This is a genomic window from Flavisphingomonas formosensis (assembly GCF_009755815.1).
GTDB lineage: Bacteria > Pseudomonadota > Alphaproteobacteria > Sphingomonadales > Sphingomonadaceae > Flavisphingomonas > Flavisphingomonas formosensis.
On sequence record NZ_WRPK01000009.1, the window covers coordinates 56,941 to 113,666 of the forward strand.

Below are 56,726 nucleotides of genomic sequence, written 5' to 3' on the forward strand. Positions count from 1 at the left end.
CGCGACGCGCCTGAGCGCGGGATCGCTCTCTCCGCCGATCAGGATCGGCAGGTCGTTGCCGCGCACCGGCTTGGGATAGAGATAGGCGTCGTCGAACGACACGGTCTCGCCGGCGAAACGGGCGGGTGCGTCGCGCCACAGGCTGCGCAGCGCCGCGATATGCTCGTCCATGCGCTTGCCGCGATGGGGCCAGTCCGCCCCGACCGCGTCATATTCCTCCTTGCACCAGCCGATGCCGGCCCCGAGCACGACGCGCCCGCCGCTGAACGCATCGAGCGTCGCGATTTCCTTGGCGAGCACGACGGGATTGCGCTGCGGCAGGATCAGAATGCCGCTGCCGACCTCGATCCGGCTGGTCGCCGCGGCCGCCCAGGCCATCGCCATCAGCGGATCGACGATCGGCACCCGCGGATCGGGAATCGGCACGTCGGTGCCGTAATCGCCGACATAGGGATAGCGCGATTCCGGATAGCGGCCGAACAGCAAGACATGCTCGCCGATCCAGAAGGTCGAGAAGCCGGCGCGCTCCGCGGCCTGCGCCGAGCGGCGGACGATAAGGCCGCTCGCAGCCTCGCCGACCCCCGCGCAGCAAATCCCGACCTTCATGCCTCTCTCCATCCGCTTCGTTTGACGGACGGCTATCGGGCGCGGGGCAGGAGCAAAAGCGCTGCCCGCCGGAGTTCGCCCAGCATCAAGCGGCGCTTCCGGAGCGAGCAAGCGGGACGCGCCCGGCGGCTGCGCTTTGCCTCTGGCCGAACCCGATGTTGCCCGGCGCGCGTCCAGCGCTGGCCCGCGCCGCCGCCGTGCCGCATCGGGGGGAGACGATTGGGTGGAGGGGTTGGAAATTGGCTGCGTTCGATCTGCCGCGCCCGGCTTTCATGGACAGCGAGGAACTGCGCATGTTCGAGGATGCGGTCGACCGCTTCCTGGACGATCATGCCTCGCCGGCCGAGACCGCGCGCTGGCGCGAGGAAGGGGCGGTGGATCGCGAGACGTGGCGCGCTGCCGGTCGTGCCGGGCTGCTCGGGCTGTGCGTGCCCGAAGCCTATGGCGGGCCGGGCGTGGATTTCCGCTACGACGCGGTGCTGATGGAACGGCAGGGGCTCAAGAACGCGCTCGGCTTCGCCCTGTCGCTGCACAATGCCGTCGTCGCGCCCTATCTGGTCGACTATGCCTCGGAGGAGCAGAAGGCCCGCTGGCTACCGGGCGTAGTGAGCGGCGAGACGATCCTGGCGGTTGCGATGAGCGAGCCCGCTGCGGGCTCCGACCTGCAGGGCATGCGCACTATCGCGCGGCGCGACGGCGACCATTATGTCCTCAACGGCCAGAAGACGTTCATCTCGAACGGGCTGCACGGTACGCTGATCGTCGTGGCCGCCAAGACCGATCCCGGCGCGGGCGCGAAGGGCATCTCGCTCTTCGCGGTGGAGACTGACAAGGTCGACGGCTTCGCGCGGGGGCGGCTGCTCGACAAGCTGGGGCAGGAGGGGCGCGACACCGCCGAAATCTTCTTCAACGACATGCGCGTGCCCGCCGAGAATCTGCTTGGCGGCACGGAAGGCCGCGGCTTCGCCATGCTGATGGAAAAGCTGCCGCAGGAGCGGCTGGTCATCGCCTGGCAGGCGATCGGCATGATCGAGGCGGCGCTGACGGTGACGCTGGATTATGTGCGGGACCGCAAGATCTTCGGGAAGACGCTGTTCGACATCCAGAACACGCAGTTCAAGCTCGCCGAATGCAAGACCCAGGCGACGGTGGCGAAGACCTTCCTCTATCATTGCACGGACATGTTGCTCCAGAACAAGCTGGACGCGGCGACCGCATCGATGGCGAAGCTGTTCGTGACCGAGGCGCAGGCGAAGATCGTCGACGAATGCCTGCAGCTATTCGGCGGATATGGCTATATGCTCGAATATCCGATCGCCGAAATGTATAAGGATGCACGCGCCTATCGCATCTATGGCGGTGCCAGCGAGATCATGAAGCTGTTGATCGCGCGCTCGCTCTGAGTAGCGCTTGGCAATGATCAGGGAAAGGATTGGAATGGCCGTCGGGTTCGAAGTGGATGCAGGCGTCGCGATCATCACGCTCAACCGGCCGGAGGCGAAGAACGCGGTCGATCGCGAGACAGCCGAAGCGGTCGGCGCCGCGGTCGAGCGGATCAACGCCGATCCGGACATCCGCGTCGCCGTGCTGACCGGCGCGGGCGGCACTTTTTGCGCGGGCATGGACCTCAAGGCCTTCCTGCGCGGCGAGGTGGTGAGGATGCCCGGCACCGGCTTCGCGGGCATGGCGCAGGCGAAGCTCGCCAAGCCGTTCATCGCCGCGGTGGAGGGTTATGCGCTCGCCGGCGGGTGCGAGCTGGCGCTGGCCTGCGACATGGTGGTCGCGGCTGAGAGCGCGAAGTTCGGGCTGAGCGAGGTCAAGCGCGGACTGGTGGCGAATGCGGGCGGGCTTGTCCGCCTGCCGCGGCAGATCCCGATCAAGATCGCGACCGAGATGGTGCTGATCGGCGACATGATGCCGGCCGCGACGCTCGCCGCGCATGGCCTCGTCAATCGCGTCGTGCCGACCGGCGAGGCGCTGGCGACCGCGATCGAGATGGCGTGCAAGATCGCCGCCAACGGGCCGCTCGCGGTGGCGGTCAGCCGGCGTGTGCTGAGCGAGAGCCTCGAATGGCCGGTGGACGAATTGTTCGAACGCCAGAACGTGCTGACCGCCCCCGTCTTCGCCTCGGCCGATGCCAAGGAGGGCGCGGCGGCCTTCGCCGAGAAGCGCGCGCCCGTCTGGCGCGGCGAATAGGCCAGTCGATGTCTGCCGCCGCGCCGCCGATCGACCATGATCGCCTGCGCACGCTGTGGGATGTGCTGGCGTGGCACGCGCAGGCTACGCCGGACGCGGTCGCACTCGATTTCGAGGGGCGGCAGACCGGTTATGCCGCGCTTCGCAACGCGTCGAGCGGCCTTGCCGGCGCCCTGGCCAGGGAGGGCGTGCGGCGCGGCGAGCGGGTCGCCTACCTCGGCAAGAACAGCGACGTCTATTTCGTCCTGCTCTACGCGCTCGCGCGGCTCGGCGCGGTGCTCGTTCCGCTCAACTGGCGGCTGGCCAAGGAGGAATGGGAATTCATCCTCGCGGATTCCGGTGCGGTCGCCTTGTTCAGCGACGAGAGTTTTGCCGACGCGGCGCGTGCGCTGCGGGCCGATGCCCGGCTGCTCGGCTGGGCGCGGCACGATCCGGCGCTGGCCGACGCGCCGCTGCCCGATGCCGACGATATAGTATTCCAGGTCTATACGTCGGGAACGACCGGGCGGCCCAAGGGCGCGATGCTCAGCCACCGCAACATGCTGGCGCTGCGCGCGCCGGGCTATCGTGCGGGGCTCCCCTGGTTTCCGGGGCGGACGGATACCACGCTCGCCATCCTGCCGGTCGCGCATATCGCGGGTACGGCCTATGCGCTGTTCGGCCTCTATGGCGGCGGGCGCATCGTCATCGGGCGGGAATTCTCGCCGGCGCTGACCCTGGAGCTGATCGCGCGCCAGCATGTATCGCACATGCTGCTCGCGCCCGCGGCGATGCGGCAGATCCTCGATCATCCGGCGGCAGGAGCGACCGATCTCTCTTCGTTGCGCGTCATCACCTATGGCGCATCGCCCATCCCCGAGGAGCTGCTGCGACGCGCGCTCGCCACCTTCGGCTGCGGCTTCGTCCAGATGTACGGGATGAGCGAGGCGGCGGGCGGGGTCGTGGCGCTGTCGCCCGAGGATCATCTTTCGGGCATTGCCGATCGCCTGCGCTCGGCCGGCCGCGCCATGCCCGGCGTCGAGGTTGCGATCCTGGACGAGGCGGGGCGCATCGCGCCGACGGGTGGGCCGGGCGAGATCCTCATCCGCTCGGCCGCGGTGATGCCGGGCTATTGGCGCCTGCCGGAGGCGACGGCCGCGGCGATCACGCCCGAGGGCTGGCTGCGCACCGGCGATGTCGGCCGGATCGATGCCGAAGGCTATGTCTATGTGCTCGACCGGACCAAGGACATGATCGTCTCGGGCGGCGAGAATATTTATCCGGCCGAGGTCGAGAATGCGATCTTCGGCCATCCCGACGTCGCCGACGTGGCGGTGATCGGTGTGCCTTCGCAATGCTGGGGCGAGGAGGTGATGGCGATCGTCGTGCCGCGGGAGGGGAGCGCGCCGACGCTTGAGACGATCGCGGCGTGGGCTCGGCAGCGTATCGCCGGGTTCAAAGTGCCTCGGCAGCTTGCGCTTGTCGCGGAGCTGCCGCGCAATGCAGGGCAGAAGGTACTGCGACGGGAGCTGCGTGAACCCTATTGGCGGGGGGTGGACCGGCGGGTGAATTGAGGTTTATTCACCCCCGCTTTGCCTCTACTTGCAGCGGCCGTTGCCTTGCCCGCCCGCATAGTTCTGTGCGCCAGCCAAGCCCGCTAGGGGTTGGACGATGGAAACGACCAACCTCTCCCAGACCGCCGACCAGCGCCGTTCACGCGAGCCGCTGTACCAGCCGCTGACGATCCGCGGCATGACGCTGTGCAATCGCGTCGTGATGGCGCCGATGACGCGCGGCTTCAGCCCGGACGGCATTCCCGGTGCGGACGTGGCGGCCTATTATCGCCGCCGTGCCGAGGGGCATTGCGGGCTGATCGTGACCGAGGGTGTCGCGATCGACGATCCCGCGGCGCTCGGCGATGCCGGCCTCGACGAGAAGGACGTGCCCCTGCTCGCAGGCGATGCGCCGCTCGCCGGCTGGCGCGAGGTGGTGAAGGGCGTGCACGCGGCGGGCGGCCGCATCGTCGCCCAGCTCTGGCACCAGGGCGTGCTGCGCAAGCCCGGGACGGGAACCCATCCCGAGGAGCCGACGATCAGCCCTTCCGGCATCTGGGGCCCGCTCGGCCGCATGACCTCGATCGCGGCGGACAAGATCCCAGCCGATCCCAAGGTTGGCGAACCGATGAGCGAGGAGCGGATCGAACAGGCGATCGATGCCTTCGTGCGCTGCGCGCGCAATGCGATCGACGTTGGCTTCGACGGCATCGCGCTGCATGGCGGCCATGGCTATCTGATCGACAATTTCCTGTGGGAAGGCACCAACCAGCGTGACGATCGCTGGGGCGGGGACCGCGTCCGCCGCACCGCCTTCGCGGTCGAGATCGTCCGCCGGATCCGTGCCGCGATCGGCGAGGACCGTCCGATCCTGTTCCGCTTCTCGCAATGGAAGCAGCAGGATTTTCGCGCGACCCTGGCCGACACGCCCGAGGAGCTGGCCGAGATATTGTGCCCGCTCGCCGATGCCGGCGTGGACGTGTTCGATGCCAGCGTGCGCTATTTCAACCGCGCCGCCTTCGAGGGATCGCCGCTCAGCCTCGCCGGCTGGGCGCGCAAGGTCACCGGCAAGCTCTCGATGGCGGTCGGCGGCGTCGGGATCAACCAAGGCGTCTACGATACAGGCAAGAAGGCGGCGGCGGTCGACAATGTCGAGCTGCTGCTCGACCGGTTCGAGGCGGGCGAGTTCGATCTCGTCGCAGTCGGGCGCGCGATGCTCGGCGATCCGCATTGGGCGCGCAAGTCACGGCAGGGTGAAGCGATCCGCGCCTATGACGCGGAAGTCGATCTTCGCACCCTGACGTAATGCGGATTGCTTGGCGGAGAACTGTTGGGGTTCGCCCTTGCTCCGCCGTCCGGCCGGCCCGACCAGATGAACCATATTCGCCCGGGCCGATGACGGTCAGGGCCTCCAACGCTGGAAGACCTGATGCAGAATAACCCTGTGATCGTCGATATCGTCCGCTCCCCGATGGGGCGCGGCAAGGCAGGCGGCGCCCTGTCCGAAATGCATCCCGCCGACCTCCTGTCGCAGACCATCGTCGGCCTGATGGAGCGCAACCCGTCGCTGGATCCCGGCATGGTCGATGACCTGATCATGGGCTGCGTCAGCCAGGCGGGCGAGCAGGCCGTGCCCACCGGGCGTACCGCCTGGCTGGCTGCGGGCTATCCGCTGCACGTGCCGTGCACGATGGTCGAGCGGCGCTGCGGGTCGAGCCAGCAGGCGGTGCATTTCGCCGCGCAAGGCATTGCGGCGGGCGCCTACGACATCGTGCTCGCCGGCGGCATCGAATCGATGAGCCGCGTGCCGATGGGCAGCGCGCGCATGGGCAAGGATCCGCATGGCGTCGCCTTCGAGCAGCGTTTTCCGGGCATGGTCGGGCAAGGCATTTCGGCCGAGCTGATCTCCGCGCGCTGGGGCATCGATCGCGAGGCGATGGACGCCTATTCCGCGCAGTCGCACGCACTGGCCGAGAAGGCGCGCGCCGCGGGCGGCCTTGCCCGGGAGATCGTACCGATCGAGACGCCGGGCGGCACGGTGAGCCAGGACGAGACGATCCGCGTCGGCACGACCCCGGAGGGGTTGTCCCAGCTCAAGACCTCGTTCAACAATGACGAGCTCGCCGCGCGCTTCCCCGAGATCCGCTGGAGCATCACAGCCGGCAACAGCTCGCAGATCACCGACGGCGCGTCCGTCGCGCTCATCATGTCGGAGGCGATGGCGAACAAGCTCGGTCTCACGCCGCGCGCGCGCTTCGTCGCATTCGACGTCGTCGCGGACGATCCGCTGCTGATGCTGACCGCGCCGATCCCGGCGACGCAGCGCATCCTCAAGAAGGCCGGGATGACCGTCGGCGATATTGACCAGTTCGAGGTGAACGAGGCGTTCGCGCCCGTTCCGCTCGCCTGGCTCAAGGATCTCAAGGCCGATCCGGCGCGGCTCAATCCGCGGGGCGGCGCGATCGCGCTCGGCCATCCGCTCGGCGCGTCGGGCACGCGGTTGATGGCCTCGCTGATCAACGGGCTGGAGGAGAGCGGCGGCCGCTACGGCCTGCAGACCATGTGCGAGGCCGGCGGACAGGCCAACGCGACCATCATCGAGCGTATCTGAAGGGACAGGGGCATGAAGATCGAAGGTATCGTCGCGGTCGTTACCGGCGGCGCTTCCGGACTGGGACGGGCGAGCGCGGAGCGGCTGGTGGCGCAGGGCGCCAAGGTCGTGATCGCCGATCTCGAAGGCTCGAACGGCGCCGCGGTGGCGGAGGAGATTGGCGGCGGCACGCGCTTCGTCGCGGCGGACGTCACCAGCGAGGCGCAGATGGAGGCGGTGTTCGATGCGGCCGATGAGATGGGGGCCGTGCGCGCGGTGGTCCATTGCGCGGGACGCGGCGGGCCGATCCGCGTGGTCGACAAGAACGGGTTTCCTGGCTCGCTCGAAACCTATGAGACGGTCGTCCGAATAAATCTGATCGGCAGCTTCAACGTGCTGCGTCTCGGCGCAGCCAGAATCGCCAAGACCGACAGCGTGGACGGCGAGCGCGGCGCGGTGGTGCTCACCGCGTCGGTTGCCGCCTATGAAGGGCAGATCGGCCAGATCCCCTATGCGTCGGCCAAGGCCGGCGTCGTCGGCATGACGCTGGTCGCGGCGCGTGACCTGGCGGGGCGTCAGATCCGAGTGTGCACGATCGCGCCGGGCACGTTCGACACGCCGATCCTCTCGCGCCTCACCGACGAGGTGCGCGGTTCGCTCGCGCGGGCGGTGCCGCATCCGGCGCGGCTCGGCCATCCCGACGAGTTCGCGATGCTCGCCTGCCATATCCTCGAAAATCCGATGCTGAACGGCGAGACGATCCGCCTCGACGGTGCCATCCGGATGCCGCCGCGGTGAGCGACCTGCTGCTGCTCGAGGAGGAGGGGGGCGTGCTGACGCTCACCCTCAACCAGCCCGATCTGCGCAATCCGATCTCGGATGCGCCGACGATCGATGCGCTCGTTGCGGCGATCAAGGCGGCGGACCGCGACATCGGCGTTCGCGTCGTGATCCTGACCGGCGCGGGCTCGGCTTTCTCGACCGGCGGCAACATCGCCACAATGAAGAGCGGTGGCGGGCTCAACGATCCGCTCGCCGCCAATACCCGGCGCAACTATCGCGGCGGCATCCAGCGGCTGCCCCTGTTGTTCGAATCGATCGAGGTGCCGGTGATCGCCGCGGTGAACGGCCCGGCGATCGGCGCAGGCTGCGACCTTGCCTGCATGTGCGACATCCGCATTGCTGGCGAAAGCGCGAAGTTTGCCGAGAGCTTCGTCAAGCTCGGCATCGTGCCGGGTGACGGCGGCGCATGGCTGCTGCCGCGCGTCGTCGGTTTTTCGAAGGCGAGCGAGATGGCCTTCACCGGCGACTTGCTCTCCGCCACCGAAGCGCTGGCCTGCGGCCTGGTCTCGCGCGTCGTGCCCGATGCCGAGCTGATGGACGCTGCGCGCGCTTTGGCGGGCCGGATCAGAGCCAATCCGCCGCATGCGGTGCGGATGACCAAGCGGCTGCTGCGCGAGGGGCGGACGGCGAGCTTGTCCGCGATCCTCGAGGCATCGGCAGGCGCGCAGGCGCTGTGCCACGCAACGGAGGATCACGCCGAGGCGGTTGACGCCTTCCTCGGCAAGCGCAAGCCCGTGTTCAAGGGAAGGTGAGGGGGAGGATGAGCGACGCGGCGGACGATCTGCGTGCCGAAGTGCGGGGCTGGCTGGCGGAAAATGTGCCGGCTGATTGGCGCGAGCGGCAGGCCGGCGACGATATCGAGGGCTTCCTCGCCTCGCAGCGCGACTGGCTCCGCCGGCTCGTCTCGGCCGGCTATGCGACGCCGCATTGGCCACAGCCATGGCCCGGCGGTGGCCGTTCGCTGGCCGAGCAGGTTGCGATCTTCGAGGAGATTGCGCGCGCCGATGCGCCGCGGATGAGCCTGTTCTTCGTCTCGCTCTATCATGCCGCGATGACGCTCGTCGAATGCGGTACGGAGGCGCAGAAGCAGCGCCATCTGCCCGCGATCCTCAAAGGGGAGATCTGGTGCCAGGGTTTCTCCGAGCCCAACGCGGGATCGGATCTCGCGTCCCTCCGCTGCCGAGCGGAGCGGCGCGGTGATCGCTACATCGTCACCGGGCAGAAGATCTGGTCGACGCTCGGCCAGTTCGCCGACTGGTGCCTGCTGCTCGTGCGGACGGACAACTCGGGGCCGAAGCAGGCGGGGATCACCTTCCTGCTCATGGACATGAAGTCCAAGGGCGTCGAGGCGAGGCCGATCCGCCAGATCACCGGCGATGAGGAATTCGCCGAGCTGTTCCTCGACGAGGTCGAGATCCCGGTCGAGAATCTCGTGGGCGAGGAGAATCAGGGCTGGCGCGTGGCGCAGACCACTTTGTCCTCCGAGCGTGGCCTGACCTTGGTGGAATTGACCGAGCGCATGGGACGTTCGCTATGGCGGCTGGTCGGCCTCGTCACCGCCGACGGCACCGAACCCGACCGCATCGACGACGAGGCACGACGACGGATCATCGACATCTCGGCGCGCATCGAGGGGCTGCGTGCGATGATCGCGACGTTGATGGCCCGGCGCATCGCCGGCAACGAGGCGGTCGGGGACGCCTCGATCATCAAGCTCGCTTATGCCCGGATTCTGCGCGACTTTGGCGCGCTCGGCCTGAAGCTGCGCGGCGCGGCTGCACAGCGCGAGACGCGCTATGTGCTCGGCGCCGGCTATGAGACCAGCAACTGGATGTTCGATTTCATGAACTCCTATCAGTGGAACATCGCGGGCGGCGCCAACGAGATCCAGCGCAACATCATATCCGAGCGCGTGCTCATGATGCCGCGGGAGAAGCTGGCATGAGCATGACCGAGACGATCGACGCCATCGAGACGATCGAGCCGGGGGAATTGCGCGCCGTCGCCGCCCGCCTGCTCGCGGACAAGGTGGACCGGCGCGCGGGCTGGGGCGGGCGGCTGCCCGAGAGCGGCGCGCTGGAAGCGGAGATGGCGGCGCTCGGCTGGCCGCTGCTCACCATAGCGGCGGCATCCGGCGGGCTCGGCCAGAGCTTCGCCGCGCTCGCGCCGATTTACGAGGAGATCGGGCGGGCCCTGGCGCCGGTCACGATCGCGGCGACGATGGCGGCGGTCGACGTGCTGGTGACGGATGGGAGCGGCGCGACCGGTGGGCTGCTCGACCGGATCGGCGCGGGCGAGGCGCGGGTCGCGATCGCCTTCGCGGCGACGAGCGGCGCAGAACTGACCCTGGAAACCGTGCCGGCGGCGACCAGCGCGACCGACCTGCTGCTGATCCCGGCCGATGATGGGAGCCCCGTCCTGCTGGTCGGCCTGGCAGATGCCGAAATCGAGGCGATCGAAGTATGGGACCGCACCCGGCCGTTCGGTGATATCCGGGTATCTCTGGCCGGCGCGACGCCGATCGGCATCGTGACCGCCGAAGCGCGCCGTATCGCGCGCGCGCATCTCGATCTGGCGCTGGCCTGGGACAGCGTCGGCGCGGCGCAGCAGGTGCTGGCCGAGGCGGTTGCCTATATGGGAACGCGCAAGCAGTTCGACCGGCCGATCGGATCCTTCCAGGCGCTCAAGCATCGCGCCGCGGACCATAAGGTGGCGATAGAGGTCGCCCATGCGCTCGCCCGCCAGGCCACGGCCGTTTATGCGGCGCGCGAGGCAGGATGGGACCATCTCGCGGGGCAGGCGCGGCTGCTGGCGGTCGACGCGTTCCGCGCGGTCGCCGAGGATGCCGTCCAGTTCCACGGTGGCATCGGCTTTACGTGGGAGCATGATTGCCACCTCTTCCTCAAGCGCGCGCTGATGAACGAAGTGCTCGGCGAGACGCAGGAACAGGTCCGCGACCGCATCGCGCCGGCGATCATCGCCAAGGCATTGGCGGGCCGTTAGACTCGCACGAGCGGCTATCGATCTCCCAATCCTCCACATCGTCCCAGCAGAGCCACTCGGGCGGCTCCGGCTCGTCGCGGCCGGGTGGTGCGCAGCCATGGGCGCGCCAGTGGCGGCGATGGAGGTCATAGTCGGCGACGCGCTTGCGGGTCTCGGCGATGAGGACGGCGGCTTCGTCGGTGTCGAGATCCGGGCGGCGATAGGGCGACCAGCGATGATCGGGGCAGCGGGAGAGCCAGAAGAGGATGGCCGTGAGCGAAGGCGGCCGCTCGACGATGGTTTGGGTGCGGACCGGCTCGCCATCGTCCGTGAGGAAGATCTTCTCGCGGACATGACTGTAGCCGGTGGCGCGGGCGAAGAGGGCGTGCTCGACGGCATCGTCGGCGGCGGTGCTGGAGAGACGCGCTGCCTGTGCGAAGGCGGCGTGGCGGAGCGTCCATTGGCGGATAGCGGTGGTCGTGACGCCTAAGGCGTGGGCGAGATCATGGTCAAGGGCGCCGTGGTCGGCGAGCGCGCGGGCGACGGGGATGATGGCAGGATCGTAGCGCGCTGCGGGCGCGGGCGGATCGGCGTCGATGGGTTCGACGAGGGGCGCGATGATCGGATCGGGCAGAGGGGGGTGTATGCGATGAGGGAGGGTATCGCCTCCCTGTTCTGCGTCATCCCAGCGCACGCTGGGATCGGTTTCATCCGCCGACCGCTCGCCTGTGGAGAGCGATCCCAGCTTGCGCCGAAGGCGCAGTTCATCCTGAGCGAAGTCGAAGGGTTGGGATGGCCGGGTTGGGCCGAGGGTGTCGAGACAGAAGAGAGGATCGGCGTCGGCGGCGGGCGGATCAACCGCAGGAGCGAACGCATCGATCCGGGCCAGCGTGTCGTCGTCGCCCTCCGCTTCGGGCTCGCCATCGACTGCGGCGCACCAGGCATCATAGGCATCGGCTTCGATGTCGCGCAGCGCTTATTCGGTCGGCGTGAGATCGGACGGCGTGTTCCGGACCACCATCGGCTCGGCCCAGCGGCCGGGCCGGCGGATGCGGAGCCAGAAGATGGCGGCCTTGTCGTTGGGCGGCACGTGCTCGGTGACTGTGGTGCGGATCAACTCGCCGTCTTTCAGGGCAACCTGTTCGATCTCGCGGTCGTGGCCAGCGGCCAGCCGGAACAGCGCGCGTTCGACGGCGGCGTCCGCCGCTTCGGGAGACAGGCGGCAGGCGGCGGCGAAATCGGGATGCTGCTGCTTCCACGCGCGGATGGTCGGGAAGGACACGCCGAAGGCGATGGCGAGATCCTTGTCCAGTGCACCACGCTGAGCGAGCGTGCAGGCGGCGGGGATCAATGCGGGGCTGTAGTCGGTCATGACAGCCAGGCTGGCATGAGCGTGCGGATTGCCGGGAGGGGAGCTCATCACGGCATAGCCCAATCCGTGAATTGAGCGCGGGAGAGTCCCGAAATTCAATTATTGTATATTCAAAATAAATAATATATAACGATCGCTCTATATTCGATAAAATCGCATCACGTAACGATTATAATAAATATTAAATTATGATGCATCATGATTTTCATAAAATTTACTGCTATTTGTGATAAATGGTATGGATCGATTAATTTTATTATATAACGATATTATCATCACTCTCTACATAAATTAAAGATATAACATACCTATGAGAGATTTTGCGATATAAGATGCAATCTATATTCAAATCCTGGCCATATTGCACCGATATGGAGAAGATGGATATGATAGTCATCGAATCGTAGTATAAGTATGAAGCCGCTTTGTTGTGCGGTATGTGGCATAGCTTGCCCGCGTCTTCAAATGTTCGCGCACCAGTTGTTCAAAATGATGTTCGCACTCCGGCTTGCGATGTGCCCACTGATCTGGGACGCTTGGCAGGAGCATGGAGATCCCATGGCTGGGGCCGATCGCAATGCGGAATGGCGCGGATTGGAATGTAATAAGCGCCGCTCCGGCGGCAAAATTCCAACGAGCGGTCATGGGGCAGGAAAGATGGCGATATATCGGGGGACTTCGCGCAGCGTCATTCCCAACGCGATCGGAGGTTTGATCGCTGTTGGCTGCGCAGGGGGCGCCAATTTCTGGCTGGCTTATTCTCGCGCTCCCGGTGGGAATGCCCGCGTCTGCACATGGCTGATCACGCTGGCGACGATATTGCTTCTCGTCGGTACGATCGGCGATGCCATCAATGGCCGGTGGCACGGAATCATCATTGATGGCCGCAACCGCGTCAGCCTGTCCAAGTTTCAAGCGACGGCCTGGACGGTGTTGGTTGCCAGTGCGCTCGCCACCTATACCGCAGTACGTGCCGCCACACCTGGCCTGCCGGCACCGTCCGGCCCGCTCGACTTCACGCTTCCGCCAGAGTTGCTGATCGCGATGGGTATTTCCGCGGCATCGCTCGTCGCCACACCGGCGGTCCTGTCGTTGAAGACCGGTGACGGTTCCGTGATGGTCGGCAGCGGCGATGGTTTCGGAATTGACCGGGCCGACGGGCTTGTCGCTGCCCGCTCCACCGCCAAGCGGGCGGGCTGGCTCGACATGTTCCGCGGGGACGAGACCGGGAATGCCGGGGCGGTGGACCTGTCCAAGGTCCAGCAATTCCTGATCTCGATCGTGCTGATCGCCGTCTATGGTGCGATGATCGCGGACCATCTGTTCACCGGCGGTGCGGAGATGCTCAAGACCTTGCCGACGCTCGACGAGAATATGGTCTGGCTCCTGGGTATCAGCCATGCCGCCTATATCGGCTACAAGGCCGTACCCCATTCGGGTGTTTCCGCTTCCACAGGGACTGCTGCAGTCGATTCGGTGGGATAACGGGCGGTTCACTACCTTCCCCTTCGCCACATGCCAAAGGAGCGACCATGCCTACCAGCAGCGACATCGCGTGGTTCAAGGATCAGTTCTCCGACCAGATCGAGCAGGCAGTGTCGGGCACGGCATTCGACATCGATATGGTGACCGCCGTCGCCTGTCAGGAAACGGGATATATCTGGCAACGGCTGCGGACGCGCGACGACATGACGGTCGAGTATATTCTCAAGCTGTGCGTCGGCGACACGATCGACGCCCGCCGCGCCTTTCCAAAGAGCCGCGCCGAACTCGAGGAGGCTCCACGCGGCACAGAGATGTTCGCTATCGCCCGAGCCGCGCTGGAGGAAATGGCGCGCTACGTATCAGGCTATTCCGGCACCGTGAAGAACCCCAATAAATTCTGCCACGGTTACGGGATTTTTCAATATGATATTCAGTTCTTCCTCAACGATCCCGATTATTTCTTGAGCGAGAGTTATACCCGATTCGACGCGTCGCTCGGCAAATGTATTGAGGAACTGGAAAGCGCCCAACAGCGACTGCATTGGCGAGGGCGCACGTCTCTCAGCGACATGGAGAAGGCGGCCGTCGCGATCGCATACAACAGCGGGTCCTACGATCCGCAGCGGGGCCTGAAGCAGGGCTATTTCGACGGTTCCAAATATTATGGCGAGAATTTTTACGCCTATATGAAATTATCGCAGAGTGTGGCCGGTGGCGGGCATCCTGTACCTGTCGGGCCGACCGAACCTTCGTCGGTCGTGTCGCTGGACTACAAGGTGATTTCCACCAGGCCCCTCAACCTTCGGGCCAGCCCGGACATCACCTCCAGGAGCCTGGGCACCTATGCCAACGGCCAACTGGTGCATGTGATCAGCCGCAGTGGGAATTGGGCGCTCGTCGACGTCGACGGCAAGGGTTCTGCCGATGGCTATATGTGGGCCGATTATCTCGCGGCCGCCTAAAGACGTCTGAGGCTGTCATCAATGCTTTGGGAGGGCGAGGCATATGGGAACGGCGAACGATTCCAAGGCCATCATTCTCTTCTCGGATGGGACGGGCAATAGCAGCGCGAAGCTCTTCAAGACCAACGTCTGGCGACTTTACGAAGCGATCGATCTGGGTCCGGCACCGGGTGGCGGGGGACGTGAGCAGATCGCCTACTATAGCAACGGCGTCGGAACGTCGGGTTTTCGCCCTCTGGCGCTTCTGGGAGGTATCTTCGGATATGGATTGAAAGCCAACATCCTGGATCTCTACAAATATCTGTGTCGCAACTATCGCGACGGCGACACCATCCACGTCTTCGGCTTCAGCCGCGGATCTTTCACTGTCCGGTTGCTCGTCGGACTGATCGTCAGCCAGGGCATATTGCGCGGCGATTCTCCGGATGTCGGGCCCGACGAAGACAAGCTGGCCTATTTGGCGCGCGCCGCCTATCGAGCATTCGCGCGTGAGGCATGGCCCAATCGCTGGCTGGCTAAGCAGGTGGCCCGGATGACCCGTCGTGTTCGGGATGGCATACTCGATCTCCACAGACGTGCGACGGGACGCGATCGCTACGATCCCGCGCACAACGTGATGACCGACGTCGCCTTCGTCGGCGTCTGGGATACGGTCGCGGCCTATGGCGGCCCGATCGTCGAGATCACGCGTGGCATCGACGACTGGATCTGGCCGCTGACGATGCCGAATTATCAGCTCTCGCCGCGGGTGCTGCAGGCTCGCCATGCGCTATCGCTCGACGACGAGCGCGATTCCTTCCAGCCGCTGCTGTGGGACGAGGTGCGTGAGGACATGCTCGTCCGGCAGGGCGGCTTCGTGAAGGAGATCATCGAAGGACATGTCGTCGAAACGGTCCGGAAGGTTCCTCGCGGCCGCTTGAAGCAGGTGTGGTTCGCAGGAATGCATGCCGACGTCGGTGGAGGTTATCCCGACGAGAGCCTCAGCTACGTATCGCTCCTCTGGATGATCCAGGAGCTGGACGGATCGCTTCGTATGATCGGGCCGCTCGTCGAGCGCGTACGGTCGATGGCCAATATCTTCGGCCCGATCCACGACTCCCGTGCCGGTCTCGGCGCCTATTACCGCTATCAGCCGCGCCGCATCGCGGCGATGCTCGAGGGACCGCAAGACAATCCCGCATTCGTGGCGACGCGCGCGCTGAGAGATCCGGCCATCGCCGACGCCGGCTATGTGATGCCCGGCGGCGGCGATCCGTCCACCGCGTCCGGAGTGGATCACGATCCCCATCTCGCGCAGCTTGCCCGGCGGATCCGTTCCGACCACGGCCTGCTGTGCGAGGTGCGCATTCACGAGAGCGTGCTTGCCCGCATCGCGGAGGGAACCGACGGCTATGCGCCGATCGGCCTGCCCCCGCGTGTTCGACGTGGAATTCGCAGGCGAGCTGCAAGACGACGGATCCGGGGAACGGCAAGCACGCTGGCTGGAAGAGGGGTTTCTAGACAGGATATGCACGGACAGAGAAATGTCGAAGCGTATCGTCTCCCCCGGCGGCGACGGTGTTGCGGATGCATGGCTCGAACGCCAGGCCGCGATCTGGGACATGGTGTGGAAGCGCCGAATACTCTACTTCCTCACCGTAGGTTTCTCGGTCTGGTTGGTCGCCATCCCGCTATGGGGCCCCTTCTTCATTGGAGAGGATGAGGGGCCGTGCGCGGATTCCCGCTGCATCGTGCGGCCCGTGCTGGCGCTTGCGGAGCGCTATTCGGCAGGCCTCGCCCATCCTTGGGTGGAGGCCATCAGCCACAATATGGCGGCCGCCATGGCGCTTCTGGGCGCAATAGGCGCCCTGCTCGCCTACGGCAGACCCTATGAGTTGCGCCTGCGCGGCCGTGCACGGCGCGCCTGGCGGGTCGCCGCCGGTGCGGCGTCCGCAGGCCCTTGGCAATGGAAGCGCAGCCGGATCGACCGCATGCATGACGGCGCGGTATATCAGCACGTCGTGCATTCGCTGAAATGGACGGTTGGGCCCTCATTTTGTGGCCTGTCTATCATCGCGTTGATCCTCTGGCTCGGCGGCGCGTTGATCACCCAGCTGGCGATCCTGCCGTTGGAGGAGCGGCATGGGGTCTTTTGCGACAACAGCCCGCTCGCACCGATCCTGCAGCCAGAGACGAGCGTGATGCAATCGCTCGCCATCGCGACGCCTTGCTCGCCGCTCGGCATCGCCGTCGAACGCGGCAAGACCTATGCGATCCGCGTTACCGTCGTCGTCGTCGGCGGCCCGTGCTACGACGGTGTCTATAGAGCCGGACCGGGGATGGGGCAGAGCGCGCAGCTGCCAGTGGGGGTCAGCCTTCCGGCGATCCCCTATCGGCGGGTCATCCTTTCCGGATGGCTTCAGCCGATGTTCGAGATCAAGGAACCTGTCCGAACAGAAAGCTGGCCCGGGCGGATCTGGCACGGCATTTTCGGCTGGCCCGCTTTCATCCAGCCGCTTTATTTGCGGCCCGATCGCACCGGAGGCTTCAACGGTCGCTTCACCGCGCATATGACCGGTAATCTCTATTTCTTTGTGAATGATGCCATGCTTGCAGCCACGCCCGCGAGCGGCTGGCCGCGATTGAGACCGGCCCTTCCAAGTGGATTATACGGCAACAATGTGGGAACCGCCCGGGTAAAGGTCGCTTCGACGGAAGAAATCCCGGCGACCGGCTCCTAGAAAAGCAGCAGCCGAGACCGTGCCCGGGAGCGGGATGCGCGCCGCTCGGAGATGCTGTCGAGCCGGTCAGATGCTCAACGCCACCGCCCCGAACGGCCGTTCCTGGTTCATATAGCGCAGCGCTTCGGGCGCCTCCGCGAACGGGAAGCTGCGGTCGAACAGGGGCTTGATCTGGCCCGCGTCGGCGAAGCGGGTGAAGTCGGCCCAGGCGGTGCGCCATTCCTCCGGCGTGCAGGTATAGACGCCATAGCCCTGGATGCTGCCACGCACGAGGATCAGGTCGGCCAGCGTGATCGTCGACTCGCGGCCGGCGGCGAAGCCCAGCACGATCGCTTTGCCGTAGCGCACCAGCGCCTTGACCGCCTGGCCGATGATCGGGCCGCCGAGCGAATCGATGATGATGTCCACACCATCGCTGCCACGTGCCCGGATGCCGTCGGCGATCGTTTCCTTAGACAGATCGATGACGTTGTCGAAGCCAAGCTCGGCTGCCTTGGCCGCCTTGCCCGGCGATCCCGCCGTGGAGAAGACCCGCGCGGCACCCATCGCCTTGGCAAGCTGATAGGCGGCGTTGCCGACCGAGCCGCCGATGCCGGTCGCCAATACTGTCTTGCCTGGCGCCATGCCGGCTTCCTTGAGCGCCTGATAGGCGGTTGGATAGGCGACCACGGCTTGCGCGGCTGCGCCGTCGGAGACTGAGTCCGGGATCGGGGCGATATGATCCGTCTCGACAGCGGCATAATCGGCCCAGCTTCCCGCACGCATGAAGCCATAGGGGAAGGCGCCGAACATCACCCGATCGCCCGCCTTGAAGCCCGACCTGCCCGGATCCTCGACGATGCCCGCGCCCTGATTGCCGGGAATGAGCGGCATCGAGGCGGGCGGGAAATTCTTCTCATTCTCGTCGTTGATCACTGCTGCGTCAAACGGGACGACGCCTGGCGCGGTGAGCCGGACCAGCACTTCGGTGCCGCCGATGCGGGGTTTGTCGCATTCGATCAACCGGAGCGCGCTCACGCCGGTCGGTGCCTCGATCTGCCAGGCTCGCATTGTGGGTCCTTTCCTGGAAGGGGATGATCTCGAAATGGTCCGCCATCCCGAAGAAAGTTGGGATGGCCGAGGATATTTCAGCGCTTGCGGCGTACCTGGATGCCGGCGACCTCGCGGTCCCAGGTCGTCGGCGTGACGCCTTCGTCGCGCAGGCGATATTTGAGGACCCGGCCGGTGGGGTTCTTGATCAGTTCGGCCCGGAACTCGATGTAGCGCGGCACCGCGAAATGCGGGAGCTGCTGGATCGACCAGAGGCAGAGCTCATGCTCGGTCAGCGCCGCCGCCTCGCGCAGCACGGCGGTGACCTTGATCTCGTCCTCGGCATCCTGCGCGCCTGTCGCGTGGACCGCGACCTCAGCTATGGCGGGGTGCTTCAGGAAGATCCGCTCGATCTCAAAGCTCGACACATTCTCGCCGCGGGTACGCAGATAATCCTTGGCGCGATCGGCGAAGAACAGCCAGCCATTCTCCAGCCGGCCAAGATCACCCGAATGCATCCAGAGGTTGCGCCAGGCCTTGGCAGTCTCCTCCGGGCGCCGCCAATAGCCCTCGAACATCACATTGGGTTCGCGCGGGCGATAGACGATGTTGCCGACCGTGCCTTCGGGCACCGGCTGGTCATTATCGTCGACGATCATCATCTCGAACTCGTCGCTGACGCGGCCGGCGCAGATTTCGGGCGGCTCCTCGCCGGGCATCGCCATGCACAGGCGCGACGCCTCGGTCTGGCCATAGGCCCAGGAGGAGACAATCTTTACGCCGAAGCGCTCCTTCCAGATCTTGCGTACCTCCGGCGTGATCGGCTGGCCGTAGATCATGGTGAGCTTGCCGAAGCAGCGATGCATCGCTTCGGTGTCCGGAGCATGCGCGACCAGGCTGAAGATCGAGGCGAGGAACATGCCGTTTGTGGCGCCCGACGCCTCGATATCCTCCCAGAAGCTGCTGAGCGAGAAGCGCGGCCAGATCGCGACGCGCATGCCGTTGACCAGCCCGCCGAGCACGACGTTGAGTGCGGCCGAATGGAATAGCGGCAGCGGCGTATAATAGACGTCGTCACGCGTCACCGGGACGGCGCGGATATGCTGGCGTCCCTGCATGCACATGTAGTTGTGGCTGATCATGCAGCCTTTGGAGAGGCCGGTCGTGCCCGATGTGTAGAGTAGGCAGGCGAGATCGGCCGGCTTGACGACGATCGGCAGCGGCGATCCATCGCCCTGCTTGTAGCTGTCGAGCGGCTGGATCGGGATGCTGCAATTCGGAAAGGGACCCTCGTTCCGGCACAGGATCAGTCGGACATCGGGCAGCGTATCCGCCAGCTCGACGAAACGCTCCAGATAGTGCGGGTCGCAGATGGCGATGTGGGCGCCCGCATCGCAAATCTGGTGGCGCAGGAACTCGCCGCGATAGGCGTTGTTGATCGGCACCCAGATCGCGCCGAGCTTGTTGATGCCGAACCAGCAGACCAGCACGTCCATGCTGGTGTCCAACAGGCTCACCACCCGATCGCCCTTGCCGACGCCGAGCCCGGCGAGGTTGCGGGCTAAGGCGTTGGCGCGGCGGTCGATCTCGCCATAGCTGATCCGGTCCCCACCGATATTGGCGAACTCCGCGTCGGGATCGGCGGCGACGGCGCGCGCTAGCGCGTGCATCAGCGTGTCGCGGGGCCCCGGACGATAGGTGGCCGGAACCTGGACGTCGGTCGGGGCGGGGGAGGGGGCGGCCGATGCGGCTGCGCTCATGAACATGGTTCCCAGATTTCAGGCGGCGAGCTTGACGCCGGTGTTGACGACGTCGGTCATGATCATCACGGTTTCCTCGCGCTTCAGGAACTTCAGCTCGTCTTCGGCAAGAATCGGATTGATCTCGGGATCGTTGAAGATCCGGTTGATCTTCTCGACAGCGGCCTGATCCTTCACATACATCTCCGTGATGCAGTCATAACCGATATCATAAGGTGCGGGCATGGCGCTGGCGGGCACGTCGCTCGGGTTGCGCATCGCGAAAGCCGGATAGTTGCGGACATAGTCGACCAGCAGATGGCCGATATATTTCTGCGCCAGCTTCACATGGCTGCTCTCATAATGTGCGCGGAACTGCTCAGGGCTGACGCCCTCGGCGCGCTTCAGCAGGAAGATGATCTTGACCACGGTCGATCCTCTCTCGTTCTTGGATGGTATGCGTCAGGTCAGCGCGTCGATCGCGACCTTGGTGTCGCTGTAGATCGGCGAGACCATCCTGACCTTGCCGCCTTCGATCTTCCATATCTCGGCGAGCGGCATGGAAACCCGCGTGCCGGACTTGGTCGCAGTGGCGGCGAAGATGCCATAGGCCATCACCCAGGCGTCGTCATAGACGATATGCTCGATCGTGTAGGAGAAGTCGGTCCAGTAATCGAATACGCGGATCATCGCTGCCTTGATCCCGGCCGGCCCCGTGAAGGTGCCGCCATAGGGAAGCGAGGCCGCCTCGACCATGACCGCATCGTCGGCGAAGTCCGCGAGGAAGGCATCGATGTCGCCGCGGTCGAGAATCGCCTCATAGGCTGCATCGACGATCTGCCGGCTGGTCTTCTGCGCAGTCACGTTGATATCCCTGTCCTCAACTTGCGCGATTAGGAGCGCAGGACGCGCGTCAAGCCAAGCGGGCGCAACAGGCGGGACAGCCCTCCTGCGGGGACAGTCAAGCTTGCGAGCATCTCTCCTCCCGCTTGCGGGCAGCGAGGTGCGACAGTTCAGCCCAGCGCCGCTTCCAGCGCCCGCGGCAACAGCCCTTCCGCCACCATCGCCTCCCAGAAGCCGTCGGGAACCGTCTCGGCCATGGCGGCGAGATTGCCGTCCAGCTCCTCGATCGACCGCGCGCCGGGGATAACTGACGAGACCGCCGGATGACGCAGCGGGAAGTGCAGTGCGGCGGCGGGCAGCGAGAGACCGAAATCCGCGCACAATGCCTCGATCCGGCGGACATGCGCCAGTATCGCCTCGCTCGCGGGGGCATAGTTGAAATAGGCGCCCGGCACGGCGCCCGAGGCGAGGATGCCCGAGCTGTAGGGGCCGCCCGCGATGATGCTGACGCCCTTTGCGCGGCAGGCCTCGGTCAGCGCGGGCGCGGCGTCATGTTGGAGCAGCGTGTAGCGGCCGGCGACCAGCACATAGTCGAAATCGCCCGCCTCGACGAAATCGACCAGCATCCGCCATTGGTTCATGCCGACGCCGATCGCCCGGATCACACCCTCGCCGCGCAGCCGCTCGAGCGCGCGATAGGCACCGTCCATCGCTTCGGCGAAATGGCTGTGCGCATAGGGATCGGCGGCGGGATCGATGCCCACCGTCTCGTCGGGGTCGTGGATCGCGACCATGTCGATCCGATTCAGGCCGAGGCGCGCAAGGCTGCCTTCTATCGAGCGCAGCGCGCCATCATGGGAGAAATCGAAGGCGGTCCGGCAGCGCGGCGTATCGACGAACAGCGACGCATTGTCCTCGCCCTCGCCGAGCGGGATCAGATCGTAGCCGACCTTGGTTGACAGGACGAAGCTGTCGCGCGGCAGCGAGGGCAGAATCTTGCCCAGCCGTTGCTCGCTGAGCCCCACGCCATAGCAGGGGGCGGTGTCGAACAGCGTGATGCCGGCCGCGTGCGAGGCGCGGATCAGGTCGGCGGCATGGTCCGCATCGACGGCCGCATACATGTTGCCCAGGCTCGTGCCGCCGAGGCCCAGTGCCGACACGGCAAGGCCGGTGCTGCCGATAGGATTGGTGGCAAGGGCCATGCTGTTCTCCTTTCGATTGGTGGGGCGCGACGCTTTCTCTTCTCGTCATCCTGACGAAAGTCAGGATCCATTAGCCGCAGCGTCGCGTCTTATCGGCAACGCTGCGGCTAATGGATCCCGGATCAAGTCCGGGATGACGAAGAAGAGAGCATCCGGCCGGTCCGCGCCCCGCACGATAGCTGATCCGGCGCAGCGGATTGCCTGCAGCGGAAACCGTATCCGGCGAAGGCTCTTCCGGCTGCGCGCTCAAACAAGCGGCCTCCCTGCTTATGCCGTAACGCTGCCAACCGAAAAGGAGAGGAGCCGGCAAGACGATGCGCTGCCTGCAGTTCAACGGTGCGGGAAAGCCCCTGACTATCGAAATCGTGCCCGATCCCGAGCCGGCCGCGCATGAGATCGTGATCAAGGTCGCGCGCTGCGGCATTTGCGGCAGCGATGTGAGCATGACCGATCCGCGCTCGCCGGTGGTGTTCGCCGATGGCGCGCGACTGGGGCATGAATATGCCGGCGAGGTGGTGGCGATCGGCCGCGATGTGACCGGCTTCTCCGTCGGCGACCGCGTGACGGCGCTGCCGACGCAGGGGTGCGGCACATGTACGGCGTGCCGTGCCGGCGATCCCAATGGCTGCTCCGGCTGTCATCACGTGATGGGCGGCTATGGCGAATATACGCGGGCCGACGCGCGGCTGGCGATCCGTTTGCCCGAGACGCTGTCGCTGACGGACGGCGCGCTGGTCGAGCCGCTGGCCTGCGGCGGGCAGGCGGCGCGGCTGGCAGGGATCGGGTCGGGCGCGCGCGTGCTGGTGTTGGGGGCGGGGCCGATCGGTCTCGCCTCGATCTTCGCCGCGCGCCGCGCCGGTGCGGCCCGCATCGCGGCGGCGGCCCGTAGCGATCGAGCGCGCGCGCTGGCCGAAGCGATCGGCGCCGATGCCTTCTTCGAAGGGGTAGCGTCGCCGGAGGAGCTGGCCGCCCGCCTGGGCGGCGCTCCCGATGTGGTGATCGAATGCACCGGTGCGCCCGGCAGGATCGGTACCGCGATCGATCTCGTCGCGTCGCGCGGCACGGTGGTGAACGCAGGCCTCTGCTTCGACGCGCAGACGATCGGTTTCGGGGCGGCAATCGGCAAGCAGATCACGCTGCGCTTCAGCCTCGCCTACACCCTGGCCGACTTCCGGCGCGCGGTCGACGCGCTGGCCGCCGGCCATGTCGAGCCGCGCGCGATGATCGGCGAGACGATCGCGCTCGCCGATCTTCCCGGCACGATCGAAATGCTGCGCGGCAGACGATCCGACCACAAGCTGATGGTCGATCCCTGGCGCATGGCCCCCAAGGAGACATCCACCCGATGAGCGAACAGCCTCCCGTCCCGCGCACCTTCGATCAGGTCACGCCCGAATGGCTGACCGCCGTCCTGTCACAGAGCCATCCCGGTATCCGCGTGACCGCGGCGACGGTCGATCCCACGATGGGACACAAGCCGAACAAGGCGCGCGTTCATCTCAGCTATGACGAGGCCGGGCAGCGTGCCGGCCTGCCTGCGACGCTGGTGGTGAAGGGCACGTTCAACGGCACCGTCTCGCGCGGGCGGATCATCGATTTCTCGAACATGGCCGAGCTGGTGTCGTACCGCGACATCCTGCCGCACCTCACGGTGAACGTGCCGCGCCTGATCTACGAGGCGTGGGAGGCCGAGCCGAGCGAGTCGGTGGTGATGCTGTTCGAGGACATGGCCTATCGGAGCCCGACCTATTTCCCCAACGGCTTCGCGACCTTGAGCTACGGCCAGGCGGCGGCCTTCCTCACCGCCATGGCGCGCTTCCATGCCGAGACGTGGAACAGTCCCGAATTCGGGGAGGGCGGCCGCTGGGGGCCGGGCACGCCCGCGGGCGAGAATGCCGCGCGCATCCGCTCCGATTATTTTGACATACTGCCGCGCTCCGAGCATTGGACCAGCTCGGTCGTCTCGCCGCGCGGCGCGGCGCTGCCCCGCCGTCTGCGCGATCCCGATCTGATGGAGCGCGGCTGGATCCGGCTCGTCGCGATGCTGGAGGCGCATGGCAAGGTGATCGTCCATGGCGACGAGCATCTCGGCAATTTGTTCGTCGAGCCGGACGGCACGCCCGGCCTTTACGATTTCCTGGCGCGCGGCGAGGCGTGGCCGCTGAGCCTCGCGCGCTTCCTGATCCCGACGCTCGACATGCTCGACCGTCGCGCGTGGGAGAAGCCGCTGCTCGCCGGCTATCTGCGCGATCTCGCCCGCTTCGGGGTCGAGCCGCCGAGCCTCGAGGAAGCGTGGCTGGTCTATCGCGCCTCGGCGATCTGCACGCTGATGATATGGCTGAACAACAGCAGCAGCTGGCAGCCGGAAGCAACCAACACCGCCAACGCCGCGCGCGCTGCGGTTGCGGTGCTCGATCATGACTCGTTCGGGCTGCTGGGGCTGTGACGGGGGGAGGCATGATAAGCGACGGTCTTCTGGTCGAACGCATGGGGCCAATCGCGCGGCTCTCCCATGCGCGGCCCGAGCAGCGCAACGCGCAGAGTGCGGCCTTCCTCGATGCGCTCGACCGGGCACTCGGCGAGGCGGTGGAGGACCCGGAGGTGCGGGTGATCGTGCTGGCCGGCAAGGGCGATCATTTCTCGGCGGGCCATGACCTGCGCGACGAGGAGACGATGCGCCACCAGACGACGCCGGAGGTGCGCTACGCCTTCGAGTCGGTACGTTACCGCGACTATTGCCTGCGCCTGTGGGATGCGCCGAAGCCGGTGATCGCGCAGGTGCAGGGCGCGTGCGTGGCAGCCGGTTTCATGGTCGCCAATATGTGCGACCTGATCGTCGCGTCGGAGGACGCCTTCTTCGCCGATCCGGTGGTCGGCGCGGTCGCGATCGCGGGCGTCGAGGTGCTCGTCCATCCCTGGGTGATGGGGCTCCGGCAGGCCAAGGAGTTCCTCTACGCCGGTGGGCGGGTGACGGCCGCCGAGGCGCTTGCGATGGGCATGGTCAATCGGGTTGTGCCGCGCGCCGAGCTGGAGGCGACGACGATGGCGCTGGCCGCTCGGATTGCGGCCGCCTCGCCCTTCGCGCTCCGCCTGATGAAGCGCTCGCTCAACCGCACTGCCGAGATCCAGGGCTTCCGCGCCGCGCTCGACGCGCATTTCGACACGCATCAGCTTTCGCATATGGGCAGCGACGCGCAGGCGCATCTGTCTGGCGATCTCGGCAAGGCGATCGGCACGATGAAGGCGCAGATTGCATGACGGACGTGCCGGCGACGATGCGCGCGGCGGTGGTGCGGCGCTGGGCCTCGCCGCCTTGCTTCGCGATCGAGCAGGTGCCGACGCCGGTGCCCTCTCCGGGCGAGCTCGTCTTCCGGGTGCATACGGCCGCGATCAACTTCGGCGACACGCTCATCGCATCGGGCGGCTATCAGGTGCGGCCGGACCTGCCGTTCGTGGCCGGCACGGAGGCGTCGGGCACCGTCGTCGCAGTAGGCGAGGGGGTGAGCGGCTTTGCGCCGGGCGACCGGATCGCCGCCTGCGGCTTCGTCGGCGACGCACGGGCGGACCGCCGGATCGTCGGCGCCTTTGCCGAATATGCCATGGTGAAGCCCGCCAATGCGGTGCACCTGGCGGGCGGCGTGCCGCTGGAGCAGGGCGCGCTGTTCCGATCGAACATGGAGACGAGCGCCTTCGCCCTCTACAAGGGGCGGTTGCAGGCGGGCGAGACCTTGCTCGTGCTCGGCGCCAGCGGCGGCACCGGCCATGCGGCGGTGCAGCTCGGCAAGCTCGCCGGCGCGCGGGTGATCGCCTCCGCGTCGAGCGAGGCCAAGCGTGCGATCGCGCTGGCGGCCGGGGCGGATGTGGCGATCGACAGCGGCGATCCCGAATGGCGCGGTCGGGTCGATGCGCTGACCGGCGGACGCGGCCTCGACGTCGTCTACGATCCGGTCGGCGGCCTGGCGACCGAGCGGGCGTTTCGCGCGCTCGCCTGGGACGGCCGGCTGCTGGTCGTCGGCTTCGCGGCGGGTGCCATACCGTCGATTCCGGCCAATCTGCCGCTGCTGAAGGGTGCCTCGCTGATCGGCGCGAACCTGTTGCAGGGGCTGAAATATGAGCCGGAGCACTGCGCGCGCGAAGCGGTGCGGCTGATGGACCTGTTCGGCCAGGGGCGGCTGAGCGTGCCGCCCGTCGCGCGTCGCTATCCGCTGGAAGAATTGGATGCCGCGCTGGCTGATTCGGCTTCCGGCCGGACCGCGGGCCGCGTCGTCATCACGATCGGCGAAGAGAGGGAGGCAGTGCGATGAGCGACGGTCCATTGGCGGGCATCCGGGTGGTCGAGTTCGGCGGCTGGTTCACCGGGGCCATGGCCGCGTGCATTCTCGGCGACCAGGGGGCGGACGTAATCAAGGTGGAACCGCCGACCGGCGATCCATTCCGCTCCACCGGCACGTCGCGCGGCGGGCAGGCGGCGATGTTCATGGCGGCCAACCGCAATAAGCGTTCGGTGGCGCTCGATCCAAAGCAGCCCGAGGATCTGGAGGCGCTCCGCCGGCTCGCGGCTGAGGCGGACGTGTTCATCCACAATACGCGGCCCGGCGCGGCGGCGCGTCTCGGCCTCGACGCGGAGACGTTGCGAACGGCCAATCCGCGCCTGATCCACGTCTCGATCAGCGCCTACGGTCAGACCGGGCCGAATGCACGCGAGGGCGGATTCGATACGCTGCTGCAGGTACTGAGCGGGCTCGCCTATATGCAGGGCGGCGGCGCGGACCGGCCGCCGCAGATGGTGCGCACGCTGCTCGCCGACAAATTGACCAGCCCGATCGTGGCGCAGGCGATCTCGACCGCATTGTTCGCGCGCGAGTGCAGCGGCGAGGGCGCCACGCTCGATTATGCCATGCTGGACGGGATGGTCTGGTGGATGTGGCCGGACGGAATGATGAACCACAGCTTCGTCGGCGACGGCATCGACGTGGCACAGGATCTGTCGGACGTCGACTTCATCTGCCCGACCGATGACGGCTATCTGGTCGCAACGCCACATATGGAGCAGCATTGGCAGAGCTTTACGGAGCTAGTCGGACGGCTCGACCTGCGAGGCGATCCGCGCTTCGATACGATGCGCAACCGGCAGCTCAACCTGCGCGCCTATGCCGATATGCTGCGCAGTTGCTTCGTGGGCAGGACAACGGCCGAATGGTGCGCCCTGCTGCGCGAGCGCGAGATTCCCTGTGCGCCGGTGCTGCGGCAGAGCGAGGTCATGGCGTATCCGCAACTCGTCTGGAACGGGACGATCGAGGAGGTCGATCATCCCGTCGCCGGGCGTTACCGTTCGGCGCGCGCGCCGGTGCGCTTCGATGGCGTGGCGGCAGGCACGCGGCGGACGCCGCCTGTCGTCGGCCAGCATAATGCGGAGATATTGGCGGAGCTGAGGATGGGACGGCGGTAGATTAGAAACACATCTCCGTTCGTCCCGAAGCCGGACCGCCATCAAGCAGTTCTCGACCATGCTCGGGACAAACGCGATAGGCATCCGTTCAAGCCGGAAAGCTTCCGGAGGCGACGCGCACCCCATGCGGCGTCAGCAGCAGCATCTTGAACGAGCCCATGTCGAACGCATCGGTCATTGCGATCCGCCCGTCGGCAACGCGCGCCATCACTTCGGCGACCACAGCCTCCGGATCGTCCGCCTCGATCTCGTATGTGGCGCTGTACGCCCAGGCTTCGCCCGGCGCGGCGGCGAAGCGTTGCGCGGCGACGATGCCGGGCACTGCGCACACCTCACGCAGGTGTATCTCGCCATACCAGCGATTATAGGCCTCTTCCCGACCGGGAGCGGGATTGCTGAGCACGAGCAGCTGGTGGGTCGCCATGATCGTCGCTCCGTCAGGCAGGCGCCGTGTCGACGCGCAGCCTCACGAGGCGGAGCGTCGCGATGCGCCAGTGGCCGTCGATGCGGCGGAAGCCGTCATAATAGTGGCCATAGCCGTCGAGCGCGGAGAGCCGCCCGTGACGGAAGCTCAGCCCGTCATACATGGCAAAGATACCCCGTGCCTCGTCGTCGGACAGGATCTCGATCTCGGGCATATGGCCGTGGTGGATCGAGCGCACGCCGGCGAGCCCGGCCTGGATGAAACGGACGATCGTCTCGCGTCCGACGACGTCGATCTCGTACGGATCGTCCGGCGGAGCGGGGCCGTCGGACGGATCGCGCAGCGCGCCGCGATAGTCGCACACCGCATCCTCGGCGAACAGATCGGCGAGCCCGGCCCAGTCCTTCTGGTCCATCAGCCGGAAGTAGCGAGCCTTGAGCTGCTTGATCTCCTCGATCGCGAGCAGTCGTTCGGCGATATCCATTCATTTCCTCCGATTTACGCCGGCGGCGCAAGTCTCAGATTCGACGCGTCCCCTTCTTGGCCATCCCGGACTTGATCCGGGATCCATCAGCTGTAGCGTTGCCGATAAGATGCAACACTGCGGCGAATGGATCCTGACTTTCGTCAGGATCACTTGAAAGGCGCGCCAAGTTCTTTTGCGGAGCCCGGGTTAGCCCATCGCGCCGCCTAATATCCTGCGCCGCATGGCCCGTTGCACGACCAGGCAAGCGTATCTTCCGTGCACGGCTGGAAAGGCGATGATAAGGGACGGTCCATGAGCATCTCGCCCGTCAGCATCGACCATGTCGTGATCGCCTCCTCGGATCTCGATCGCACCGACGCCTTCTACGAGGTGGTATTCGGTGTCGCGATCGAGCGATCCTACCCTGGCCTGCATCAATATCGTCTCGGCACTCAGATGCTGAACGTCCACGGACCGGGGCTTGCCGAGAAAGCCGGCCCTGAATTGCTCGCGCGCCCGCCGGTGGCGCCAGGGGGCAGTGACCTGTGCTTCGTCTGGGACGGCCCGATCGAAGACGCGATCGCGCATCTCGCCGGCTGCGGCGTCGCCGTGCACATCGGCCCGGTCCCGCGCGAGGGGGCGCAGGGCAAGGGCACCAGTATCTATTTCCGCGATCCGGACGGCTCGCTGCTCGAATTCATCAGCTACGCCGGAGACCGCGGCGCGTGAACGACCATCCCTCGTTCGGCCGCCTTGCTTCGACCCGCTATGGCGAGGGCGTGACGCGCCGCCGGATACGGCTGACCGGCGAGCCGGGGACAGTCTTCGCCGAGCTCGAGGATCATGCCCATGCGATGCGCCTGCGGCTCCATCATCGCGATGGCCGCATCGTCGCGATCGAGCCCGACTTCCACCGCTATCCGCTGATCGCCTGCACTGGTGCGGCGGAGCCGCTGGAGGCGCTGGTCGGCGAGCCGGTGGGGCAGGATGCGCGGACCTTCTTCGGCGGTGGCCGGGCGCGGCGCAACTGCACCCATATGTTCGATCTGGCGTGGCTCGCCTCGCGCCATGCGCTGCGGGGCGATGGGCAGCGCCTGTACGCCGTCGACATCCCCGATATGTCGGACGATCGGATGGAGATCGCCGTCCGCTGCGACGGCGCGGACCTCTTCAGCCTGGTGGTGGAGGACGGCATGATCCAGTCGCCGTTGCCCTTCGCCGGCCGCCATCTATTCCGAGGCTTCGCCTCGTGGCTCGGCGAGACCGACGCGCTCGGCGAGACGGAGATCGAGGCCGCGATGATCGTGCAGAAGGTCGTCCTGATCCAGCCGGCGCGGCGCTACCGGCTTCCGGCAGGACCGGTCGGCGCGGCGGAGAAGCGCGCGATAGCCGGTGCGTGCTACAGCTATGCGCCCGAGCGGATCGATCACGCCGAGCGCCGCGCAGATGTCCTGCGGGACTTCTCGGACCGCCCCGAAGATCTGCTGAAATTCCTCTGACCAGCGGCAAGCCCCCGATCAGCGTCAGACAAGCCCGAGGATAACAGCCGCGGTCATATTGGGCTATTGTCACACATGACAATGTGAGGGTGCGAGACGGGTCGTCCCGCACCGGAGAGAGGTAGAGCAATGGCCTTGGCAAGCGAGATTGTCACGAATCCCGAAAATGAGTGGCGCCTCAACGCGCCCGAGGTGAAGGGCTGGAAGCACGGCGTTCGTGCAGGTGCGGACAAATATTTCATCGTGTCGTGCGACACGCATCTGATGCCGCCGGTGACGCTGTTCCGCGACCGGCTTGATCCCAAATGGCACGCGCTGCTGCCGCGCATCGAGAAGCGCGACGATGGCGAGCGTTACATCATCATGCCGGGCGCGCGACCCGAGCGGCTGATCGATTTCAAGTTCGAGGGCGAGGATCTGCTCCGCTCCAAGGCGGGCGGCGATTCGATGGCGGTCAGCGGCGAGGGGTCGGAGGTCAGCCTGCAGCGCATCGCCGACCAGGAAGCGGACGGCGTCGATGCCGAGGTGATCTTCCCCAACGGCCCCGCGCTGCTGATGTGGTCGGCCGCCAACAACGAATTCGTCAGCGCCCAGTGCAGCGTCTGGAACGACTGGGCGTGGGAGGTGTGCGAGCCCTATAAGGACCGCTGCATGCCGGCCGCTGCGCTCTGCACCGCGGACATCGACCTCGCGATCGCCGAGATCGAACGCGTCGCCAAGAAGGGCATGCGCGTGCTCACCTTGCCCTGCAAGCCGATCTGGGGCGAGCATGACGTGAGCCACATCAACTATAATCTGCCCGTCTTCGATCGGATGTGGGCAGCGATCCAGGATCATGACCTGGCGATTACCTATCATGTCTCGACCGGCAAGGATCCGCGCGCGGCGCGCGGCAATGGCGGCGCGATCATCAACTATGTCGTCCACTCGCTGGCACCGACGATCGAGCCGATCGTCAGCATGTGCTCCTCGGGCGTGTTCGAGCGCTTCCCGAAGCTGCGCGTCGCGACGATCGAGGCGGACGCCGGCTGGGTGCCGTGGATGATGCAGAAGATGGACGAGGCCTATCTCAAGCATCATTTCTGGGTTCGCCCCAAGCTCAAGAACCTGCCGAGCGATTATTATCGCTCGAACTGCTACGCCTCGTTCGGCGAGGATCGCGCCGCGCTCCAGCTCATCGAGAGCTTCGGCCTCCAGGATTGCTTCATGTGGGCGAACGACTATCCCCATCACGAAGGATCCTGGCCGCATTCGGCGCAGGCGATCGAGCGGACCTTCGGCGACATCGTCAGCGAGGATACCCGCGCCAAGCTGCTCGGCCTCAACGCCGCACGCTGCTTCGGCTTCGACATTCCCGCCAAATATCGCTGACCGGGGCGGGCGGGTGTCCCCCGCCCGTGCGTCTTCAGGCAAGCCGCGGATATCGGGCCGGCATGTCTTCTCTATCCATCCATGGCCATAGTCTCCGAAACGACGGAGAAAGCCATGGGCGCCTACTATATCCAGACAGATGTCCTGCTGAAGCTCGGCCGAAATGAGGGTTATGCCGAGATGATGGAGAAACTGGTTCCGACCATGGCGAGCCATGGCTGGAAACTGATAATGGCCTTGCAACCGATGGTCGGCGATTTTCGTAAGCTGACGCATCTCTGGGAAGTCGACGCGTTCGACGACATCCGCCGTGGGCTGGAGGCCTGCGCCGCCGATCCCGAGGTGCAGGCGATCCTCGCGCCGATGCCCGATTTGCTCGAAACCGAGGCACTGACCGTGATGGTCAAGACGCCCTACGCCCCCTGAAGCACAGGAGCAGCTTCGATGGTCAAGATCGTGATCCTCATCAAGAAGAAACCGGGGATGAGCCGCGAGGATTTCATCCACCATTATGAGACCAGCCATGCGGTGATGGGCAAGCGGATGCTCGGCCATCTCTGGGTGAAATATGTGCGCAACTATCCCAAGGCGCTGATGGAATATCAGCCGGAGGAGACCAGCGTCGACGACAGCTATGACGCGGTGACCGAAATCTGGCTGAAGGATGAAGCGGCGATGGAGGAAATGGGTCGCATCATCAACGATCCCGAGAATAACAAGCTGATCCTCGAGGACGAGGAGAAGTTCCAGGATCGCTTGAAGACGCGGCTGTTGATCGTCGAAGAGGTGGAAAACGGCACGACGTTGTAGCTTCTCAAATCCTCCCCCTCTCGGGAGGATGAAGAAGGCTCATCCCTCCAACGGAAAATGTCGGAGGACCTTCTCGGCAAAATCGTCCCAATAGGCTTTCTTCTCGTCGAGCGTCGAACGGCGGCCCAGGGTGAAGAAGGCGGGCAGCAGCAGGATCGCGGTGACGCCCATATCCTCGGCGCGGCGGAAGAGATCGATGTCCCACGCGTCCTTCAGCACCATCACCACCTCGAACGGAAGATGGTCGCGCCCGGCCTCGCGGCGCATCTCGTCAAGCTTTGCGATCAGCGGCGGCATGTCCGCGACCTGGTTGCCTTGATCCATCCAGCCGTCGCCCAGCCGCGCGGCGCGGCGCATCACTGCCTCGCTGCCGCCCGCGGGGATGATCGGGATGTGGCCGGGGGCCGGCAGGGAGCGCAGGCGCGGGAAGGAGAAGAACTCGCCCTGATGCTCGACGATCTCGCCGGACCAGAGCTTGCGCAGCACCGCGATCATCTCGTCGGTGCGGCGTCCGCGCGTGTGGAAATCGACGCCGTAGACGTCGCATTCCTCCTTCATCCAGCCGACCGCGGGGCAGATGCGCAAACGGCCTGGCGCCAGCGTCGCGAGCGTGCCGGTCGCCTTGGCGATGTCGATAGGGTTACGCGGCGGCATGATGAAGATGCTCTGCATCAGCTTCACGCGCTTCGTGCTCGCGGCGATCATGCCGAGCGCCACCCATGGATCGGGAAAGGACCAAAGCTGCTCGATCGTGAAGAAGGGTTTGCCGTCGGCGCCCTTTGAGCCGGGATAATGCGAGTCGATCCGTTCGGGAATGAAGAGATGATCCGACATGCCGATTGCGTCGAAACCGATTTCCTCGCAATGGCGCGCGGCGTCGATCAGCTGCTCGTCCTCGGTGAATGCCAGCAGGTTCCAGAACTTCATCGGCCCGCCTCTCCGTGCTTTCCGTCGCAGGATCGTAGCGGCGAATGGGGTGCTGCACCGTTCCTGGGGCGTGATCGGAGATGATCGGGGCTGCACCGCCTCTTCATGGCTGCGGGCGGCGATAATGCGGAGTGCCTACCGAGGCAAAGGCGCGAGCCGCAAGGATGCTAGTCTCATCGAAACGGCTGCAAGGTTCACGTAGCGGTTCTTTCGTCATCCCGACGAAAGTCGGAATCCATTAGCCGCAGCGTTGCCGATAAGGCGCAACGCTGCGGCTAATGGATCCCGGATCAAGTCCGGGATGACTAAGAAGAAGCATGCCGTTGCCAAAACAGGCGGGGGAGCATGCATGACGAAACCCGAACAGGCGCGGACGGCACGATGATTTCCTCCATCGCATCCCTGTTCGACCTCACGGGCCGCACCGCGATCGTCACCGCCGCGGGGCAGGGCATGGGCCTCGGCATCGCCAGGCGGCTGGCCGAGGCGGGCGCCAACGTCGTCGTGTCGCACCGCCATCGCGATGCCGCCGAGGCGGTCGCCGAAGAACTGCGGGGGCTCGGCGTCGGCGCGGTGGCCGCGCTGGCCGACGTCACCGATCTCGCCGCGCTCGATCGCACGGTGGCGACGGCGCTGGAGGCGTTCGGCCGCATCGACATCCTCGTCAACAATGCGGGCGGGATGCATCCCTTCACGCCCTTCCTCGAGGTCACGCCGGAGACCTGGCAGGCGACCACCGAGCGCAACCTCAAGGGCACTTACTTCCTGACGCAGAAGGTGGCGAAGGCGATGATCGCGGCGGATATCCGCGGCCGCATCGTCAACATCGCGTCCACCGCCGCATTTAAGCCCGATTTCCAGCTCGCCGCCTATAATGCCGCGAAGGCGGGGGTCGTGTCGCTCGCGCGTTCGCTCTGCACGGAGCTCGCCCCCCACGGCATAGTGATCAACACCGTCGTGCCCGGCCCGATCCGCACCACTGCGACCGAGCCGGTCTATGCCGACCCGCAGATCGCCGCGATGGTGCGCGAGCGCGTGCCACTGGGCGGCCCGGGCAGCCCCGAGGATATCGGCAACGCCGTGCTGTTCTGCGCGAGCGATGCCGCCGGCCACATGACCGGCAGCATGATCGTGATCGATGGCGGCTTCATGTGGTCGTGAAAGTCTGTTTGGAAAGTCGCCTCTGGCGACTTCGGCACCGGCCCGCACCCCCACCCGACCTCCCAATCAGGTTACGCTCGTTGGGAGGTCGGGTGGGTGTGCGGGCCGGTGCAGCGCTTTTCAAAAAGGCCCTGGAAGGCCCGGAAAAGAAGGAAGAGGATATGACCGAAGCGGAAGAGCAGGCGCTGCGCGATTTGCTCGACAAGGAGGCGATCCGCGAGGCCTCGCTGCGCTACACCCGTGGAATAGACCGGCATGACGACGCGCTGATGGCACAGGCCTATCATCCCGACGCGACCGATGACCACGGTGCCTATGTCGGCGATCCGGCCGGGTTCATCGCCCACGCCAAGGGCACCCATTCGCGCAATTGGGCGGCGCATCACCATTATATCATGAACCAGTCGATCGACCTCGACGGCGACACCGCGCATGTCGAGACCTATTTCCTGGCGACCTTGCGGCGCAAGAGCGGGCCGGTCGACATGGTCGGCGGCCGCTATATCGACCGGTTCGAAAAGCGCGACGGGCGTTGGGCGGTGGCGGATCGCGCCTGCCTGGTCGAGTGGAACGGAGCGCTCGACGCGACCGAGACGACGATGGACCCCGACCTGTTCCTGCGAGGCACGTGGGACACGCAGGACATCTCCTACATGCGGCCGCTCAGGCTCGACCGCCCGCATCGCGATCTCGCCTTCTGATGCGCGCGCGAGTTCGGACAGGCGGCCGCGTGGCGCTGGCCTGCGCACTGGCCTTGGCGATCGCGGCGGGCGCACGCTCGGGCGTCCCGGCGATGAGCGCCGCCGCGCGCCTCGGCGACGACAGCGGGGGCGATGACTGGGCTGGTTTCGGCCGCACCTATGGCGAGCAGCATTACAGCCCGCTCGCCGAAATCAACCGCGACACGGTGGGCAAGCTCGGTCTAGCCTGGTCGCTCGATCTGCCCGAGAATAATCCGATCGCCGCGCCCGTCGCGATCGGCGGCATACTCTATGTCGCGAGCGGCTATACCAAGGTCAGCGCGATCGATCCGGTGCAGGGGCGGGTGCTCTGGTCCTATGACGCGCATGTCGCCGATCAGCCGGCGGCGAAGATCAAGATGCGCAACGGCTGGGGCATACGCGGCCTCGCCTGGTGGGATGGGCGGCTGTTCGTGGGCACGCAGGACGGTCGGCTCGTTGCGCTCGATGCGGCCAGCGGGCGCGAGATGTGGAGCGCGATGACGGTGGGCGCGGACGACGTCCGCTTCATCAGCGGCCCGCCGCGCGTGTTCGACGGCAAGGTGATCATCGGTCATGGTGGGGCGGACATCGGCGCGACGCGCGGCTATGTCACCGCCTATGATACGGCGACGGGCAAGCAGCTCTGGCGCTTCTACACCGTGCCCGGCAACCCTGCGGATGGGTTCGAGGACGAGACGCAGCGGCGCATCGCGAAGACCTGGACGGGCGAATGGTGGAAGTTCGGTGGCGGCGGCACGGCATGGAACGCCTTCGCCTATGATCCGGAAACCGACATCGTCTTCGTCGGCACCGGCAATGGCGGCCCGTGGAACCAGAAGATCCGCAGCCCCGGCGGCGGCGACAACCTCTTCCTCTGCTCGATCGTCGCGCTCGATGCCAAGACAGGGCGCTACAAATGGCATTATCAGGTCAATCCCGGCGAGACCTGGGACTATAATGCCGCGATGGACATACAGTTCGCGGACCTCGTCATCGACGGCAAGCCGCGCAAGGTGTTGATGCAGGCGCCGAAGAACGGCTTTTTCTATGTGATCGACCGGATCACCGGCAAGCTGATCTCGGCCGAGCCCTTCGCCAAGGTGACATGGGCGAGCCGGATCGATCCCGTTACCGGCCGGCCTGTGGAAACGCCGGGCGCGCGCTATCCCAATGGATCGACCTTCGAGATGTGGCCGAGCCCGGAGGGTGCACACAACTGGCTGCCGATGGCGTTCAGCCCTGAGACGCGGCTGGTCTACATCCCGACGCTGGAGATGGGCGCCACCTATTCGGATGCGGGGATCGACCTCAAAAACTGGCATTGGGTGCCGGGCGGGATCAACGACAATGGCGTGAAGGTCGCGATCACGCCTGATCGCATCGGCCAGAGCGCCCTGCTCGCCTGGGATCCGGTGCGCCAGCGCGCGGCGTGGCGGGTGCCGACCGCCGGGCTGTGGAGCGGCGGCGCGATGGCGACCGCGGGTGGCCTGGTGTTCCAGGGCCAGGTCGACGGCAAGTTTCTGGCTTATGACGCGCGCGACGGGCGGCGGCTATGGTCCTTCGCTGCCGGCGCCGCGGTGCAGGCGCCGCCGATCAGCTATCGGGCGGGCGGGCAGCAATATATCACGGTGCTGAGCGGCACCGGATCGAGCGGGGCGATGTTCGGCGGGCCTGCCGCAAAATTCGGCTGGGAGGCGCGCAGCCAGCCGCGGCGCATCCTGACCTTCCGGCTCGGCGGCACGGCGACGGTGCCCGCCGCACCGCAGCCCTATCGGCCCGTGGCGAACGCGGATCCGGACTATCGGCCTGATCCGCAGCAGACGGCTGCCGGCATGATCGTCTATCATCAGCAATGCCACATCTGCCACGGGGTGGGCGCGGTCGCTGCCGGCATCGCACCGGACCTGCGCGCGTCCCTGGTGCCGCAATCGGCAGAGGCGTTCGATGCCATCGTCCGCCAGGGTGGGTTGATGGAGCGCGGCATGCCGAGCTTCGGCCAGCTCAGCGAGGCACAGGTCATGGCGATCCGGCAATATCTGCGGAGCCGCGCCCGCGACTTGGCGGAGGGACGGCCGTGATGGCGCCGCTCGCCTTCTTTCAAGCCTCCTGGGTGGTGCGGGACATGGACGCCGCGATCCGCCGCTGGCAGAGCGTGAGCGGGGTCGGCCCTTTTTTCGTCAATCCCAATCCGGTGGTACGCGAGGGGCGCTATCGCGGTCAGCCTTCCGCGCCGAGCTATACGATCGCGCTCGCCCAATCGGGGCCGATCCAGATCGAGCTGATCGCGCAGCACGACGATCTGCCCTCGGTCTATCGCGACATCGGCGATCCCGGTCCGGCGGGTGCCTTCCATCACATGGCCTATTTCACAGACGATGCCGAGGGCGAGTTTGCGCGCTATGCGGCAATGGGCGCGCCCTTGCTGTTCGACGGCTGGTTCGGCGACATGCGGCTCGGCTATGTCGATACGCGTGCCGATCTCGGCTTCATGGTCGAGGTGCTGGCGCATGATCCGGTGGTCGAACGCGTGTTCGCGCGGATCGCGGAGGCGGCGATCGGCTGGGACGGAAGTGATCCGGTACGGCCGTTTCCAGATTAAGATAGTAGCTCTTCTTTCCGTCATCCTGATGAAAGTCAGGATCAAGTCCGGAATGACGAAGAAGAAACACACAGCCTGACATGTCGCATTGCAGTGACGGGCGCGGCGGTCGACGTGGCTTGGGTTAGAAACTCCCACGCAAGGCATAAGCAGTGGAGTGCCGGAATGACGATGGCGGAGCGCGCAATCCAGCCGCAGGGTGAACGCAGGTCGGCGGCAGGGCTGTTCACGCCGTTCAGGCTCAAGGGACTGACGCTTGCAAACCGGGTGGTTATGGCGCCGATGGGGCGCTGCTTCGCCGATCATGGCGTGCTGGCGCCCGGCTACGCCGACTATTATCGGCGACGCGTCGAGGGTGGCGCCGCGCTGATCCTCGGCGAGGCGACGAGCATCTCCACCTCGGGCAGTTCGAACCCGACCAGCCCGGCTTTCTATGGCGAGGCCGCGATCGAGGCGTGGCGCGAGCCGGTCGCTGCGGTGCACCGCGCCGGCGGTTTCTTCATGCCGCAAATCTGGCATGCCGGCCTCGCCCGCTCGCCTGGATGCGAGCCTTATCCGCAGGTGCCGTCGATCGGCCCATCCGACTGGTACATCCCCAACACCGACGAGAAGCTGTGTCCTCGTCCGGGCCGTCGATACGGCGCGCCGATGACCGAGGCCGAGATCGAGGCAGTCGTTCGCCACTATGGCGATGCGGCCGAGGCGGCGCAGCGGATCGGCTGCGACGGCGTCGAGATTCATGGCGCGCACGGCTATCTGATCGACCAGTTCTTCTGGCCGACGATGAACCAGCGCACCGATCGCTATAACGGCACGATGCGCGATCGCGCGCGCTTCGCCGCTGAGGTGGTGGCGGAGGTTCGCCGGCGCACGAGGCCGGACTTTCCGATCCTGTTCCGCTTCTCGCAGTGGAAACTGCAGGATTATGACGCAAAAACGGTCGAGACGCCGGACGATCTTGCCCAGCTCGTCGAGACGCTGGCGGATGCCGGGGCGGACCTGTTCCACGTCTCGGTCCGCCGCTTCTGGGAGCCCGCTTTCGAGGGGAGCGACCTCACTTTGTGCGGCTGGACGCGCAAGCTCTCCGGCCTGCCGACTATGACGGTGGGATCGATCACGTTAGATCAGCCGTTCGGTGTCGGCACCGACGATTATCAGGCGCATTTCCTCAAGGCGCAGGAACGCAAGCTCGATTATTCGAGCGTCGAGGGCATCGACCGGCTGATTGAGCTGTTCGATCGCGGCGAGTTCGACCTCGTTGCCGTTGGTCGCGCGATGATCGCAAATCCCGACTGGGCGACATTGGTGCGCGAGGATCGGCTGGACGAGCTCAAGCCCTATAGCCGGGACCTGCTCACCACTCTCGATTGAACCATCACGACAAGGGAGAGCCCGAAATGGCGGACAAGCTGCACGACGAGATCGCCTGGGTCTCGGACAGCACGGGTTTCGGCCGGGCGAAGCCGATCGACGACTATTATCACGGCAAGATGGGCGTCACGGGATCGACGCTGACCGAGACCTGGTGCTGGGGATTCCAGCATCCGAAAACCAACACCCACTGCTTCATCTATATCTACATGCATCCCAATGTCGGCTCGGTGACCGGCGGGCTCTGGGTGCATCGCGGCACGCGGTCGCACGCGATGTTCGCCGATTTTCACGACATGCACAGCAACATGTCCGACGACATATTCGACCAGGATCGCAATATTCGGCTCGCCAACGGCCTGCGCGTCGAATTCCTCGATCCGATGAAGCAGCAGCGCATCACCTATCGCCACGAGGGGCGCCGCTTCGCGATCGATCTGACCTTCACCGCGTTCATGGATGCGGCGATGCGGTCCAATAACAAGCATTTCGAACAGGGCATGCACGTCACCGGCACGTGCGAGCTCGACGGGGAGATGATGCGGATCGACTGCCTCTACAATCGCGATCGCAGCTGGGGTGAGCTGCGGCCGGAGATGACCTTGTCGGTGCCGCCCTACACCTGGATGAACGGACTGTTCTCCAAGGACTTCGTGTTCAACATCGGTGCGCATGACGATCCGGCGCTCGATCCCGAATGGATGGGCAAGCTCGAGGTGGCGGCGGACAAGATCGTCAAGGACGCCTGGATCTGGCGCGACGGCAAGCTCCTGAAGCTGCCCAAAGTCTCCAAGATCACCAAGCGTGACGCCAACCTCTTTCCCGTCCGCAGCATCATCCATGCCGAGGACGAGGAAGGCCGCGCCTTCGAGTTCGTCGGCGAGGTGACCGCGACCGTGCCGTGGAGTCCATGGCATAATTGCCATTGCCATATCGGGCTGGCGCGCTGGACCTCGCCGCAGGTCGACGGGATTGGCTGGGGCGAGACGCAGGAGGTGCAGTGGAACGACTATCTACGCCTGTGCGGGCCGGCGCCGCGTTGAGGAAGGGCGATGCAGTATCGCCTGCTCGGCCGTAGCGGCCTCGTCGTATCGCGCCTCGCCTTCGGCGCGATGACATTCACCGCGGGTAACCGCATCAATCCGGCGCTCTATCGTACCGAGGCGGGGGAGGCGGACCGGCTGGTCGGCATGGCGCTCGATGCCGGCGTCACATTCTTCGACACCGCGGACGTCTATGCCGGCGGGGAATCGGAGGCGATGCTGGGCCGGGCGCTCGGCGCGCGGCGCAAGGATGTGGTGCTGGCGACCAAGGTAGGCGGCCGGACGGGGGAAGGGCTGAACGAGGCCGGCCTATCGCGCGGGCGAATCATGGCGGCGGTGGATGCGAGCTTGGCGCGGCTCGGCACCGACTGGATCGACGTCTATATCGTCCACCGCTTCGATCCGCTGACGCCGATCGAGGAGACGCTGCGCGCGCTCGACGATATCGTGCGCGCGGGAAAGGTGCGCTATCTCGGCTTCTCCAACTGGCCGGCCTGGGGCGCGGCGGCGGCGATGGAGCTTGCCCGTGCCCACGGGCTCGCTCCGTTCACCCACGGCCAGATGTATTATTCGCTCGCTGGCCGCGACATCGAGCACGACTATCTGGACATGGCGGCGCGCTACGGTCTCGGCCTCTCCGTCTGGAGCCCGCTCTCCGGCGGGTTGCTGACCGGCAAATATCGGGGCGGCGACGGGGACGGCCGGCTCGCGACGTTCGACATGATGCCGATCGACCGCAGCCGGATCGATGCGCTGCTCGATACGATTATAGCAATCGCCGGCGATCGCGCAGCATCGCCAGCGCAGGTCGCGCTAGGTTGGTTGCTTTCTCGGCCGGCGGTGACGAGCATCATCCTGGGGGCGTCGAAGGCGGTGCAGCTGGCCGACACGCTTGGTGCTGTCGATCTCGCGCTGGAGGCCGAAGAACTGGCGCGGCTGGATGCGGTGTCGGCGACCGAGGCGCCTTATCCAGGGTGGTTCCTGCAGCGTTACGGCGATACCGTGTTGGCGGCGGCTTTGGCGAATCTTCCGTCATCCTGACGAAGTCAGGATCCATTGGCCGTAGCATATCGTCTTATCGGCAATGCTGCGGCCAATCGATGCCGGCTCAAGTCCGGGATGACGAAGAAGAAAACGCCTCCTGCCTTACAATCTTGTTGAAGGCTCTCACCCCTCCGGCCGCGCTCCGTCGAAGAACACGTCGGTGAGCAGCAGGCTGTCGAGATATTCGTGCGATTCCGCGATCTGTCCGTCCCGAAACCGCAGCAGGAAATGATAGCGGTTGCGATAGGGCTTGCCTGAGACATGCACGGCGTCCGAATGCGCGATCACGGATACGCGGTCTTCCTCGGCCGTCGTCTCGTCGATGATGATCCGGAGCCCGGTCTCGGGGAAGAGCTGCGGCAGCATTGCGATCATCGCGCGGATCGCGTCGCGGCCGCGCGTCTCGGGCGGGAGCATCGTCCGGCTCTGAACGAGGATGGCGCCACCCTCGGCGAACATCGCGGCGACTCCATCGGCATCGCCCTGCGCAATGCGCTCGAGATATTCGCGGGCGAGCGCGCGGTTGGTTTCGATCGTGGACATGGCTTTCCTTCGATCCCGGATCAGGCAGCGGCGACGAGGGCCGGCCAAACGGTCTTTTCGGGCGGCTCGGCGAGAATCTGAGCCATCATATCCATCATCCCGGTCTCGGTTCGCCAGGCGATATAGGCGTCGTAGGCCGCCTCGCTGTCCCACGTCTCGATGAACAGCACCCGCGTTTCGTCGCGCACGATGCGGATGCTGCCGAAGCCGGGGCGCGTCGCCGTCTCCTTGATCGCTTCGGGCAGGCTCGCGCAGAAAGCGTCGACCGCCCCCGGCTTGAGCGTGAGGCCCAGCGTCACCGTCACCTTATCCGTCATCCTTCCCTCCGTTGCGCGTCGCCTCAGGCGAACAGCTTCTCGAAACCGCCGTCGATCCCGGCCTCGTGCGCCAGCTTGTCGCCATCATAGCTGATCGCCTTCTCCGGCGTGAACTCGAACACCACCCGGCCCGCTATGTCGAGATCGGCCGCGATCGCGGCGATTCGCGCTTCGTCCGTGCCCTTGTGCATGCGCCGGGCGAAGGCGTCGAAGAACCAGCCCTTCACCAAGGGTGCGTCATGGGCATGGACTCTGGTCCTGCCCTTGTAGCTGATCGCCTTGCCGGTCTTCATGTCGGTGCCTGCACTGGAGATGCAGAGGCAAGAGCGCGGATCGCGGCGGATTGCGGCGACGCGTGCGCGGCTTTCCATCAGGCACAGCCAGAAGCGGCCCTCATGCAGCAGATAGCACATCACGACACCGACCGGCTCGCCGGCCCTGGTCGTCCACATGAAGACGCATTCATTCTGCTTGGCGAAAAGCTCGGCCTCGCGCGCCGCGTCGAGTGCGAAGCCGCGTATGTCCACCGAGAAGCCTTCATTGGCATCTGCCATCCGCGCCTCCGTCGTTCGGCCGATATCGTCGTGCCAATGCTGCTAGGCCGGAAGCCGGGAACCGGCAACGGCGGCCCGACAGCGGGAGCGCAACGCGCCTTGACTGCTTCTGCACTTGGTCACGGTGGATAAGGTGGCGGTGTGAAGTACATGGTAGTGCGGGTTGCGATCGAACCGGACGAAAGCCCTTTTCCCTCAGGGGAGCCGTTGCGAATTGGCCGAGTGCTCTCGAAATGCGTCATCCCAGCGAAAACTGGGATCACTCTCAAGCCTGAGCCGAGTGCCGTTTGAAAGCGATGCCAGCTTCCGCTGGTATGACGCGGATCCACGTAACGGTCCCTAAAAGCGAGGGATGAAGAAAGAACACAGGAAAGAGAGTGATGATGGCGACGCAACATGTCTCCTTCTGCCGGATCTGCTCGGGCGGGTGCGGCACGCTGCTGACGGTGGAGGAGGATGGGCGCATCTCCTCCGTGCGCGGCGATCCGGACAATGGGATGACGCGCGGCTATGCCTGTTTCAAGGGGCTGCAGGCGGAGGCGGCGCATCACGGCCCCGCCCGGCGGCTCCATCCGCTGAAGCGTAGGGCGGACGGCAGCTATCAGCGCATCGGGCTGGAGCAGGCACTGGACGAGATTGCCGAGCGGATCGGCGCGATCCTCGCCGAGGATGGCGGCGACGCGCTCGCCGTCTTCTGCGGCAATGGCGGGATGTTCAATGCGCTCGCTTATGGCATCCATCCCGATTTCCTGCGCGCCATGGGATCGCGCAACTATTTCTCGACACTGACCATCGATCAGTCGAGCAAGGCAGTCGCGCAGGGGCGTCTCGGCAGCTGGAAGGCAGGGTTGCCCGATTTCCAGACCTCCGACGTTTCGCTGTTCTTCGGGGCGAACCCGCTCGTCTCGCATGGCTCCGTCGGCTTCCTCGCGGTCGATCCGGTCAAGCGGCTGCGCGAGGCGCGGGCCAATGGGCTCAAGCTGATCGTGGTCGACCCGCGCAGGACGGAGACGGCGCGCAACGCCGATCTCTTTCTCCAGCCCTATCCTGGGCAGGATGTCGGTATCGCCGCGGCGTTGATCCGGTTGATCCTGGTCGAAGGTTGGCACGATCGCGACTTCTGCGCGCGCTATGTCGGCGCCGAGGGGCTGGGGCGGTTGGCCGAGGCGGTCGCGCCGTTCACGCCGGAGGCGGTGGAAACGCGCGCGGGGTTGGCGCCGGGCCAGATCCGCCAGGTAGCGGAGATGTTTGCGCGCGATGCCCGGAGCGGCGCGGCACACAGTGCGACGGGCGTATGCATGGCGCCGGATTCGGTGCTCGCGCATCAGCTGATCGAGACGCTCAACGTCATCTGCGGCCGCTATCTGCGCGCGGGCGAGCGGGTGCATTCGCTCAACCTGATGTGTCCGCCGACCGAGCTGCGCGAAGGCGTGGTGCCGCCGATGCGCTTCTGGGAGGCGGGCGGGCCGAGCCGCATCCGTGGCGCCTACAGCCTGGGCGACGAACGGCCGACCGCGACGCTGACCGACGAGATATTGACGCCCGGCCCGGGCCGGATCCGAGCGCTGATCGTCGATGGCGGCGATCCGGTCACCAGCTTTCCCGACCGCGGCCGAACCCAACGGGCGCTGCACGCGCTCGACCTGCTCGTCGCGATCGATCCCTGGCCGTCGGGCACCAGCGCCTTCGCGCACTATGTGATCCCGCCGCTGATGCAGTATGAGCGAGCGGACATCCCGCTGAAGCTGGGGGACATGCCGCTCTGGCCCGGTGCCTGGCTGCAGTTTACGCCGCCGGTCCTGGCCCCGCCGGATGGCGCGGAGGTGGTGAACGACTGGTATGTCTTCTGGTCGATCGCCAGCCGTCTCGGTCGTACGATCGAGTTCGACGGCTCCGGCCCCCTCGACATGGTGACGCCGCCGACCGATGAGGAAATGATCGATCGCCGGCTCAGCGTCGGCGGCTATTCGCTTGCCGACCTGCGCGCCCATCCGCATGGCCGCGACCATCCGATTGCGCAGGACGTCGTCCTGCCCTGCGCCGAGGGCGATGAGGCGCGGTTCGAGGTGATGGCGGACGACGTCGCCGCCGATCTGCGGCGCTTCTGGGAGGAGGGGGATCGGCCGGGCGCCATAACCCGCGACGGCGAGGCCTTCACCCATCTGCTTTCGACGCGACGGATGCGCGACCTGTTCAACAGCAATGGCCGTCATGTCCCCACGGTTCGCCGCCGCACACCGACCAATCCTGCCTTCCTCAATCCGGAGGATCTTGCCGCACTCGACATCGTGCCCGGCGATCTGGTCGAGATCGTGTCGGCGCATGGGCGGGTGCGCGCCATTGCCGCGGTGGATGCGGATGTGCGCCCCGGCGTCGTCTCCATGGCGCATGGCTGGGGCGGTATGCCGGGCAATCCGGGAGAAGATCCCGCAGTGCATGGCGCGGGCGTCAACGAGCTGATCGACACGGTCGAGCGGGTCGAGCCGGTCAATGCGATGCCGCATATGTCGGCGGTGCCGGTGAATATCCTGCGTGTTGTCGCGCAAAGCGCGGCAGCGGCGTGACGCTTTATCCTCCTATGGGGTTGAAAGGTGGCGTGCAGGAAGATCGCAATCCGCATGCCCCGAGATGACCGCCGCTTTGCCTGACCGGGCAGCGCGGCTTGTCACGCTCCCGGGCAGCGCGACTATGGCGCAAGACGGCACAGCCGCGGGGAGGAGCATGAGATGATCACGACAGAGGGCACGAAGTCGAGGCGCCTGTTGGAGCCCCTGGTAGCGATCCTCCTGTTCATCGCCGGAGCTCTCTATCTCCTGCCCGGCGCCTATCTCCTGATGGTCGGCGGCTCGCCTTATTATGTCGCGGCTGGCGTCGCCCTCATCGCATCGGGCGTGCTCCTGTGGCACGGTTGCGCGCTCGCCTATGGCCTCTATCTGATCCTTTTCGTCGCGACCCTCGTCTGGGCGTTCGCCGAATCGGGACTGGACGGCTGGGCGCTCCTGCCGCGGCTTGATGTGCTGGCCGTCGGCGGCCTCTTCATGCTTGTCGGCTGGTTCCGCCGCGGAACGCCGAAGCCTGTGCAGCGGTCGGTTGCCTCTGGGGCGGTGGCTGCGCTGATCGTCGCGGGGCTCGGCTTCGGCTGGAGCTTGAACGACCGCGCCGCGATCGCGACCCAGGCACAGATCGCGGCGCCTCCGCCCGCGACAGGCGAGGGCGACTGGATCGCGATCGGCCACAGCAACGCCGCCGAGCGCTTCTCGCCGCTGGCGCAGATCACGCCTGCCAATGTCGGAAAGCTCGAGCCGCTGTGGACCGCGCGGATTGGCATGCCGCCCAAGGGCATGGTCGGCGCGCTGGAGGCGACGCCGCTCAAGATCGGCGACACGCTCTACACCTGCGGCATGACCAACGACGTCGTCGCGCTCGATGCCGAAACAGGCGCGATCCGCTGGCATTATGATCCGAAGATGGACCGGGTCGGCGTCGTCATGGCGATGTGCCGCGGTGTCACCTATGTGCCCGCGGCGCAGAATGACGGCTGCGGGCCGCGCATCGTGATGCTCACCCATGATACGCGCATGATCGCGGTGCGCACCACCGACGGGAAACCGTGCGAAAGCTTCGGCGTGAAGGGCGAGGTCGACCTGAAACAGGGCATGGGCCCGGTCCCGCGCGGCTATCTCTATTATACCTCGCCCGCGATCCTCGTCCGTGGCAAGCTGGTGCTTGGCAGCTCGGTGCTCGATGGGCAGATGGCGGACGAGCCGTCGGGCGTGATCCGTGCCTATGACGCGGCGACCGGCGCCTTCGCCTGGGCGTGGGACATGGGCCGGCCGGGGCAGACCGGCATGCCCGGGCCGGGCGAGATGTTCACCCGCGGCACGCCCAATGCATGGCCGCCGCTGACCGCGGACGATGCGCTCGGCGCAGTCTATGTGCCGCTCGGCAATGCCACGCCGGACTATGTCGCGGCGCATCGTTCGCCGATCATGAATCAATATGGCAGCTCGATCGTGGCGCTCGATGCCGACACCGGCGCGCTGCGCTGGTACTTCCAGACGACGCATCGCGACGTGTGGGACTATGACAATGCCTCGCCGCCGACGCTCACCGATTTCCCGACGCGCGAGGGGCTGCGTCAAGCGGTGATCGTGCCGACCAAGCGCGGCGTGTTCTTCGTGCTCGACCGCAGGACCGGCCGTCCGCTGGTCGAGACGGTCGAGCGGCCGGTGCCGCAGGATCCGGTGCCGGGCGAGCAGCTTTCGCCGACCCAGCCCTATCCGGTCGGCATGCCCTCCTTCACTGGCGATCGGCTGACCGAGGCGAAGATGTGGGGCCTCACTCCGTTCGATCAGATGTGGTGCCGAATCCGGTTCCGCGAGTCGCGCTACGACGGCGATTTCACGCCGCTCGGGATCAAGCCGTCGATCGTCTATCCGGGCTATTATGGCGGGTCGGAATGGGGCGGCGTGTCGGTGGATCCGATGCGGCGGATCATGGTGCTGAACGTCATGCACCTGCCGCTACGCAATCGTCTTATCCCACGCCCCGCAGCCGATCCGAAGCTCTATCGCCCGTTCGACGCGGAGCACGCGCCGATGGACATCAAGCATTGGGACCAGAAGGGCACGCGTTACGCTGCGAAGACCGGCGCCTTCGTCTCGCCGCTTAACGTGCCGTGCACCCAGCCGCCCTTCTCCGAAGTGGCCGCCGTCGACCTCATTACGCGGCGGGTGCTGTGGCGCAAGCCGCTCGGCACCGGGCGCGAGAGCGGACCGCTCGGGCTGAAATCGGGCCTGCCCCTCGCAATGGGCGTGCCGGCGGTCGGCGCGTCGATGGTGACGAAGAGCGGGCTGATGTTCATTGCCGCGGCGCAGGATCGTACCTTGCGCGCCTTCGACACGCGCAGCGGAACGCTGCTCTGGGAGGCGCGGTTGCCGGCAGCCGGCCACGCCAACCCGATGACCTATTGGTCGGTGAAGAGCGGGCGGCAGATCGTGCTCGTGCCGGCGAGCGGTCACCCCCAACTGGAGGACGGCGTCGGCGATTATCTCGTCGCCTATGCGCTGCCGCGGGCGAAAGGATGAGAGCGGCGATGGAGACGTTCGATTACATCATCGTCGGCGCGGGGTCGGCAGGGTGCGTGCTCGCCGACCGGCTATCGCGGGATCCTGCCAATCGCGTGCTGCTGTTGGAGGCGGGCGGCGAGGATCGCAGCTATCTGATCGGCGTGCCGAAGGGCTTCAGCAAGCTGGTGCTCGATCCCGCGCATGCCTGGCACTATGCGGTCGGGCAGCCGCGCGGCAACGGCGTCGACGTCAAGGAAAGCTGGGTGCGCGGGCGAGGCCTCGGTGGTTCCTCCTCGATCAACGGCATGATCTATGTGCGCGGCCAGCCGGAGGATTATGAGGAATGGGCGCGGCGGGCCGGCCCCGAATGGAGCTGGGACGCGATGAAACAGGCGTTCCGCGCGATCGAGGATCATGAGCTGGGCGACGATGGCGTGCGCGGCGTCGGCGGGCCGGTCGGCATCAGCGTCGGGCATTTCCGCTATCCGCTGGCCGAGCGGCTGATCGCCGCGGGCGAGCAGATGGGGCTTGCCCGCAAGGACGACCTCAACCGCGAAGATCAGGAGGGCGTCGGCTATTTCAGTCACAATATCAAAGGTGGACGCCGCCAGAGTGCATCGCGCACCTTCCTTAAGGCCGCGCGCGGGCGCCCCAATCTGACCGTCAGGACCGGGGTGATGGTCGATCGCATCGCGTTCGATGCCCGGCGTGCCGCGCGCGTCGCCTGCCGCATCGGCGAGCGCCGGGTGCGTTTCGCGGCAAGCCGCGAGATCGTCGTTTCCGCGAGCGCCCTCCAGAGCCCTAAGCTGCTCCAGCTCTCCGGCATCGGGCCAGGCGCGCTGCTCCGACACCACGGCATCCCCGTGGTCCATGACAGCCCCGATGTTGGCGGGCATCTGCTCGAGCATCTCGGCTTCACCCTGACCCACCGGCTGAAGGGCGGCGAGCGCGGGCTCAACCATCGCTTCCGCGGACTCGGCCTTGCGGGCAGCATCCTGCAATATCTCGCCTTTCATTCGGGGCCGCTCTCCAGCGGTCCGCTGGAGGTGGGCGCCTTCGTGAAGGTCGATCCGGCTGCGACCCGCCCCGACGTCCAGCTCTATCTCGGCGGCGCGACGATGGTGCGTCCTGAGGGCGAGAATGTCGCCAATCCGCTCCCTGTCGTGGAGCGGCAGCCGGGCATGTCGGTCTATGCCCAGATGCTGCGCCTGACGAGCGAGGGTGGGCTCGCGATTGGTGGACCGGATCCGGACGCGCCGCTCGATATTCGCCCCAACTGGTTGACCACCGAGCATGATCGCAGCCTCGCCGTGGCGATGCTCAAATATATACGCGCCTATCTCGCCCGCCCGGCGCTTGCCGACATATTGGGCGAGGAGGTGCTCCCCGGCGCGGACGTCCAGTCCGACGAGGACATACTCGACATGGTTTATCGCAGCGCGACCTGCGGCACCCATGCGGTCGGCACCTGCCGGATGGGCCGAGACGAGAATGCGGTGCTCGACGAGCGGCTACGCGTGCGCGGCGTGGAGGGGCTACGCGTGGTCGACTGCTCGGCGATGCCGGCGCTGGTCTCCGGCAACACCAACGGGCCTGCGATGGCGCTCGGCTGGCGGGCGTCGGACCTGATCCTCGAGGATGCGCGGCTGCGCAATGCCGCCTGAACGCGAATGACGGAGAGACGGCGATGACGGCGCACTATGATCTGATCGTGCGCAACGGCCTCGTCCATGATGGCATGGGCGGCGAGCCGGTACGCGCCGGCGTGGCGGTCAAGGACGGCCGGATCGCGGCGGTGGGCGCGGTCACGGGCGGGGCGGCCGAGGAGATCGATGCCTCTGGTTGCATCGTGACGCCCGGCTTCGTCGACATCCACACCCATTATGACGGCCACGCCACCTGGGCCGAGCGGCTCTACCCCTCGTCCAACCATGGCGTGACGACCGCGGTGATGGGCAATTGTGGGGTCGGCTTCGCGCCTTGCCGGCCGGACGATCGCGACAAGCTGATCGCGTTGATGGAGGGCGTCGAGGATATCCCGGGCATCGTCATGACCGAAGGGCTGCCCTGGAAATGGGAGGATTTCCCTTCCTATCTCGATTTTCTCGCCGGGCGCCGCTTCGACATGGATGTCGCCGCCTATCTGCCGCACGCACCCTTGCGCCTCTATGTGATGGGCGAGCGGGCGATGAGCCGCGAGCCGGCGACGGACGCCGACATCGCCGAGATGGCGCGGTTGGCACGTGAAGCGGTGGAAGCCGGGGCGCTTGGCTTCGCCACTTCGCGCTCGATCAACCACAAGGCAAGCGATGGCCGGCTGACGCCGAGCTATTCTGCGGCCGAGGGCGAGCTGACCGGTATTGCCGGAGGGTTGGCCGCCGCGGGCCAGGGGATCTTCCAGGCGATCTCCGATTTCGACGAGCCCGAGGCGGATTTCGCGATGCTCCGCCGCGTAGCGGAGGGATCGGGGCGGCGGATGACCTTCTCGCTGCTCCAGATGCGCCCCACGCCCGATCGCTGGCGGACCGTGCTCGCGGCGGCCGAGCAGGCGCGCGCCGAGGGGATGGCGGTGACCGCGCAGGTCTGCGGTCGGCCGGTCGGGCTGCTCGCCGGGCTCGAGCTCAGCGTCAACCCGTTCAGCTTCTGCCCCGCCTATCGGGAGATCGCCGACCTGCCGTTCGAGGAGCGGCTTGCGGCGCTGCGCGAGCCCGCGCGACGGGCGGCGATCACTGGCCAATATCCGTGCAGATCCTGGGAGCCGGTCGCCGCCGCGCTGACCGCGCCCGAGTTCATCTTCGAGCTGACCGACCGGCTCGATTACGAGCCCCGGCCCGACGACAGCATGGCGTCCCAGGCCGCGCGGCGCGGCGCGCCGGCGGCCGAGCACATGTTCGACCGGATGGTGTCCGGCGACGGACGGCACATCTTCTACATTCCGGCGGCCAATTTCGTCGGCAACAGCATCGAAGCGGTCGAGACGATGATGCGCAGCGATGTGACGGTGCCGGGCCTCGGCGACGGCGGCGCCCATTGCGGATCGATCTGCGACGCGAGCCTGCCGACCTATAATCTGTTGCGCTGGACGGGGGAGGAGGCCGGCAAGCTGAGCCTCGCCGGCATGATCCGCTCGCTGAGCTGGGATTGTGCGCGCGCGGTCGACCTCAACGATCGCGGCCGGATCGCGGTGGGCCTGCGCGCCGATCTGAACGTGATCGACCTTGATCGCCTGTCGCTCGGCCGGCCGCACATGATCTACGACCTGCCGATAGGCGGCGGCCGCCTGACCCAGGAAGCGCGCGGCTTCGTCGCGACGATCGTCAACGGCGAGGTGACGTATCGCGAGGGGGTGGCGACCGGCCGGCTGCCCGGGCGGCTGGTGCGCGGTACGCGGCCCGTGGCCGCCGCCTGACGGGGCTTGCACCTCGATGCCATATGCCTTGCCGCTCGGCTCCGCGCTCTGGCAACGGCATCCGAAAGGCGGCAGCCTTGCCTTGCTATCGAGAGGCGAATGACGTGCCGGACACTTGGACCATGGCGGGGCTGACCACCATTCCCGATCTCTTCCGCGCAGCCTGCGAGGAGGCGCCTGATCGTGTCTTCGTCGACTTTTCCGGTACCCGCTACAGCTATGCCGAGGCGCGCGACGAGGTGCTGCGTCTTGCCAACGGCCTCGTCGCGCTCGGCGTCGAGCCGGGCGAGCGCGTCTGCGGCATTCTCGACAATGGCCCCGAAGCGGTCTTCGTCTGGTTCGCGGTGAACGAGATCGGCGCAGTCTATGTGCCGATCAACACCGACTATAAGGGCGATTATCTGCGCCATCAGATCGCCGATGCTGGTGCGCGGATCGTCGTTGCCGAGGCCGATTATGTCGAGCGCGTGCGGGCCATCGCGGCCGATCTGCCCGATCTCGGCCTGGTGCTCGCCTGCGGCGGCGGCATCGATGCGGTGGGTGCGCTGGTGGTGCGGCCGCTTGACACGATCCGATCGGCCGCGCCGCTCCCGATCGGGCGGGCGGTGGCGCCGTCCGACCTGGCGATGCTGATCTACACCTCCGGTACCACCGGTCCGTCCAAGGGCTGCATGGTGCCGCACGGCTATGCCTGCAATTTCGCCCGGCAGAATCAGTGGCATACGCGGCTCGCGTCGGGCGACGTGGTGTGGACGCCATGCCCGCTGTTCCACGCCAATGCCGCCTTCGGCACCTTGCTCAACGCGGTGACGGCGCGGGCGACGGCGTCGATCTATCCGCGCTTCTCCGTCTCCAATTTCTGGCCCGAGATCGAGCGCAGCGGCGCTACCCATGTCTCGATGCTCAGCGTTATGCTGAGCCTCATTCCCGGCGCTCCGGACAGCGAGGCCGCGCGGCGCTGCCATGGCCAGATCAAGGTGCTGTACGGTTCGCCGATCGATGCGCAGCTGAAGCGGTTGTGGCGCGAGAGGTTCGGGGTGCAGCACGTCTCCCAGCCGGGCTATGGCATGACCGAATGCTGCATGATCACGCTGGTTTCCTCCTATGAGGAGACGCCGGACCGATCGTCCGGCCGGCGGCATGACGATTTCGAGGTGCGCATCCTCGACGATGCCGGCAATGAATGCCCGCCCGATGTACCCGGCGAGATCGTCGTGCGACCGCGGCGGCCCGGCATCATGTTCCAAGGCTATTGGCGGCGGCCGGAGGCGACCGTCGCCGCCACCCGCGACATGTGGTTCCACACCGGCGATATCGGCAAGTTCGACGCGCAGGACTTCTTCTACTTCGTCGATCGCAAGAAGGATTATCTGCGCCGCGGGGGCGAGAATATCTCCAGCTTCGAGGTCGAGGCCAGCTTCCGCGCGCATGGCGCGCTGGCCGAGGTGGCGGTCCATTCGGTCGCCTCCGAACATGCCGAGGACGAGCTGAAGCTGACCGCGATTCTCAAGGAGGGCGTCACCTTATCCGAGGAGGAGCTGTGCCGCTGGTCGATCGACAGGCTGCCGCATTTCGCCGTGCCGCGCTTCATCGAGTTCCGCTCGGTCTTCCCGACCACGCCGACCGGCAAGATCCAGAAGCATGTGCTGCGCACCGAAGGCGTGACCGCGGCCACGTGGGACCGAGCCGCCGCCGGCATCGTCGTCGCACGCACCCGCCGGACCGCGGGCGGCCAGAGCTGAGCGGCATGACGCGCATCCCCTTCCAGCCGCAGGGGGGATGATCAGGCGCGATATGGCGGATGCGGCTTGAGGCAATCGCGGCGGCCCTCACAGTCACACCGGAGCTGGAAGGCCTGCGCTACTCTCTGTGGAGGACCGCGGCAGAGGATACGCGGCGGCGGGAGCAGGGCCATGGCGGAACCGATCGCCTTTACCAACGCGCAGCTGTTCGACGGCGAGGCGGCTCGCGGAGCCGGCTATACTATCTTGATCGCGGACGGGCGGATCGCCGGTGTCGGCCGCGATCCTGCGCCCTCGCACGCTCGGGCGGTCGATCTCGGTGGTGCGACGCTGATGCCCGGCATGACGGTCGGCCATTGGCATGGCGAATTCCTCGATATCGGACCGCCTCGCTTTGGCGCCGGCCGTGGCGGCATCTTCCTCGGCACCGAGGAGCCTCCCGCGCTGCTCGCGCTCGCGGCGGCGACGTCGCTTCAGATCGCGCTGCGCTCAGGCATCACGCGGATCGTCTCGGGAAGCTGCAGCAACGATCTCGACTGGCAGATGAAGGTCGCGATCGAGCGCGGCATGTTCGACGGGCCGATGCTGGTGCCGTGCAGCCGCCACGTCGTCACCACCGGCGATTATGAGGATCGCGGCCATTGGTGGGCCAACGACGTGCAGATGATGGGCGGCGTGCGCCGCATCGGCGGCAATGTCTTCGCCGATGGGCCCGAGCAGATCGCGAAAGCGGTGCGGCAGGAGATATTGCGCGGCGCCGAGGTGATCAAGATCCTGCCGACCGGCGGACACGGCTTCGACCTGCTGCCCACCTATCGCGGCCTCTCGCACGCCGAGCTCGAGGTGGTGGTGCGGACCGCGCATGAGCGAGGTGCCCGTGTTCGCGCGCATACCAACAGCAGCGCATCGATCCGCGAATGCATTGCGGTCGGTGTCGACATCATCGATCACGCCGACGAGATCGACGAGGATTGCATCGCGGCGATGGTGCAAGCCGGCACGACCTGGATACCGAGCCTGCTGTTCACCAAGCTGGCCAGCTATGGCGGCGCTGGCGAAGCGCGTGCCGGCCACCAGATGGACGCCGCCTGGGACAATGCCCGCATCATGCTGCACAAGGCGGATGCGGCAGGGGTGAACATCGTTCCAGGCGACGATTTTGGCGCGCAGGGCATGGGCCATGCCCCCGGCGTCTATGCGCGCGAATTGCTCGTCTATATTGAGGATATGGGGATTTCCGCGGAGCGCGTGCTGCGCTGGGCGACCCGCAACGGCGCGCGGCTGACCCGGACGGCGGCGACGGAGGGGCTGATCCTCGAGGGAATGGAGGCGAACCTGATCGTGGTCGATGGCGATCCGATCGCGACGCCGGGGATATTGACGGAGCCGGATCGCCATCTGAGGGTCGTGATGCTGGGCGGGCGGATCGTGAGCGGTGGTTTGAGTGAGCGGCCGACACCGCAATTCGCGCCGAATATCTCCCAAGCGGCGGAATAACCTTCTTCATCCTCCCCTGCAGGGAAGGATGAAGTCGTTACCTCACGTCATATTTATCGAGATCCGGCTCGCGCACCCAAGCATAGAATTCGGCCGGCTTCCACGGCATGTTCACCGATGATCGGCCGTGCGAATTGACATAATAGGAGGCCGAACCCTCCTGACCCCACACACAGAGCTTCAGCGCTTGGTCCATGCTATGATTATACTCGTCATGAACGTCATGGCGCACGCTCAGCGAACGATGGCCGTCCTCGATCATGGTCACGATCATGCGCAACGCATAGCGCGACCAGATTTCGAGCCATTTGATCAGTCCGCCCGACCGCGCCTGGCCGTTGGGCCCATAGATCACGAACAGGTTGGGGAAATCGGGCACGCTGATGCCGAGATAGGCGCGCGCGCCGTCCTTCTCCCAGGCCTCTTCGAGCGAAACCCCGCCGCGGCCGCGATACGCGACCGGCCACATATAGCGCTCGGTCTTGAAGCCGGCGCCGAGGACGATCAGGTCGAAGGCGCGGTCGCCATCGTCGCTTTGGATGCCGTCCGCGGTGATCCGTCTGATCGGGCTCGTCACCAGATCGACGTTGGGTCGATTGAGGGCATCGAACCAGCCATTGTCGACCACCGGGCGCTTGGCGAAGGGCGCGAAGTTCGGGATGAGCTTTTCGGACAGGTCGGGGCGATGGCCGACCTTGGACTTGATATACTCGATATTATGCTTGCGCAGCTCGTCATTGCGATGGCTGATCAGGCCGCCCTTGCGCTGCCATTCGGGATCGACATCCTGCAGCCCTTCCGGGTCGCCACCCATGTTGATGCAGAAGGTGAAGTAGCTGTACCAGCCCCAATAATTGGGGAAATTGTCGAACAGCCATTGCACCTCGGCCGAGATCTCAGCGCGGTAGCCATCGATTGCCGAAACCCATTGCGGCGATCTTTGATAGACGGTGAGATGCTCCGCTTTCTCGGCGAGCGCGGGCATGAGCTGTGCGCCGGTCGAGCCGGCGCCGATCAGCGCGACCTTCTTGCCGCTGAAATCATAGCCATGGTCCCATGCGGTGGTGTGGAACATCTTGCCCTGATAGTCCCCGATGCCGGGAATGTCGGGCATGTTGATCGAATTGAAGAGTCCGGCCGCGCTGATCACCGCGTTACAGACCAGCATCTCCTCCTGCCCGTCCGGGCCACGCATGCCGACCCGCCAGGTTGCGCTCTCCTCGTCCCAGTCGGCTGAAGTCACCATGGTGCTCAGACGAATGTTGCGGCGCAGATCGAACCGGGCAGCGACGGTGCGGGCATAGTCGAGCAGTTCGCTCTGGGTAGCGAAATAATGGCGCCAGGGATAGTTCTTCATGAACGAATATTGATAATGATGGCTAGCGATATCGACTCGCGCCTCGGGATAGTCGTTCACCCACCAAGTGCCGCCGACCTCAGGATTGCGCTCGACGATCGTATAGGGAATGCCGAGCCGGTCGAGCTGGATGCCGGTCGACAGACCGGCCAGCCCTGCGCCGATGATCACCACATGGAAGGCCTGCTTCACCTCGGCGGACGGCTCCTTGTGCCAGTCTACGCCGAGCGGGAAGGGATCGTCGATCAGGTCGCCGCGACCGACCTCATAGTTGAAATCGCTGACCGGCTGGCCGATCAGCATGTCCATCATGCCGCGCAGCTCGCCAGCGGACGGCTTAGCGCCGGCGGAGCCGCCCCGGAGAATGAAGTCCGTTGCCATCTCCTGGACGCGGGGGACGTGCCGCTCGACCAACTCGGAGACGAAGAAGGCACCGCCCCAATAGGGCTTGCGCTCCACTTCCATCGCGGCAAGCTCGGGATCGCGGGTCGCCTCGTAGAGGGCGAGGCGCAGCACGTTCGGCACCGCCTGCGCGATCGCCGCGCGCACCTCACTTTCGGTTCGGCCGAAGAAAAGGGTTTCGGCCCGCGCCACCGACTCAGACATATATCCTCCACCTGGACCGGGTCTTCCCCGTCTCTCGGACCGGACCTTAAGGTCCGTCGGCGTGCGTCCCATACTCAGACGTGCACAGCGCATTGCCGGCTGGTGTAGCCCCTGGCAGCAGCGCCTTCAGCAGGCCGAGGCTGGCTTCCAGATCCGCGATGCCGGAGGGCATGGCCTTACGCATGCTGAGGAAGCCATGCACCATCCCCTTCGCCTCATAAAAGGCCGTGGCGACGCCGGCCGAAGCCAGCGCCGCGGCGAGCGCGCGACCTTCGTCGCGCAGCGGATCGAGCGAGGCTGTGGCGATGACGGCCGGTGGCAGCTCCTCCATCCGGCCGGCGAGCGGCGAGGCGCGCCAATGCGCGCGGTCTGCGCCATAGGCATCGAGGAACCAGCGCATATCCTCCCGCCCGAGCAGATGGCCCCCAGCGAAATCTTCGTAGGACGGATGCTCCGATAGCTGATCCGCGACGGGATAGAGCGCGCAGAGCGCCATCACCGGCGCCCGCGCCGGCGCATCGCGCAGCGCCATGGCCGTCACCACCGCCAGGCCGCCGCCGGCGCTGTCTCCGATCAGGATCAGGCCTTCGACCGCAAAGCCGAGCGCCGCCCGGTCGGCGACGAAGCGCGCCGCTGCCTCGCAAT

The 56,726-nt window shown here is 66.1% G+C and carries 52 protein-coding genes (2 of these 52 only partly in view); 36 read left to right on the forward strand and 16 right to left on the reverse strand.

Annotated elements, in window-relative coordinates; translation table 11 throughout:
* Positions 1-606 carry the 5' portion of an LLM class F420-dependent oxidoreductase gene (locus tag GQY20_RS22345; protein WP_157219376.1) on the reverse strand. 291 nt of this gene lie to the left of the window's left edge, so 606 of the gene's 897 nt are visible here — the first part of the coding sequence; its start codon is at positions 604-606; its stop codon lies beyond the left edge, outside the window.
* 239 nt (positions 607-845) lie between these two features.
* On the opposite strand from GQY20_RS22345, the gene GQY20_RS22350 reads away from it, so the two are divergent.
* The 9 genes from GQY20_RS22350 to GQY20_RS22390 all read left to right on the forward strand — a co-directional run bounded on the left by GQY20_RS22350 (position 846) and on the right by GQY20_RS22390 (position 10,770).
* Positions 846-2,009, forward strand: a complete 1,164-nt coding sequence (locus GQY20_RS22350; protein WP_157219377.1) for an acyl-CoA dehydrogenase family protein — start codon at positions 846-848, stop codon at positions 2,007-2,009.
* A gap of 34 nt (positions 2,010-2,043) precedes the next feature.
* Positions 2,044-2,802, forward strand: a complete 759-nt coding sequence (locus GQY20_RS22355) for a crotonase/enoyl-CoA hydratase family protein (protein WP_157219378.1) — start codon at positions 2,044-2,046, stop codon at positions 2,800-2,802.
* Between the two features lie 8 nt (positions 2,803-2,810).
* A complete protein-coding gene (locus tag GQY20_RS22360) occupies positions 2,811-4,355 on the forward strand; it encodes an AMP-binding protein (RefSeq protein ID WP_157219379.1) in 1,545 nt (514 codons plus the stop codon).
* A 97-nt stretch (positions 4,356-4,452) separates the two neighbouring features.
* The gene (locus tag GQY20_RS22365) at positions 4,453-5,640 is read left to right on the forward strand and encodes an NADH:flavin oxidoreductase (protein ID WP_157219380.1); all 1,188 of its coding nucleotides are present in this window, start codon (positions 4,453-4,455) and stop codon (positions 5,638-5,640) included.
* 123 nt (positions 5,641-5,763) lie between these two features.
* Positions 5,764-6,945: a thiolase family protein gene (locus GQY20_RS22370; protein ID WP_157219381.1), complete on the forward strand. Its 1,182-nt coding sequence runs from the start codon at positions 5,764-5,766 to the stop codon at positions 6,943-6,945.
* A 12-nt stretch (positions 6,946-6,957) separates the two neighbouring features.
* Complete coding sequence (locus tag GQY20_RS22375) at positions 6,958-7,722, forward strand: SDR family NAD(P)-dependent oxidoreductase (RefSeq protein ID WP_157219382.1); 765 nt, start codon at positions 6,958-6,960, stop codon at positions 7,720-7,722.
* Positions 7,719-8,519, forward strand: coding sequence for a crotonase/enoyl-CoA hydratase family protein (locus GQY20_RS22380; RefSeq protein WP_157219383.1), 801 nt, complete (start codon positions 7,719-7,721; stop codon positions 8,517-8,519). Before GQY20_RS22375 ends, GQY20_RS22380 begins: the two co-directional genes overlap by 4 nt.
* 8 nt (positions 8,520-8,527) lie before the next feature.
* The gene (locus tag GQY20_RS22385) at positions 8,528-9,712 is read left to right on the forward strand and encodes an acyl-CoA dehydrogenase family protein (RefSeq protein WP_198351124.1); all 1,185 of its coding nucleotides are present in this window, start codon (positions 8,528-8,530) and stop codon (positions 9,710-9,712) included.
* The gene (locus tag GQY20_RS22390) at positions 9,709-10,770 is read left to right on the forward strand and encodes an acyl-CoA dehydrogenase family protein (RefSeq protein WP_157219385.1); all 1,062 of its coding nucleotides are present in this window, start codon (positions 9,709-9,711) and stop codon (positions 10,768-10,770) included. Before GQY20_RS22385 ends, GQY20_RS22390 begins: the two co-directional genes overlap by 4 nt.
* Here GQY20_RS22390 and GQY20_RS22395 read toward each other — a convergent pair.
* Both GQY20_RS22395 and GQY20_RS22400 read right to left on the reverse strand, forming a co-directional pair.
* On the reverse strand, positions 10,742-11,443 hold the full coding sequence (locus GQY20_RS22395; RefSeq protein WP_157219386.1) for a hypothetical protein: 702 nt from the start codon (positions 11,441-11,443) through the stop codon (positions 10,742-10,744). The genes GQY20_RS22390 and GQY20_RS22395 overlap by 29 nt on opposite strands.
* Positions 11,444-11,725: 282 nt before the next feature.
* Positions 11,726-12,169, reverse strand: a complete 444-nt coding sequence (locus GQY20_RS22400) for a helix-turn-helix domain-containing protein (protein ID WP_157219387.1) — start codon at positions 12,167-12,169, stop codon at positions 11,726-11,728.
* A 609-nt stretch (positions 12,170-12,778) separates the two neighbouring features.
* On the opposite strand from GQY20_RS22400, the gene GQY20_RS22405 reads away from it, so the two are divergent.
* From GQY20_RS22405 to GQY20_RS22420, 4 genes are read left to right on the forward strand one after another with little or no spacing between them, the layout of a single operon-like run.
* Positions 12,779-13,606 carry a hypothetical protein gene (locus tag GQY20_RS22405; protein ID WP_157219388.1) on the forward strand — a complete coding sequence of 276 codons (828 nt, stop codon included), beginning with the start codon at positions 12,779-12,781 and terminating at the stop codon, positions 13,604-13,606.
* Between the two features lie 47 nt (positions 13,607-13,653).
* A complete protein-coding gene (locus tag GQY20_RS22410) occupies positions 13,654-14,568 on the forward strand; it encodes an SH3 domain-containing protein (RefSeq protein ID WP_157219389.1) in 915 nt (304 codons plus the stop codon).
* Positions 14,569-14,611: 43 nt separating this feature from the next.
* Positions 14,612-16,270, forward strand: a complete 1,659-nt coding sequence (locus GQY20_RS22415; protein ID WP_157219390.1) for a DUF2235 domain-containing protein — start codon at positions 14,612-14,614, stop codon at positions 16,268-16,270.
* A gap of 28 nt (positions 16,271-16,298) precedes the next feature.
* Positions 16,299-17,288, forward strand: coding sequence for a hypothetical protein (locus GQY20_RS22420; RefSeq protein ID WP_157219391.1), 990 nt, complete (start codon positions 16,299-16,301; stop codon positions 17,286-17,288).
* A gap of 66 nt (positions 17,289-17,354) precedes the next feature.
* Here GQY20_RS22420 and GQY20_RS22425 read toward each other — a convergent pair whose 3' ends face one another.
* The 5 genes from GQY20_RS22425 to GQY20_RS22445 all read right to left on the reverse strand — a co-directional run bounded on the left by GQY20_RS22425 (position 17,355) and on the right by GQY20_RS22445 (position 22,101).
* Positions 17,355-18,338 (reverse strand): quinone oxidoreductase family protein, encoded by a 984-nt coding sequence (locus GQY20_RS22425; protein WP_157219392.1) that lies wholly within the window; start codon positions 18,336-18,338, stop codon positions 17,355-17,357.
* A gap of 77 nt (positions 18,339-18,415) precedes the next feature.
* A complete protein-coding gene (locus tag GQY20_RS22430) occupies positions 18,416-20,077 on the reverse strand; it encodes an AMP-binding protein (protein WP_157219393.1) in 1,662 nt (553 codons plus the stop codon).
* Positions 20,078-20,095: 18 nt separating this feature from the next.
* On the reverse strand, positions 20,096-20,485 hold the full coding sequence (locus tag GQY20_RS22435; protein ID WP_157219394.1) for an EthD domain-containing protein: 390 nt from the start codon (positions 20,483-20,485) through the stop codon (positions 20,096-20,098).
* A gap of 33 nt (positions 20,486-20,518) precedes the next feature.
* Positions 20,519-20,920, reverse strand: a complete 402-nt coding sequence (locus tag GQY20_RS22440) for a nuclear transport factor 2 family protein (protein ID WP_157219395.1) — start codon at positions 20,918-20,920, stop codon at positions 20,519-20,521.
* A 149-nt stretch (positions 20,921-21,069) separates the two neighbouring features.
* Entirely contained in the window at positions 21,070-22,101 is a 1,032-nt protein-coding gene (locus tag GQY20_RS22445) for an aldo/keto reductase (RefSeq protein ID WP_157219396.1), read from the reverse strand.
* A 314-nt stretch (positions 22,102-22,415) separates the two neighbouring features.
* On the opposite strand from GQY20_RS22445, the gene GQY20_RS22450 reads away from it, so the two are divergent.
* The 5 genes from GQY20_RS22450 to GQY20_RS22470 are packed head-to-tail and all read left to right on the forward strand — an operon-like array spanning position 22,416 to position 27,550.
* Positions 22,416-23,450: a zinc-dependent alcohol dehydrogenase gene (locus GQY20_RS22450; RefSeq protein ID WP_157219397.1), complete on the forward strand. Its 1,035-nt coding sequence runs from the start codon at positions 22,416-22,418 to the stop codon at positions 23,448-23,450.
* Positions 23,447-24,547, forward strand: coding sequence for an aminoglycoside phosphotransferase/kinase family protein (locus GQY20_RS22455; RefSeq protein ID WP_157219398.1), 1,101 nt, complete (start codon positions 23,447-23,449; stop codon positions 24,545-24,547). Before GQY20_RS22450 ends, GQY20_RS22455 begins: the two co-directional genes overlap by 4 nt.
* Before the next feature lie 11 nt (positions 24,548-24,558).
* Complete coding sequence (locus GQY20_RS22460) at positions 24,559-25,359, forward strand: enoyl-CoA hydratase (protein ID WP_157219399.1); 801 nt, start codon at positions 24,559-24,561, stop codon at positions 25,357-25,359.
* A complete protein-coding gene (locus GQY20_RS22465; protein WP_157219400.1) occupies positions 25,356-26,405 on the forward strand; it encodes an NADPH:quinone oxidoreductase family protein in 1,050 nt (349 codons plus the stop codon). The genes GQY20_RS22460 and GQY20_RS22465 overlap by 4 nt, the downstream gene beginning before the upstream one ends.
* The gene (locus GQY20_RS22470; protein WP_157219401.1) at positions 26,402-27,550 is read left to right on the forward strand and encodes a CaiB/BaiF CoA transferase family protein; all 1,149 of its coding nucleotides are present in this window, start codon (positions 26,402-26,404) and stop codon (positions 27,548-27,550) included. The genes GQY20_RS22465 and GQY20_RS22470 overlap by 4 nt, the downstream gene beginning before the upstream one ends.
* Before the next feature lie 88 nt (positions 27,551-27,638).
* On the opposite strand, the gene GQY20_RS22475 is transcribed toward GQY20_RS22470, so the two are convergent.
* Together GQY20_RS22475 and GQY20_RS22480 are read right to left on the reverse strand one after the other, a co-directional pair.
* Entirely contained in the window at positions 27,639-27,974 is a 336-nt protein-coding gene (locus GQY20_RS22475) for a hypothetical protein (protein WP_198351125.1), read from the reverse strand.
* A 13-nt stretch (positions 27,975-27,987) separates the two neighbouring features.
* Positions 27,988-28,458 (reverse strand): nuclear transport factor 2 family protein, encoded by a 471-nt coding sequence (locus GQY20_RS22480; protein WP_157219402.1) that lies wholly within the window; start codon positions 28,456-28,458, stop codon positions 27,988-27,990.
* A 294-nt stretch (positions 28,459-28,752) separates the two neighbouring features.
* On the opposite strand from GQY20_RS22480, the gene GQY20_RS22485 reads away from it, so the two are divergent.
* From GQY20_RS22485 to GQY20_RS22505, 5 genes are all read left to right on the forward strand, one after another.
* A complete protein-coding gene (locus GQY20_RS22485) occupies positions 28,753-29,169 on the forward strand; it encodes a VOC family protein (RefSeq protein WP_157219403.1) in 417 nt (138 codons plus the stop codon).
* Positions 29,166-29,939 carry a DUF2889 domain-containing protein gene (locus tag GQY20_RS22490; protein WP_157219404.1) on the forward strand — a complete coding sequence of 258 codons (774 nt, stop codon included), beginning with the start codon at positions 29,166-29,168 and terminating at the stop codon, positions 29,937-29,939. The genes GQY20_RS22485 and GQY20_RS22490 overlap by 4 nt, the downstream gene beginning before the upstream one ends.
* Positions 29,940-30,068: 129 nt before the next feature.
* Complete coding sequence (locus GQY20_RS22495; protein WP_157219405.1) at positions 30,069-31,310, forward strand: amidohydrolase family protein; 1,242 nt, start codon at positions 30,069-30,071, stop codon at positions 31,308-31,310.
* 114 nt (positions 31,311-31,424) lie between these two features.
* On the forward strand, positions 31,425-31,736 hold the full coding sequence (locus GQY20_RS22500; RefSeq protein ID WP_157219406.1) for an NIPSNAP family protein: 312 nt from the start codon (positions 31,425-31,427) through the stop codon (positions 31,734-31,736).
* Between the two features lie 18 nt (positions 31,737-31,754).
* Positions 31,755-32,120, forward strand: coding sequence for an EthD domain-containing protein (locus GQY20_RS22505; RefSeq protein ID WP_157219407.1), 366 nt, complete (start codon positions 31,755-31,757; stop codon positions 32,118-32,120).
* 39 nt (positions 32,121-32,159) lie between these two features.
* Here the strand turns inward: GQY20_RS22505 and GQY20_RS22510 are convergent, their stop codons facing one another.
* Entirely contained in the window at positions 32,160-33,047 is an 888-nt protein-coding gene (locus GQY20_RS22510) for a TIGR03619 family F420-dependent LLM class oxidoreductase (RefSeq protein WP_157219408.1), read from the reverse strand.
* A gap of 345 nt (positions 33,048-33,392) precedes the next feature.
* Here GQY20_RS22510 and GQY20_RS22515 point away from each other — a divergent pair, with 345 nt between their 5' ends.
* The 7 genes from GQY20_RS22515 to GQY20_RS22545 all read left to right on the forward strand — a co-directional run bounded on the left by GQY20_RS22515 (position 33,393) and on the right by GQY20_RS22545 (position 40,984).
* A complete protein-coding gene (locus GQY20_RS22515) occupies positions 33,393-34,208 on the forward strand; it encodes an SDR family NAD(P)-dependent oxidoreductase (protein WP_157219409.1) in 816 nt (271 codons plus the stop codon).
* A gap of 161 nt (positions 34,209-34,369) precedes the next feature.
* Positions 34,370-34,909, forward strand: coding sequence for a nuclear transport factor 2 family protein (locus GQY20_RS22520; RefSeq protein WP_157219410.1), 540 nt, complete (start codon positions 34,370-34,372; stop codon positions 34,907-34,909).
* Positions 34,909-37,008 (forward strand): PQQ-dependent dehydrogenase, methanol/ethanol family, encoded by a 2,100-nt coding sequence (locus tag GQY20_RS22525; RefSeq protein WP_198351126.1) that lies wholly within the window; start codon positions 34,909-34,911, stop codon positions 37,006-37,008. Before GQY20_RS22520 ends, GQY20_RS22525 begins: the two co-directional genes overlap by 1 nt.
* On the forward strand, positions 37,008-37,529 hold the full coding sequence (locus GQY20_RS22530; protein WP_157219412.1) for a VOC family protein: 522 nt from the start codon (positions 37,008-37,010) through the stop codon (positions 37,527-37,529). Before GQY20_RS22525 ends, GQY20_RS22530 begins: the two co-directional genes overlap by 1 nt.
* 165 nt (positions 37,530-37,694) lie before the next feature.
* Complete coding sequence (locus tag GQY20_RS22535) at positions 37,695-38,900, forward strand: oxidoreductase (protein WP_232476199.1); 1,206 nt, start codon at positions 37,695-37,697, stop codon at positions 38,898-38,900.
* A 26-nt stretch (positions 38,901-38,926) separates the two neighbouring features.
* Positions 38,927-39,943 carry a DUF7064 domain-containing protein gene (locus GQY20_RS22540; protein ID WP_157219413.1) on the forward strand — a complete coding sequence of 339 codons (1,017 nt, stop codon included), beginning with the start codon at positions 38,927-38,929 and terminating at the stop codon, positions 39,941-39,943.
* Positions 39,944-39,952: 9 nt separating this feature from the next.
* Positions 39,953-40,984 carry an aldo/keto reductase gene (locus GQY20_RS22545; RefSeq protein WP_157219414.1) on the forward strand — a complete coding sequence of 344 codons (1,032 nt, stop codon included), beginning with the start codon at positions 39,953-39,955 and terminating at the stop codon, positions 40,982-40,984.
* Positions 40,985-41,110: 126 nt separating this feature from the next.
* Here the strand turns inward: GQY20_RS22545 and GQY20_RS22550 are convergent, their stop codons facing one another.
* Genes GQY20_RS22550 through GQY20_RS22560 form a run of 3 tightly spaced genes read right to left on the reverse strand, consistent with a single transcriptional unit; the run spans position 41,111 to position 42,401 of the window.
* Positions 41,111-41,530, reverse strand: coding sequence for a nuclear transport factor 2 family protein (locus tag GQY20_RS22550; RefSeq protein ID WP_157219415.1), 420 nt, complete (start codon positions 41,528-41,530; stop codon positions 41,111-41,113).
* Between the two features lie 20 nt (positions 41,531-41,550).
* Positions 41,551-41,847: a putative quinol monooxygenase gene (locus tag GQY20_RS22555; RefSeq protein ID WP_157219416.1), complete on the reverse strand. Its 297-nt coding sequence runs from the start codon at positions 41,845-41,847 to the stop codon at positions 41,551-41,553.
* Positions 41,848-41,870: 23 nt separating this feature from the next.
* Positions 41,871-42,401 carry a pyridoxamine 5'-phosphate oxidase family protein gene (locus tag GQY20_RS22560; protein WP_157219417.1) on the reverse strand — a complete coding sequence of 177 codons (531 nt, stop codon included), beginning with the start codon at positions 42,399-42,401 and terminating at the stop codon, positions 41,871-41,873.
* A gap of 383 nt (positions 42,402-42,784) precedes the next feature.
* On the opposite strand from GQY20_RS22560, the gene GQY20_RS22565 reads away from it, so the two are divergent.
* The 6 genes from GQY20_RS22565 (at position 42,785) to GQY20_RS22590 (ending at position 54,118) form a co-directional block, all read left to right on the forward strand.
* A complete protein-coding gene (locus GQY20_RS22565) occupies positions 42,785-44,965 on the forward strand; it encodes a molybdopterin-containing oxidoreductase family protein (protein WP_198351127.1) in 2,181 nt (726 codons plus the stop codon).
* Between the two features lie 162 nt (positions 44,966-45,127).
* Positions 45,128-47,488 carry a membrane-bound PQQ-dependent dehydrogenase, glucose/quinate/shikimate family gene (locus GQY20_RS22570; protein WP_157219419.1) on the forward strand — a complete coding sequence of 787 codons (2,361 nt, stop codon included), beginning with the start codon at positions 45,128-45,130 and terminating at the stop codon, positions 47,486-47,488.
* A gap of 8 nt (positions 47,489-47,496) precedes the next feature.
* Complete coding sequence (locus tag GQY20_RS22575) at positions 47,497-49,134, forward strand: GMC family oxidoreductase (protein WP_198351128.1); 1,638 nt, start codon at positions 47,497-47,499, stop codon at positions 49,132-49,134.
* A 23-nt stretch (positions 49,135-49,157) separates the two neighbouring features.
* Entirely contained in the window at positions 49,158-50,879 is a 1,722-nt protein-coding gene (locus GQY20_RS22580; RefSeq protein WP_157219421.1) for an N-acyl-D-amino-acid deacylase family protein, read from the forward strand.
* Between the two features lie 104 nt (positions 50,880-50,983).
* A complete protein-coding gene (locus GQY20_RS22585; protein WP_198351129.1) occupies positions 50,984-52,621 on the forward strand; it encodes an AMP-binding protein in 1,638 nt (545 codons plus the stop codon).
* A 171-nt stretch (positions 52,622-52,792) separates the two neighbouring features.
* Positions 52,793-54,118, forward strand: a complete 1,326-nt coding sequence (locus GQY20_RS22590; protein ID WP_157219422.1) for an amidohydrolase family protein — start codon at positions 52,793-52,795, stop codon at positions 54,116-54,118.
* A 37-nt stretch (positions 54,119-54,155) separates the two neighbouring features.
* On the opposite strand, the gene GQY20_RS22595 is transcribed toward GQY20_RS22590, so the two are convergent.
* Together GQY20_RS22595 and GQY20_RS22600 are read right to left on the reverse strand one after the other, a co-directional pair.
* Complete coding sequence (locus GQY20_RS22595; protein WP_157219423.1) at positions 54,156-56,081, reverse strand: flavin-containing monooxygenase; 1,926 nt, start codon at positions 56,079-56,081, stop codon at positions 54,156-54,158.
* A 46-nt stretch (positions 56,082-56,127) separates the two neighbouring features.
* Positions 56,128-56,726: the 3' portion of an alpha/beta hydrolase gene (locus GQY20_RS22600; protein ID WP_157219424.1), read on the reverse strand. It continues 400 nt past the right edge of the window; only the last 599 of its 999 coding nucleotides appear in the window; its start codon lies off the right edge, out of view; its stop codon occupies positions 56,128-56,130.

What these genes read in the sequence shown, in the direction of transcription:
- GQY20_RS22355 (WP_157219378.1), top strand. Translation starts at nt 2,044, where the DNA reads ATGGCCGTCGGGTTCGAAGTGGATGCAGGCGTCGCGATCATCACGCTC.
- GQY20_RS22360 (WP_157219379.1), top strand. Translation starts at nt 2,811, where the DNA reads ATGTCTGCCGCCGCGCCGCCGATCGACCATGATCGCCTGCGCACGCTG.
- GQY20_RS22365 (WP_157219380.1), top strand. Translation starts at nt 4,453, where the DNA reads ATGGAAACGACCAACCTCTCCCAGACCGCCGACCAGCGCCGTTCACGC.
- GQY20_RS22370 (WP_157219381.1), top strand. Translation starts at nt 5,764, where the DNA reads ATGCAGAATAACCCTGTGATCGTCGATATCGTCCGCTCCCCGATGGGG.
- GQY20_RS22375 (WP_157219382.1), top strand. Translation starts at nt 6,958, where the DNA reads ATGAAGATCGAAGGTATCGTCGCGGTCGTTACCGGCGGCGCTTCCGGA.
- GQY20_RS22385 (WP_198351124.1), top strand. Translation starts at nt 8,528, where the DNA reads ATGAGCGACGCGGCGGACGATCTGCGTGCCGAAGTGCGGGGCTGGCTG.
- GQY20_RS22390 (WP_157219385.1), top strand. Translation starts at nt 9,709, where the DNA reads ATGAGCATGACCGAGACGATCGACGCCATCGAGACGATCGAGCCGGGG.
- GQY20_RS22400 (WP_157219387.1), bottom strand. Translation starts at nt 12,169, where the DNA reads ATGAGCTCCCCTCCCGGCAATCCGCACGCTCATGCCAGCCTGGCTGTC.
- GQY20_RS22405 (WP_157219388.1), top strand. Translation starts at nt 12,779, where the DNA reads ATGGCGATATATCGGGGGACTTCGCGCAGCGTCATTCCCAACGCGATC.
- GQY20_RS22410 (WP_157219389.1), top strand. Translation starts at nt 13,654, where the DNA reads ATGCCTACCAGCAGCGACATCGCGTGGTTCAAGGATCAGTTCTCCGAC.
- GQY20_RS22415 (WP_157219390.1), top strand. Translation starts at nt 14,612, where the DNA reads ATGGGAACGGCGAACGATTCCAAGGCCATCATTCTCTTCTCGGATGGG.
- GQY20_RS22425 (WP_157219392.1), bottom strand. Translation starts at nt 18,338, where the DNA reads ATGCGAGCCTGGCAGATCGAGGCACCGACCGGCGTGAGCGCGCTCCGG.
- GQY20_RS22430 (WP_157219393.1), bottom strand. Translation starts at nt 20,077, where the DNA reads ATGAGCGCAGCCGCATCGGCCGCCCCCTCCCCCGCCCCGACCGACGTC.
- GQY20_RS22445 (WP_157219396.1), bottom strand. Translation starts at nt 22,101, where the DNA reads ATGGCCCTTGCCACCAATCCTATCGGCAGCACCGGCCTTGCCGTGTCG.
- GQY20_RS22450 (WP_157219397.1), top strand. Translation starts at nt 22,416, where the DNA reads ATGCGCTGCCTGCAGTTCAACGGTGCGGGAAAGCCCCTGACTATCGAA.
- GQY20_RS22455 (WP_157219398.1), top strand. Translation starts at nt 23,447, where the DNA reads ATGAGCGAACAGCCTCCCGTCCCGCGCACCTTCGATCAGGTCACGCCC.
- GQY20_RS22460 (WP_157219399.1), top strand. Translation starts at nt 24,559, where the DNA reads ATGATAAGCGACGGTCTTCTGGTCGAACGCATGGGGCCAATCGCGCGG.
- GQY20_RS22465 (WP_157219400.1), top strand. Translation starts at nt 25,356, where the DNA reads ATGACGGACGTGCCGGCGACGATGCGCGCGGCGGTGGTGCGGCGCTGG.
- GQY20_RS22470 (WP_157219401.1), top strand. Translation starts at nt 26,402, where the DNA reads ATGAGCGACGGTCCATTGGCGGGCATCCGGGTGGTCGAGTTCGGCGGC.
- GQY20_RS22475 (WP_198351125.1), bottom strand. Translation starts at nt 27,974, where the DNA reads ATGGCGACCCACCAGCTGCTCGTGCTCAGCAATCCCGCTCCCGGTCGG.
- GQY20_RS22480 (WP_157219402.1), bottom strand. Translation starts at nt 28,458, where the DNA reads ATGGATATCGCCGAACGACTGCTCGCGATCGAGGAGATCAAGCAGCTC.
- GQY20_RS22485 (WP_157219403.1), top strand. Translation starts at nt 28,753, where the DNA reads ATGAGCATCTCGCCCGTCAGCATCGACCATGTCGTGATCGCCTCCTCG.
- GQY20_RS22495 (WP_157219405.1), top strand. Translation starts at nt 30,069, where the DNA reads ATGGCCTTGGCAAGCGAGATTGTCACGAATCCCGAAAATGAGTGGCGC.
- GQY20_RS22500 (WP_157219406.1), top strand. Translation starts at nt 31,425, where the DNA reads ATGGGCGCCTACTATATCCAGACAGATGTCCTGCTGAAGCTCGGCCGA.
- GQY20_RS22505 (WP_157219407.1), top strand. Translation starts at nt 31,755, where the DNA reads ATGGTCAAGATCGTGATCCTCATCAAGAAGAAACCGGGGATGAGCCGC.
- GQY20_RS22510 (WP_157219408.1), bottom strand. Translation starts at nt 33,047, where the DNA reads ATGAAGTTCTGGAACCTGCTGGCATTCACCGAGGACGAGCAGCTGATC.
- GQY20_RS22515 (WP_157219409.1), top strand. Translation starts at nt 33,393, where the DNA reads ATGCATGACGAAACCCGAACAGGCGCGGACGGCACGATGATTTCCTCC.
- GQY20_RS22520 (WP_157219410.1), top strand. Translation starts at nt 34,370, where the DNA reads ATGACCGAAGCGGAAGAGCAGGCGCTGCGCGATTTGCTCGACAAGGAG.
- GQY20_RS22525 (WP_198351126.1), top strand. Translation starts at nt 34,909, where the DNA reads ATGCGCGCGCGAGTTCGGACAGGCGGCCGCGTGGCGCTGGCCTGCGCA.
- GQY20_RS22530 (WP_157219412.1), top strand. Translation starts at nt 37,008, where the DNA reads ATGGCGCCGCTCGCCTTCTTTCAAGCCTCCTGGGTGGTGCGGGACATG.
- GQY20_RS22535 (WP_232476199.1), top strand. Translation starts at nt 37,695, where the DNA reads ATGACGATGGCGGAGCGCGCAATCCAGCCGCAGGGTGAACGCAGGTCG.
- GQY20_RS22540 (WP_157219413.1), top strand. Translation starts at nt 38,927, where the DNA reads ATGGCGGACAAGCTGCACGACGAGATCGCCTGGGTCTCGGACAGCACG.
- GQY20_RS22545 (WP_157219414.1), top strand. Translation starts at nt 39,953, where the DNA reads ATGCAGTATCGCCTGCTCGGCCGTAGCGGCCTCGTCGTATCGCGCCTC.
- GQY20_RS22550 (WP_157219415.1), bottom strand. Translation starts at nt 41,530, where the DNA reads ATGTCCACGATCGAAACCAACCGCGCGCTCGCCCGCGAATATCTCGAG.
- GQY20_RS22555 (WP_157219416.1), bottom strand. Translation starts at nt 41,847, where the DNA reads ATGACGGATAAGGTGACGGTGACGCTGGGCCTCACGCTCAAGCCGGGG.
- GQY20_RS22560 (WP_157219417.1), bottom strand. Translation starts at nt 42,401, where the DNA reads ATGGCAGATGCCAATGAAGGCTTCTCGGTGGACATACGCGGCTTCGCA.
- GQY20_RS22565 (WP_198351127.1), top strand. Translation starts at nt 42,785, where the DNA reads ATGGCGACGCAACATGTCTCCTTCTGCCGGATCTGCTCGGGCGGGTGC.
- GQY20_RS22570 (WP_157219419.1), top strand. Translation starts at nt 45,128, where the DNA reads ATGATCACGACAGAGGGCACGAAGTCGAGGCGCCTGTTGGAGCCCCTG.
- GQY20_RS22575 (WP_198351128.1), top strand. Translation starts at nt 47,497, where the DNA reads ATGGAGACGTTCGATTACATCATCGTCGGCGCGGGGTCGGCAGGGTGC.
- GQY20_RS22580 (WP_157219421.1), top strand. Translation starts at nt 49,158, where the DNA reads ATGACGGCGCACTATGATCTGATCGTGCGCAACGGCCTCGTCCATGAT.
- GQY20_RS22590 (WP_157219422.1), top strand. Translation starts at nt 52,793, where the DNA reads ATGGCGGAACCGATCGCCTTTACCAACGCGCAGCTGTTCGACGGCGAG.
- GQY20_RS22595 (WP_157219423.1), bottom strand. Translation starts at nt 56,081, where the DNA reads ATGTCTGAGTCGGTGGCGCGGGCCGAAACCCTTTTCTTCGGCCGAACC.